At 67.5% G+C, this 55284-nt stretch carries 59 protein-coding genes and 3 tRNA genes (1 of these 62 only partly in view); 19 read left to right on the top strand and 43 right to left on the bottom strand.

Annotation, left to right across the window (positions count from 1 at the left end):
* Positions 1 to 11 precede the first annotated feature (11 nt).
* The 7 genes from pgm to ACZK4S_RS07615 all read left to right on the top strand — a co-directional run bounded on the left by pgm (position 12) and on the right by ACZK4S_RS07615 (position 6414).
* Positions 12 to 1640, top strand: a complete 1629-nt coding sequence (gene pgm, locus ACZK4S_RS07645; RefSeq protein WP_076058550.1) for a phosphoglucomutase (alpha-D-glucose-1,6-bisphosphate-dependent) — start codon at positions 12 to 14, stop codon at positions 1638 to 1640.
* A 55-nt stretch (positions 1641 to 1695) separates the two neighbouring features.
* Positions 1696 to 2145 carry a methylmalonyl-CoA epimerase gene (gene mce / locus ACZK4S_RS07640; protein WP_076058548.1) on the top strand — a complete coding sequence of 150 codons (450 nt, stop codon included), beginning with the start codon at positions 1696 to 1698 and terminating at the stop codon, positions 2143 to 2145.
* Positions 2146 to 2271: 126 nt separating this feature from the next.
* Positions 2272 to 3378, top strand: a complete 1107-nt coding sequence (locus tag ACZK4S_RS07635) for a DivIVA domain-containing protein (RefSeq protein ID WP_463643880.1) — start codon at positions 2272 to 2274, stop codon at positions 3376 to 3378.
* Entirely contained in the window at positions 3375 to 4643 is a 1269-nt protein-coding gene (locus tag ACZK4S_RS07630) for an AI-2E family transporter (RefSeq protein WP_076058544.1), read from the top strand. The genes ACZK4S_RS07635 and ACZK4S_RS07630 overlap by 4 nt, the downstream gene beginning before the upstream one ends.
* A gap of 30 nt (positions 4644 to 4673) precedes the next feature.
* Positions 4674 to 5366: an endonuclease NucS gene (gene nucS, locus ACZK4S_RS07625; protein ID WP_076058542.1), complete on the top strand. Its 693-nt coding sequence runs from the start codon at positions 4674 to 4676 to the stop codon at positions 5364 to 5366.
* Positions 5366 to 5638, top strand: a complete 273-nt coding sequence (locus tag ACZK4S_RS07620) for an Rv1322 family protein (protein ID WP_459397804.1) — start codon at positions 5366 to 5368, stop codon at positions 5636 to 5638. The genes nucS and ACZK4S_RS07620 overlap by 1 nt, the downstream gene beginning before the upstream one ends.
* Positions 5635 to 6414, top strand: coding sequence for an alpha/beta fold hydrolase (locus tag ACZK4S_RS07615; protein WP_463643879.1), 780 nt, complete (start codon positions 5635 to 5637; stop codon positions 6412 to 6414). Before ACZK4S_RS07620 ends, ACZK4S_RS07615 begins: the two co-directional genes overlap by 4 nt.
* Here the strand turns inward: ACZK4S_RS07615 and ACZK4S_RS07610 are convergent.
* The 3 genes from ACZK4S_RS07610 to ACZK4S_RS07600 form a co-directional block, all read right to left on the bottom strand.
* Positions 6386 to 7168: a sulfite exporter TauE/SafE family protein gene (locus ACZK4S_RS07610; RefSeq protein WP_463643878.1), complete on the bottom strand. Its 783-nt coding sequence runs from the start codon at positions 7166 to 7168 to the stop codon at positions 6386 to 6388. The two genes, ACZK4S_RS07615 and ACZK4S_RS07610, sit on opposite strands and share 29 nt — an antisense overlap.
* On the bottom strand, positions 7169 to 8566 hold the full coding sequence (locus ACZK4S_RS07605; protein ID WP_463643877.1) for an MBL fold metallo-hydrolase: 1398 nt from the start codon (positions 8564 to 8566) through the stop codon (positions 7169 to 7171).
* Between the two features lie 104 nt (positions 8567 to 8670).
* Positions 8671 to 9342: a peptidylprolyl isomerase gene (locus ACZK4S_RS07600; RefSeq protein WP_463643876.1), complete on the bottom strand. Its 672-nt coding sequence runs from the start codon at positions 9340 to 9342 to the stop codon at positions 8671 to 8673.
* Positions 9343 to 9369: 27 nt separating this feature from the next.
* Here ACZK4S_RS07600 and ACZK4S_RS07595 point away from each other — a divergent pair, with 27 nt between their 5' ends.
* The gene (locus tag ACZK4S_RS07595) at positions 9370 to 9972 is read left to right on the top strand and encodes a cob(I)yrinic acid a,c-diamide adenosyltransferase (protein WP_463643875.1); all 603 of its coding nucleotides are present in this window, start codon (positions 9370 to 9372) and stop codon (positions 9970 to 9972) included.
* Positions 9973 to 10002: 30 nt separating this feature from the next.
* Here ACZK4S_RS07595 and ACZK4S_RS07590 read toward each other — a convergent pair whose 3' ends face one another.
* The 20 genes from ACZK4S_RS07590 to ACZK4S_RS07495 form a co-directional block, all read right to left on the bottom strand.
* Positions 10003 to 10461, bottom strand: a complete 459-nt coding sequence (locus ACZK4S_RS07590; RefSeq protein ID WP_076058530.1) for a DUF2550 domain-containing protein — start codon at positions 10459 to 10461, stop codon at positions 10003 to 10005.
* A gap of 88 nt (positions 10462 to 10549) precedes the next feature.
* Positions 10550 to 10960, bottom strand: coding sequence for a F0F1 ATP synthase subunit epsilon (locus ACZK4S_RS07585; RefSeq protein ID WP_076058527.1), 411 nt, complete (start codon positions 10958 to 10960; stop codon positions 10550 to 10552).
* A gap of 4 nt (positions 10961 to 10964) precedes the next feature.
* Positions 10965 to 12416, bottom strand: a complete 1452-nt coding sequence (gene atpD / locus ACZK4S_RS07580) for a F0F1 ATP synthase subunit beta (RefSeq protein WP_076058525.1) — start codon at positions 12414 to 12416, stop codon at positions 10965 to 10967.
* An 8-nt stretch (positions 12417 to 12424) separates the two neighbouring features.
* The gene (locus ACZK4S_RS07575; RefSeq protein WP_076058521.1) at positions 12425 to 13339 is read right to left on the bottom strand and encodes a F0F1 ATP synthase subunit gamma; all 915 of its coding nucleotides are present in this window, start codon (positions 13337 to 13339) and stop codon (positions 12425 to 12427) included.
* A 6-nt stretch (positions 13340 to 13345) separates the two neighbouring features.
* Positions 13346 to 14983, bottom strand: coding sequence for a F0F1 ATP synthase subunit alpha (atpA, locus tag ACZK4S_RS07570; protein ID WP_076058518.1), 1638 nt, complete (start codon positions 14981 to 14983; stop codon positions 13346 to 13348).
* A gap of 23 nt (positions 14984 to 15006) precedes the next feature.
* The gene (locus ACZK4S_RS07565; RefSeq protein WP_463643874.1) at positions 15007 to 15804 is read right to left on the bottom strand and encodes a F0F1 ATP synthase subunit delta; all 798 of its coding nucleotides are present in this window, start codon (positions 15802 to 15804) and stop codon (positions 15007 to 15009) included.
* Positions 15801 to 16331: a F0F1 ATP synthase subunit B gene (locus ACZK4S_RS07560; RefSeq protein WP_463644133.1), complete on the bottom strand. Its 531-nt coding sequence runs from the start codon at positions 16329 to 16331 to the stop codon at positions 15801 to 15803. The genes ACZK4S_RS07565 and ACZK4S_RS07560 overlap by 4 nt, the downstream gene beginning before the upstream one ends.
* A gap of 17 nt (positions 16332 to 16348) precedes the next feature.
* A complete protein-coding gene (gene atpE, locus ACZK4S_RS07555; RefSeq protein WP_076058514.1) occupies positions 16349 to 16567 on the bottom strand; it encodes an ATP synthase F0 subunit C in 219 nt (72 codons plus the stop codon).
* Positions 16568 to 16623: 56 nt separating this feature from the next.
* Positions 16624 to 17424 carry a F0F1 ATP synthase subunit A gene (gene atpB, locus ACZK4S_RS07550; RefSeq protein ID WP_233120660.1) on the bottom strand — a complete coding sequence of 267 codons (801 nt, stop codon included), beginning with the start codon at positions 17422 to 17424 and terminating at the stop codon, positions 16624 to 16626.
* Between the two features lie 299 nt (positions 17425 to 17723).
* Entirely contained in the window at positions 17724 to 18182 is a 459-nt protein-coding gene (locus ACZK4S_RS07545) for a hypothetical protein (protein WP_463643873.1), read from the bottom strand.
* The gene (locus tag ACZK4S_RS07540) at positions 18175 to 19320 is read right to left on the bottom strand and encodes an MraY family glycosyltransferase (RefSeq protein ID WP_076058508.1); all 1146 of its coding nucleotides are present in this window, start codon (positions 19318 to 19320) and stop codon (positions 18175 to 18177) included. Before ACZK4S_RS07540 ends, ACZK4S_RS07545 begins: the two co-directional genes overlap by 8 nt.
* Positions 19320 to 20093, bottom strand: a complete 774-nt coding sequence (locus ACZK4S_RS07535; RefSeq protein WP_463643872.1) for an L-threonylcarbamoyladenylate synthase — start codon at positions 20091 to 20093, stop codon at positions 19320 to 19322. The genes ACZK4S_RS07540 and ACZK4S_RS07535 overlap by 1 nt, the downstream gene beginning before the upstream one ends.
* Positions 20090 to 20947, bottom strand: coding sequence for a peptide chain release factor N(5)-glutamine methyltransferase (prmC, locus tag ACZK4S_RS07530; RefSeq protein WP_463643871.1), 858 nt, complete (start codon positions 20945 to 20947; stop codon positions 20090 to 20092). The genes ACZK4S_RS07535 and prmC overlap by 4 nt, the downstream gene beginning before the upstream one ends.
* Complete coding sequence (gene prfA / locus ACZK4S_RS07525; protein ID WP_463643870.1) at positions 20944 to 22011, bottom strand: peptide chain release factor 1; 1068 nt, start codon at positions 22009 to 22011, stop codon at positions 20944 to 20946. The genes prmC and prfA overlap by 4 nt, the downstream gene beginning before the upstream one ends.
* 88 nt (positions 22012 to 22099) lie before the next feature.
* Complete coding sequence (gene rpmE / locus ACZK4S_RS07520) at positions 22100 to 22300, bottom strand: 50S ribosomal protein L31 (RefSeq protein ID WP_076058500.1); 201 nt, start codon at positions 22298 to 22300, stop codon at positions 22100 to 22102.
* 94 nt (positions 22301 to 22394) lie between these two features.
* Complete coding sequence (gene rho / locus ACZK4S_RS07515; RefSeq protein WP_463643869.1) at positions 22395 to 24248, bottom strand: transcription termination factor Rho; 1854 nt, start codon at positions 24246 to 24248, stop codon at positions 22395 to 22397.
* A gap of 180 nt (positions 24249 to 24428) precedes the next feature.
* Complete coding sequence (gene thrB, locus ACZK4S_RS07510; RefSeq protein ID WP_076058495.1) at positions 24429 to 25313, bottom strand: homoserine kinase; 885 nt, start codon at positions 25311 to 25313, stop codon at positions 24429 to 24431.
* Position 25314: 1 nt separating this feature from the next.
* Positions 25315 to 26619 carry a homoserine dehydrogenase gene (locus ACZK4S_RS07505; protein ID WP_463643868.1) on the bottom strand — a complete coding sequence of 435 codons (1305 nt, stop codon included), beginning with the start codon at positions 26617 to 26619 and terminating at the stop codon, positions 25315 to 25317.
* Complete coding sequence (gene lysA, locus ACZK4S_RS07500; RefSeq protein ID WP_076058490.1) at positions 26616 to 28019, bottom strand: diaminopimelate decarboxylase; 1404 nt, start codon at positions 28017 to 28019, stop codon at positions 26616 to 26618. Before lysA ends, ACZK4S_RS07505 begins: the two co-directional genes overlap by 4 nt.
* 43 nt (positions 28020 to 28062) lie before the next feature.
* On the bottom strand, positions 28063 to 28566 hold the full coding sequence (locus tag ACZK4S_RS07495; RefSeq protein ID WP_233120659.1) for a hypothetical protein: 504 nt from the start codon (positions 28564 to 28566) through the stop codon (positions 28063 to 28065).
* An 83-nt stretch (positions 28567 to 28649) separates the two neighbouring features.
* Here ACZK4S_RS07495 and ACZK4S_RS07490 point away from each other — a divergent pair.
* The 5 genes from ACZK4S_RS07490 to galK all read left to right on the top strand — a co-directional run bounded on the left by ACZK4S_RS07490 (position 28650) and on the right by galK (position 35284).
* Positions 28650 to 28721: transfer RNA gene (locus tag ACZK4S_RS07490), tRNA-Arg, on the top strand.
* Positions 28722 to 28805: 84 nt separating this feature from the next.
* Positions 28806 to 30017 carry a glycosyltransferase 87 family protein gene (locus ACZK4S_RS07485; protein WP_463643867.1) on the top strand — a complete coding sequence of 404 codons (1212 nt, stop codon included), beginning with the start codon at positions 28806 to 28808 and terminating at the stop codon, positions 30015 to 30017.
* A gap of 105 nt (positions 30018 to 30122) precedes the next feature.
* Positions 30123 to 33944 (top strand): multifunctional oxoglutarate decarboxylase/oxoglutarate dehydrogenase thiamine pyrophosphate-binding subunit/dihydrolipoyllysine-residue succinyltransferase subunit, encoded by a 3822-nt coding sequence (locus ACZK4S_RS07480; protein WP_076058486.1) that lies wholly within the window; start codon positions 30123 to 30125, stop codon positions 33942 to 33944.
* A gap of 18 nt (positions 33945 to 33962) precedes the next feature.
* Positions 33963 to 34142, top strand: a complete 180-nt coding sequence (locus ACZK4S_RS07475; RefSeq protein WP_459397825.1) for a DUF6104 family protein — start codon at positions 33963 to 33965, stop codon at positions 34140 to 34142.
* On the top strand, positions 34142 to 35284 hold the full coding sequence (gene galK / locus ACZK4S_RS07470; protein WP_076058483.1) for a galactokinase: 1143 nt from the start codon (positions 34142 to 34144) through the stop codon (positions 35282 to 35284). Before ACZK4S_RS07475 ends, galK begins: the two co-directional genes overlap by 1 nt.
* On the opposite strand, the gene ACZK4S_RS07465 is transcribed toward galK, so the two are convergent.
* Entirely contained in the window at positions 35281 to 35655 is a 375-nt protein-coding gene (locus ACZK4S_RS07465) for a hypothetical protein (protein ID WP_143570840.1), read from the bottom strand. The two genes, galK and ACZK4S_RS07465, sit on opposite strands and share 4 nt — an antisense overlap.
* Before the next feature lie 167 nt (positions 35656 to 35822).
* On the opposite strand from ACZK4S_RS07465, the gene ACZK4S_RS07460 reads away from it, so the two are divergent.
* Positions 35823 to 36074: a WhiB family transcriptional regulator gene (locus ACZK4S_RS07460; RefSeq protein ID WP_076058478.1), complete on the top strand. Its 252-nt coding sequence runs from the start codon at positions 35823 to 35825 to the stop codon at positions 36072 to 36074.
* A 54-nt stretch (positions 36075 to 36128) separates the two neighbouring features.
* On the opposite strand, the gene ACZK4S_RS07455 is transcribed toward ACZK4S_RS07460, so the two are convergent.
* Positions 36129 to 37541: a sensor histidine kinase gene (locus ACZK4S_RS07455; RefSeq protein WP_463644132.1), complete on the bottom strand. Its 1413-nt coding sequence runs from the start codon at positions 37539 to 37541 to the stop codon at positions 36129 to 36131.
* Positions 37542 to 37664: 123 nt separating this feature from the next.
* Between ACZK4S_RS07455 and ACZK4S_RS07450 the strand changes: the two genes are divergently transcribed.
* Complete coding sequence (locus ACZK4S_RS07450) at positions 37665 to 37739, top strand: 50S ribosomal protein bL37 (RefSeq protein ID WP_369819251.1); 75 nt, start codon at positions 37665 to 37667, stop codon at positions 37737 to 37739.
* 67 nt (positions 37740 to 37806) lie between these two features.
* On the opposite strand, the gene ACZK4S_RS07445 is transcribed toward ACZK4S_RS07450, so the two are convergent.
* The 5 genes from ACZK4S_RS07445 to leuC all read right to left on the bottom strand — a co-directional run bounded on the left by ACZK4S_RS07445 (position 37807) and on the right by leuC (position 41588).
* Entirely contained in the window at positions 37807 to 38079 is a 273-nt protein-coding gene (locus ACZK4S_RS07445) for a zf-HC2 domain-containing protein (RefSeq protein WP_076058476.1), read from the bottom strand.
* The gene (locus ACZK4S_RS07440; protein WP_076059425.1) at positions 38079 to 38693 is read right to left on the bottom strand and encodes a sigma-70 family RNA polymerase sigma factor; all 615 of its coding nucleotides are present in this window, start codon (positions 38691 to 38693) and stop codon (positions 38079 to 38081) included. Before ACZK4S_RS07440 ends, ACZK4S_RS07445 begins: the two co-directional genes overlap by 1 nt.
* Before the next feature lie 236 nt (positions 38694 to 38929).
* Positions 38930 to 39400, bottom strand: coding sequence for a DoxX family protein (locus tag ACZK4S_RS07435; protein ID WP_463643866.1), 471 nt, complete (start codon positions 39398 to 39400; stop codon positions 38930 to 38932).
* 172 nt (positions 39401 to 39572) lie between these two features.
* A complete protein-coding gene (gene leuD, locus ACZK4S_RS07430; RefSeq protein ID WP_463643865.1) occupies positions 39573 to 40178 on the bottom strand; it encodes a 3-isopropylmalate dehydratase small subunit in 606 nt (201 codons plus the stop codon).
* Positions 40179 to 40181: 3 nt separating this feature from the next.
* Positions 40182 to 41588, bottom strand: coding sequence for a 3-isopropylmalate dehydratase large subunit (gene leuC, locus ACZK4S_RS07425; RefSeq protein ID WP_076058468.1), 1407 nt, complete (start codon positions 41586 to 41588; stop codon positions 40182 to 40184).
* 115 nt (positions 41589 to 41703) lie between these two features.
* Here leuC and ACZK4S_RS07420 point away from each other — a divergent pair, with 115 nt between their 5' ends.
* The gene (locus ACZK4S_RS07420) at positions 41704 to 42429 is read left to right on the top strand and encodes an IclR family transcriptional regulator (RefSeq protein ID WP_459397830.1); all 726 of its coding nucleotides are present in this window, start codon (positions 41704 to 41706) and stop codon (positions 42427 to 42429) included.
* A gap of 51 nt (positions 42430 to 42480) precedes the next feature.
* Here ACZK4S_RS07420 and ACZK4S_RS07415 read toward each other — a convergent pair whose 3' ends face one another.
* The gene (locus ACZK4S_RS07415) at positions 42481 to 42774 is read right to left on the bottom strand and encodes an antibiotic biosynthesis monooxygenase (RefSeq protein ID WP_076058464.1); all 294 of its coding nucleotides are present in this window, start codon (positions 42772 to 42774) and stop codon (positions 42481 to 42483) included.
* Positions 42775 to 42892: 118 nt separating this feature from the next.
* On the opposite strand from ACZK4S_RS07415, the gene ACZK4S_RS07410 reads away from it, so the two are divergent.
* Complete coding sequence (locus tag ACZK4S_RS07410) at positions 42893 to 43279, top strand: DUF4870 domain-containing protein (protein WP_182763541.1); 387 nt, start codon at positions 42893 to 42895, stop codon at positions 43277 to 43279.
* A gap of 70 nt (positions 43280 to 43349) precedes the next feature.
* Here ACZK4S_RS07410 and ACZK4S_RS07405 read toward each other — a convergent pair.
* The 5 genes from ACZK4S_RS07405 to cimA form a co-directional block, all read right to left on the bottom strand.
* A tRNA-Glu gene (locus tag ACZK4S_RS07405) sits at positions 43350 to 43425 on the bottom strand.
* A gap of 56 nt (positions 43426 to 43481) precedes the next feature.
* Positions 43482 to 43553, bottom strand: a tRNA-Gln gene (locus ACZK4S_RS07400).
* A 79-nt stretch (positions 43554 to 43632) separates the two neighbouring features.
* Positions 43633 to 44568 carry a CPBP family intramembrane glutamic endopeptidase gene (locus ACZK4S_RS07395; protein ID WP_143570838.1) on the bottom strand — a complete coding sequence of 312 codons (936 nt, stop codon included), beginning with the start codon at positions 44566 to 44568 and terminating at the stop codon, positions 43633 to 43635.
* Complete coding sequence (locus ACZK4S_RS07390; RefSeq protein ID WP_463643864.1) at positions 44565 to 45368, bottom strand: fumarylacetoacetate hydrolase family protein; 804 nt, start codon at positions 45366 to 45368, stop codon at positions 44565 to 44567. The genes ACZK4S_RS07395 and ACZK4S_RS07390 overlap by 4 nt, the downstream gene beginning before the upstream one ends.
* A gap of 31 nt (positions 45369 to 45399) precedes the next feature.
* On the bottom strand, positions 45400 to 46980 hold the full coding sequence (gene cimA, locus ACZK4S_RS07385; protein ID WP_076058456.1) for a citramalate synthase: 1581 nt from the start codon (positions 46978 to 46980) through the stop codon (positions 45400 to 45402).
* A gap of 130 nt (positions 46981 to 47110) precedes the next feature.
* Here cimA and ACZK4S_RS07380 point away from each other — a divergent pair, with 130 nt between their 5' ends.
* Positions 47111 to 48163: a 3-isopropylmalate dehydrogenase gene (locus ACZK4S_RS07380; protein ID WP_076058454.1), complete on the top strand. Its 1053-nt coding sequence runs from the start codon at positions 47111 to 47113 to the stop codon at positions 48161 to 48163.
* Between the two features lie 61 nt (positions 48164 to 48224).
* Here ACZK4S_RS07380 and mgtE read toward each other — a convergent pair whose 3' ends face one another.
* Entirely contained in the window at positions 48225 to 49586 is a 1362-nt protein-coding gene (gene mgtE, locus ACZK4S_RS07375; RefSeq protein WP_459397832.1) for a magnesium transporter, read from the bottom strand.
* Between the two features lie 109 nt (positions 49587 to 49695).
* On the opposite strand from mgtE, the gene ACZK4S_RS07370 reads away from it, so the two are divergent.
* Positions 49696 to 50181: a hypothetical protein gene (locus tag ACZK4S_RS07370; RefSeq protein WP_198928172.1), complete on the top strand. Its 486-nt coding sequence runs from the start codon at positions 49696 to 49698 to the stop codon at positions 50179 to 50181.
* A gap of 58 nt (positions 50182 to 50239) precedes the next feature.
* Here ACZK4S_RS07370 and ilvC read toward each other — a convergent pair whose 3' ends face one another.
* From ilvC to hisF, 6 genes are all read right to left on the bottom strand, one after another.
* Positions 50240 to 51268: a ketol-acid reductoisomerase gene (gene ilvC / locus ACZK4S_RS07365; RefSeq protein ID WP_076058450.1), complete on the bottom strand. Its 1029-nt coding sequence runs from the start codon at positions 51266 to 51268 to the stop codon at positions 50240 to 50242.
* A gap of 44 nt (positions 51269 to 51312) precedes the next feature.
* Complete coding sequence (gene ilvN, locus ACZK4S_RS07360) at positions 51313 to 51819, bottom strand: acetolactate synthase small subunit (protein WP_076058449.1); 507 nt, start codon at positions 51817 to 51819, stop codon at positions 51313 to 51315.
* Positions 51816 to 53558 (bottom strand): acetolactate synthase large subunit, encoded by a 1743-nt coding sequence (locus tag ACZK4S_RS07355; protein ID WP_463643863.1) that lies wholly within the window; start codon positions 53556 to 53558, stop codon positions 51816 to 51818. The genes ilvN and ACZK4S_RS07355 overlap by 4 nt, the downstream gene beginning before the upstream one ends.
* Before the next feature lie 269 nt (positions 53559 to 53827).
* Positions 53828 to 54313: a hypothetical protein gene (locus tag ACZK4S_RS07350; RefSeq protein WP_076058447.1), complete on the bottom strand. Its 486-nt coding sequence runs from the start codon at positions 54311 to 54313 to the stop codon at positions 53828 to 53830.
* Positions 54314 to 54472: 159 nt separating this feature from the next.
* Positions 54473 to 54865, bottom strand: a complete 393-nt coding sequence (locus ACZK4S_RS07345) for an HIT family protein (RefSeq protein WP_076058446.1) — start codon at positions 54863 to 54865, stop codon at positions 54473 to 54475.
* Between the two features lie 18 nt (positions 54866 to 54883).
* Positions 54884 to 55284: the 3' portion of an imidazole glycerol phosphate synthase subunit HisF gene (hisF, locus tag ACZK4S_RS07340; protein WP_463643862.1), read on the bottom strand. The gene runs 361 nt beyond the window's last position; only the last 401 of its 762 coding nucleotides appear in the window; its start codon lies off the right edge, out of view; it ends in the stop codon at positions 54884 to 54886.

Below are 55284 nucleotides of genomic sequence, written 5' to 3'. Positions count from 1 at the left end.
GGATGACTGGCATGGCACATGAGCGCGCCGGCCTGCCGGCCCAGGAATCAGATCTCATCAACGTCGACGAACTCCTCGCCGCCTACTACGACCGCACACCGGATCCGTCCAACCCGGACGAGATGGTCGTCTTCGGCACGTCGGGGCACCGTGGTTCCTCCCTCGACACCGCCTTCAACGAGGCGCACATCGCCGCCACCACCCAGGCGATCGTCGAGTACCGCGCCGCGCAGGGCACCACGGGGCCGCTGTTCATCGGCAAGGACACCCACGCCCTGTCGCTGCCCGCCTGGAAGACGGCGCTCGAGGTGCTGCACGCCAACGGCGTGAAGGTGCTGGCCGAGCGCGAGGACGAGTACACGCCCACGCCCGCCGTCTCGCGCGCCATCATCCGGTACAACAACAACGGCGGCGCGGCGCAGGCAGACGGCATCGTCGTGACCCCGTCACACAACCCGCCGCGCGACGGCGGCTTCAAGTACAACCCCCCGACGGGGGGCCCCGCAGACAGCGACGCCACCAAGGTGATCGCCGCCCGCGCCAACGAACTGCTCTCGGACATGGGCGCCGTCCGGCGCACGCCCTACGAGAAGATCGCCACGGACATCGAGCGCTACGACTACCGCTCCCCCTACTGCGCGGAGCTGGCCCAGGCGCTCAACTTCCCCGCCATCATGTCGGCCGGCCTCACGCACGGCGCTGATCCCATGGGCGGCGCGTCCGTCCAGTACTGGCAGTACCTCGCCGAGCAGGGCCTACCCATCGAGGTCGTCAACCCGGAGGTGGACCCCACCTGGCGGTTCATGACGCTCGACACCGACGGCAAGATCCGCATGGACTGCTCCTCCCCCAACGCCATGGCCTCCCTCGTCGCCCAGCGGGACAGGTACACCGTCGCCACCGGCAACGACGCGGATTCGGACCGCCACGGCATCGTCACGCCGGACGCCGGCCTGATGAACCCCAACGCCTACCTGGCCGTGGCGATCAACTACCTGTTCGCCCACCGTTCCGGTTGGTCGTCCGCCGCCGGCATCGGCAAGACGCTGGTGTCGAGCTCGTTGATCGACAAGGTGGCCACCAAGCTCGGTCGTCGCCTCGTGGAGGTTCCGGTCGGCTTCAAGTGGTTCGTGCCCGGCCTCATGGACGGCTCCATCGGCTTCGGCGGTGAGGAATCCGCAGGCGCGTCCTTCTTGACCCTGGACGGCCGCACGTGGACCACGGACAAGGACGGCATCCTCCTGGCGCTGTTGGCGTCCGAGATCATCGCCGTCACTGGCAAGACCCCCAGCGAGCACTACGCGGAGCTCGAGGCCGAATTCGGGAGGTCCTACTACGCACGCGTGGACGCCGACGCCAACCGCGAGCAGAAGGCGCGCCTCGGCAGCCTCGGCCGCGCCGACGTGACCGTCGACGAGTTGGCCGGGGAGCCCATCCGCACGGTGCTGTCGCACGCCCCCGGCAACGACGCGCCCATCGGCGGCATCAAGGTGACCACGGACAACGCCTGGTTCGCGGCGCGCCCGTCCGGCACCGAGGACAAGTACAAGATCTACGCCGAATCGCTGCGCTCCGAGGAGCATCTCGCGGAGGTGCAGGTGGCCGCCAAGGCGCTCGTCGACGCCGCTCTCGAGAACTGAGTCCGAGGGCCACCCCGCCGCCGGCGGCCGCACCCCCTATGGAAAACTAGGAGCCATGGAAAACTCTGATCTGTTCATCTGCATCGATCACGTCGGCCTGGCCGTCCCGGACCTCGATGAGGCCGTCAAGTTCCACACGGAGGTCTTCGGCTGGCGCGAACTGCACCGCGAGGTCAACGAGGAGCAAGGCGTTGCCGAGGCCATGATGGGAACCGGCGAGCAGGGCGAGGAGAACGCCAAGATCCAGCTCCTGGCCCCGCTGAACGAGAACTCGACCATCGCCAAGTTCATCGACCGCAACGGTGCCGGCATGCAGCAACTCGCCTACCGCGTGGCGGACCTGGACAAGGTCAGCGAAACCCTCAAGGAGCGCGGCATGCGCCTCCTGTTCCCGGAGGCCAAGCGCGGCACCGGCGGCTCCCGCATCAACTTCGTGCACCCCAAGGACGCACGCGGTGTGCTCCTCGAGCTCGTTGAACTCCCCAAGGAGCCCGCAGCGCACTGACGTTGCATGCTTTCCCGGCACAGAGGGGGCGGGGCGGTCATCCGCCCCGCCCCCTTCGTGTCGGTTCCGGTGATCCGGCGCGGGCACCGACTAGGCTCTGGAAGAGCGAGATGGAAGGACTGCACGGTGACTGAACCCCAGGACCTCGAAACCGAGGAGACCGGACTCAACCTGTTCGACGACAGGGCCTCGGCGGTGGGCAGCTTCCCCAATTCGATGCTCGGCTACGACAAGCATTCCGTCGACAGCTACGTGCGGGAGCTGGAGAACCGCGTCGCCGAGCTCAAGATGCAGGTACGTGAGCAGGCCCGCGAAACCCGCTACGTCCGCGACACCGTCGGCGACACGGATTTCAGCCGGCTGGGCGCCCACGCCGCCGGCCTCCTCAGGTCTGCCGAAGCGCAGGCGGGTGACCTGATCGACCGCGCCCAGCACGAAGCAGAACGGATCAAGACGGAGGCGCGCCGCACCGCGGCCGCGCTGCGGGAGTCCGCACAGCAGGAAGCAGACGACGTGCGCCTCACCGGCCTCGCGGGGCTGCGCCAACTCCGCCAGGAGCAGGCACAGGCAGGCAAGGCAACGCTCGAAACTGCCCGCCGCGACGCGGACCTCATCCTCGAAGACGCCCGCATCCGGGCCAAGGCACTGCTCGACGGCGCCACCGCGCGCTCCGAGAGCCTCCTCGAAGCCGGCCGGGCAGAAGCGAACCGGGTGCTCAAGGAGGCGGAGCGCCGGGCCATCGAGCTCAAGCTCGAAACCGAGCGCGCCGCGGAGAAGTCGGCCACGGAACTCGCCGCCAACGCGAAAGCCACGGATGACGCCATCGCTGAGCGGCTCGCACAAGCGGACAAGGGCGCTTCGGCGGCGGCGGACCGGGCCATGAAGGCCCGCGACGAGGCCCAGGCCATCCGCGCCGAGGCTGTCAAGGCCGCGGAAGAGATCCGGCTGACCGCCACCCGCCAGAGCGAGGAGACGCTCACCGTCCTCCGCGAGCGCGTTTCGCGCGCAGAGGCGGAGCTCGAGGAGAAGGTCGCCTGGCGCAAAGAACAGCTGGAGCGCGAGATCGCCTCGCTGGAAGCCCGCCGCGCGAACGCGCTCGGGCAACTGAGCAACCTGCGCGCCCTGGCCGAGGAATCCGGCGAGCAGTACGCCGAGAACACCACCACGGTCATCCCGACCGCAGACCCGGACAGCGAGACCACCATCATCCGAAACAGCAACGAGCAACCGTGAGCCACCCCAACGAGGCGGCGGCCGACGCCGCCCCCGGGGCCGCCCCCGCTTCCGAGGCGCCCAGCGCCACCCCCGACACGGCAGTCACGCCCAGGCACGTCGGGGCCGGCCGCGCGCGGCTGCCCCGCGTCGTCGGCCGCTTCTTCGGCACGACGGCGCGCGGCGCCCGCAAGATGCTCACGCCGTTGCCTGAAGCCATCGTCGAGCCGGTGCCCCCCACTCCCCACGCCGTCGAGGAGCGCCGCTACTCGGCCTTCGGCATGGGCTTCATGGGCGCCATCGGTGTGCTCGTCGCCCTGGCGCTTGCCCAGGCCGTCCTCACCGTGCAGAGCGTGCTCATCCTCGCCGTCCTGGCGCTCTTCCTGGCGCTGGGGCTCAACCCGGCCGTCGAGTTCCTGACCCGCCTGCGCGTACCCCGCGGCATCGGGGTGGCGCTGGTGACCCTCATGCTCCTCGGCGTGCTGGCCCTGGGCGTGGTGGCGCTGGTGCCCATCTTCACCGAGCAGACCACCGCCCTCACCACGCAGTTGCCGGAGATGTTGCAGACGCTCCTGAACCATCCGCTCCTGGCGGAGTGGGAACAGCGCGACGAAGTGCTGGCGCGGGCGCAGGAGTTCATCACCTCCGGCGCGCTGCTCCAGAACCTCTTCGGTGGGCTGATGGGCGCGGGCCGCCTGGTGGCCAACCTCGTCTTCTCCGTGATCGTCACGTTGGTGCTCACGGTGTACTTCCTGGCGTCCCTCCCCACCATCAAGGAGACCATCTACGCCCTCGCCCCCGCCAGCCGGCGCCCCCGTGCGCGCTACCTGGCCGACGGCATCTTCGGCGGCGTCTCCGGCTACATCACCGGCATGTTCGTGATCGTCAGCATCGCGTCGGTGTCTGCGTTGATCTTCATGAACATCGCCGGGCTGGGCGACTACTCCCTGGCGCTGGCCTTCGTCGTCGCGATCTTCTGCTTCATCCCGTTGGTCGGCTCCAGCTTGGCCATGATCACGGTCGCCATCGTCGGTTTCGCGGTGGATCCGGCCATCGGCATCGCCACCATCATCTACTTCGTGATCTACCAGCAGTTCGACGCCTACATCCTCTACCCGAACGTGATGAAGCGCACCGTGAAGGTGCCGGGCGCATTGGTGGTGCTCTCGGCGATCATCGGCGGCATGCTGTTCGGTGTGATCGGGGCCGTCATCGCCATTCCCACCACCGCCGCGGTGCTGCTGCTGTACCGCGAGATCATCCAGCCGGCGCTCGACGCCTCCTGATCCACGGAGCAAGCCTGCTAGGTTGGTCGGGTGCGTTTGGTCATTGCGAGGTGCCAGGTTGATTACGTGGGCAGGCTGACCGCCCACCTTCCCCTGGCCACCCGGCTCATCCTGGTCAAGGCTGACGGGTCGGTCTCGATCCACGCGGATGACCGCGCCTACAAGCCGCTCAACTGGATGAGCCCTCCCTGCACCCTGAAGATCACGCAGCCGGATCCGGAGGCCTCCGAACGCCTCGGGATCACCGAAGTGTGGCAGGTGCGAGCCAAGGACGGCGACACCCTGCACATCTCTATCGCGGACGTCCTGCACGATTCGGCCCACGAACTCGGCATCGACCCCGGCCTGCAGAAGGACGGTGTGGAGGAGAATCTCCAGGCCCTCCTCGCTGAGCACCCCGGCACGCTGGGCGAAGGCCTCAAGCTGGTGCAGCGCGAATACCTCACCCCCATCGGCCCGGTGGACCTCCTCCTGCGGGAGGGCACCGGCTACGTCGCCGTCGAGGTGAAACGCCGAGGCGAGATCGACGGTGTGGAACAGCTCACCCGCTACCTCGAACTGATGAACCGCGACCCCCAACTATCCCCCGTGCGCGGCATCTTCGCCGCCCAGCAGATCAAGCCGCAGGCCCGGACGCTCGCCACCGACAGGGGTATCGAGTGCCGCCTGATCGACTACGACGCACTGCGGGGTCTCGACAACGTCGACGAGCGGCTCTTCTGATGGGCCGGCGCCCCTCCAAGCACCTGCGGGCGCCGCGCCCGCTGCTCTCCGGCGGCTCGCAGCGCAGGGTGAGGAAGGGGGGCGTCAGCTACATCGTGCGCGACGTCCCCGCACACCGGGCGGAGAAGGAGTACCGCTGTCCCGGCTGCCGGCAGACGGTCGCCTCCGGCACCGCGCATGTCGTCGCCTGGCCTGAGAACGGCGCCTACGGCATCGACACCGGCATCGAGGCCCGACGACATTGGCACACACACTGCTGGGGACAGGCATGACGAACCAACTGCACCACCTCACCATCGGCTCCGGGGAACACACCGCCGTGTTCCTGCACGGGCTCTTCGGCCAAGGCAAGAACTTCGGCTCCATCGCCACCGGGCTGACAGACGTCGCCACGAGCTACCTGGTGGATCTGCCCAACCACGGCCGCTCGCCGTGGACGGAGACGTTCTCGCTGGACAACCAGGCCGCCGAGGTCGCCGAATGGCTCCACCAGTCGTTCGACGAGCCCATCGCACTCATCGGCCACTCGCTGGGCGGCAAGATCGCCATGCGCGTCGCCCTCCAAGCGCCGGAACTGGTCGAGAAGCTGATGGTGGTGGACATCTCGCCCGCCCGCAACGTGGAGGCGGCCCAGTTCGTCAACCTGGTGGCGGCGCTGCGCTCACTCGACCTGGCAGAGGTGCACAGCCGCACCCAGGCCGAGGAGGCCCTCGAGGAACTCATCCCGGACCAGACGGTGCGCCGCTTCCTGCTGCAGAACCTCCACCACAAGGACCACGTGTGGTTCTGGCTGGCGAACCTGGACCTGCTGGCAGATTCACTCCACGCGGTGGGCGGCTGGCCCCACATCGAGGGCGAGTTCGACGGGCCGGTGTTGTGGGTGACCGGAGGCCGCTCCCCCTACTGTCTGCCTGAGCATGAGGCGCCCATGCAGGCGCTCTTCCCGCGGGTGCGTCAGGTGACGGTGAAGAACGCCGGGCATTGGGTGCACGCCGATGACCCGGAGACCTTCACCAGCATCACCCGGATGTTCCTGACCCAGAACTGAGGAGCGGCGGCACTTCCTGGCTGAGCACGAAGATGCCCATCACCAGCACGAAGATGCCGAAACCCTTGCGCAGCGCCTTTTCCGGAACCATCCGGGTCAGGCGGGCACCGAGGAGCGCGCCGACCATGGCCGTGGCGGTCACTCCCAGCACCAGCGGCCAGTCGATGCTCACCGTCGTCAGGTAGCCGGCTAGGCCTGCGAACGACTTCATCGAAATCACCAGCAGCGACGTGCCCACGGCCACGGACATGCGCAGCCCTCCGAGCAGCGCGAGCGCCGGAACGACGAGGAACCCACCGCCGGCGCCCACCAGACCGGTGACGGCGCCGACGACGAGCCCTTCGACCAGGATCTTCGCCACGGGGAGATGGTCGCGCTCCTTCGTCGTCCCTGCTTTGCGGCCGCGGATCATGGCCACCGAGGTGGCGATCATCATCAACGCGAAGAGCAGCATCAGCACGAAGCCCGGGATGTGGCCCCCGGCAAGACCACCGGCGAACGCGCCGGCCATGCTGGCCGCGCCGAAGACCAGGCCGGTGCGCCACTGCACGTTACCGGTGCGCGCGTGCGCGAAGAGGCTCAGTGCGGAGGTGGCACCGACGATGAACAGCGAGGAGGCGATCGCCTCCTTGGGCCCCATGCCCGCGACGTAGGTCAACAGCGGCACGGTGAGGATGGACCCGCCGCCGCCGAGGAGGCCCAGTGAGAGCCCGACGGCGACGGCGAGGACCAGTACCAGGACTGTGGTGGCCACCTACTTGGCGGCTTCCTGGTAGTCGAGCCACCCCAGCCAACTACCGTCCAGTTCGGCCACGTCGTAGCCCTTCCGACGCAGGGCCGAGGCGGCCACGGAGTTGCGGACCCCGCTGCGGCAGTAGGAGACGATCCTGCCGTCGCGGGGCAGCTCGTCAAGATGCCACAGGACTCGACCGCCGCTCAGCTGGTACGAACCGTCGATGGCGCCCTCGGCGTGCTCGGTCTTGTTGCGGACGTCCAGCAGCATGTCGCGCTCGTAGGACGCGAGCTCGGCCGGCTGGATCACCATCGGGATGTACATGGGCAGCCCGTCGAGGCTCGTGGTGTAACCGCCGACCTGGTCGATCCCGACGCGCATGAGGTGCTGCCGGTAGGCGTTGGCCTCGTCGCGGTCCTGCGCGAGCAGGACCAGGGACGCTGTGTCGGTCTCGGGATCGTAGGCCCAGGAGCCGTAGGTGGCGGACTTCTCCAGGCCGGGCACGTTCACGGAGCCCTTCACCGTCCCGCCATGGACCTCGTCGTGCTGACGTGTGTCGACGAGGATGACCTCGCCGTCGCCGATCTGCGCCGCCAGGGACACATTGTCCAGTTCGGGGAGTACGGCGAGGGGGTGGCCCAGCACGGCCGGTCCGCTCCGGTTCTGACGCTTCATCCGCCCGAAGTAGGCGTGGGCGTCGGGCTGGCCGTCGAGGAGTTCATAGACGAAGCCCTGCTCGTCGTCGGAGGCCAGGAAGGGCGCCCACCAGGCGTAGGTGCGCTCGTAGCCCACCGTGGTGGACGGCAGCGCGCCGAGCGCCTTGCCGCAGGCGCTGCCCGCGCCGTGGGCCGGGTAGACCTGCACGTGGTCAGGGAGCTGGAGGAAGACGTTCTTGAGACTGGCGAAGAGCTGCCTGGCGCCACCGAAGCGGGTGTCGACTCCGCCGGCGGCCTCGTCGAGCAGGTCGGGGCGGCCGAGGTCGCCGGAGAAGACGAAGTCACCGGACAGCAGGTAGCCGGGGTCGCTGGCGAAGGCGCCGTCGGTGACGAGGAATGACAGGTGTTCGGGGGTGTGGCCCGGGGTGTGACGGGCCTCGATCGTGATGTTGCCGATGGTGATGGTGTCGCGGTCGTAGAGACGCTCACCCTCGAAGTCGTATTGCCACTCCTCGCCGCCCTCCCCTGAGACGTAGATCGTGGCGCCCGTGGCCGCGGCGAGTTCGCGGGTGCCGGACAGGTAGTCGGCGTGGATGTGGGTCTCGGTGACGGCCACGATCAACATGTCGTGGTGGGCGGCCAGCTTGAGGTACTCGTCGATGTCGCGTCGGGGGTCGACGACGACGGCGGTGTTCTCCGCCTGGCATCCGATCAGGTAGCTGGCCTGAGCGAGATCTTCGTCGTAGAAGCGATGCAGCAGCATGGTGATCTTCTCCTCGTGGGTCTGTGATGACACCACCATAACAGATACCCCCGGGGGTATCTACGAGACCGACGAAGACCGTTGTCAGGTCACTGAAGAGTGAATCAGCCGAGCGTGACGGCGGTGATCTTCGCCTCCGCGATGGGCGAGGTCTGGTCCCCCGCGTCCACGCCCTGGGCCGCGATGCCGCCCACCACATCGATGCCGGCCTGATCCATGGCGCCGAAGACGGTGTAGTCCGGCGCCAACTGCGAATCCGCATAGACCAGGAAGAACTGCGAACCGTTGGTGTCCGGGCCCGCATTGGCCATAGCGACGGTCCCCGTCGGGTAGGCCGCCTGACCCAAGTCCTTGATGGGCTCGAGTTCGTCGGCGTAGCTGTAGCCCGGCCCACCCATGCCCGTGGCCGACGGGTCCCCGCACTGCAGCACGAAGATGCCGTAGTCCGTGAGGCGGTGGCACACGGTGTCGTCGAAGTACCCCTGCTCCGCGAGCGAGACGAACGAGTTGACGGTGCACGGGGCCTTGGCCCGGTCCATCGTGATGGTGACGTCACCTGCCGTCAGCTCGAGCGTGGCGGTCACCTCGCCCTGCGTCGGCACCCCTGTGGTGGCTGGCGCGTCGACGGCCTTCGCGGGCTCCCCCGCGCTGGGGTACGCGCAGGTGGTGGTGTTCTCGCCCGAGACCGGACCTGTGTTGGTCTGGTTCGCGTCGGTACAGGCGGACAGGGACACGAGCGCGGCCGCGCTCAACATGGCAAGGGCTCGAATACGCACGGCTTCACTGTGGCATAGATTGGGACCATGGTCACACTCTCGAAGATCTATACCCGCACCGGCGACGCGGGCACCACCCGCCTGTCAGACAACTCCGAAGTCCGCAAGACCGATCTGCGCGTCGAGGCCTACGGGCACACGGACGAGGCGAATTCCGTCATCGGTGTGGCCGTCGCCCTCGGAGGGTTGCCGGAGCGGGTGGTCGAGATGCTGGCCCTCGTCCGCAACGAGCTGTTCGACGTGGGCGCGGACATCTCCAACCCGCTGGACCCGGACCCCAAGTGGCCCCCGCTGCGCATCGAGCAGCCCTCGATCGACCGCCTCGAGGCGTACTGCGACGAACTCCAGGAGGACCTGCCGGTCCTGCGCAGCTTCATCCTCCCCGGCGGGAGCCCCTCCGGCGCGCAGCTCCATGTGGCCCGCACGGTGGCCCGCCGCGCCGAGCGGGCAGCGTGGGCCTGCGCCGAGGCTTACGGGTTGGACGCTGATGGCGGGGTGAACTCGCTGGCGATCAAGTACCTCAACCGCCTCTCGGATCTGCTGTTCATCATGAGCCGCGCCGCCAACGGCACGGAGCATGAAGTCCTCTGGGTGCCGGGCACTGACCGCGAGAAGCCGACGCGAGCCTGACGGTGACCGCTTCCGCGGGGCCCCGGAAAATCAGAGCGGCGAATCAGCCGAGGTGGGCAGGTAGTTGGAGCCGGGCGGGGCGGACTCGAGCCAGCTCATGAGGGCCAGCACCTCGTCGCGTGCCATGGACAGGGACGACGTCGACCCGGTGAACCGGTCGCGCACCGTGACGATCATGGAGTCCTCGAACAGCGCGATGGCCTCCAGGCCCGCCGGCTGACGCTGGTGCACGTACGCCGTGGCGACGCGGGGGAAGACCCGTTTGGGGCGCAGGTTCAGCGAGAAGGCCCGGAACCATTCGAGGTTCTCGCCCCGGAATCTCGCCATGCCCAGCACCCAGCCGGAACCGGGGGTCTTCTCGTTGATCTGGTAGGCGCAGTCAAAAAGACCGCCCTGGCCAGTGAGCCAGCGGCGGCGGAGGTAAAGCAGCGCGAAAGGGAGCAGGACAAGAGCGATCACCATCAACGTTGTCCATACGATCTCCCACATCTGCCGGTCTCCTTTCCGCTGCGGGACTTCCCAAGTATGCACTCAGGGCAGCCCCCCGATGGAGGGCCGCCCTGAGTGGTGGGTGCTTCTAGTTGCTGGCCGCTCGTTCGCCTGCGCGAACCTGGGCCTTGAGCATCTTGAGCCGGTGGATCTCGGCGTCGTCGGCCTGGCCCTGCTGGGCCTTCAGGACGAGCGGCGCGAGTTCCTTACGGGCCTCCTCCAGACTCACCTCGTGACCGAGCGTGGCGAACTGCGCCAGCACCGACACGTGGCCGTGTGCCACCGAGATGAACCCGCCGTCGACCATCAGCGACTCGCTGGCGCCCTCTGCGGTCACGATCTCGACCATGGACGGCTCGAGGACCGCCAGCAGCGGTTCGTGACCGGGCAGGATGCCGATGTCGCCCTCGACCGTACGCGCGATGATGTTCACGGCGTCGCCGGACCAGACCACGCGGTCTGCCGAGACGACCTCGACATGCAGCGGTGCGTGCTCCATGGACTCAGCTTTCCTTCTGCATGCGGTCCCAGTTGGCCATGACGTCATCCATGCCGCCGACGTTGAAGAACGCCTGCTCAGCGATGTGGTCGACGTCACCGTTGCAGATCATCTGGAACGACTCGATCGTGTCGGCCAGCGGCACCGAGGAGCCCGGGATGTTCGTGAACTTCTCGGCCATGTAGGTGTTCTGCGACAGGAACTGCTGGATGCGACGCGCACGGTTCACGATGATCTTGTCCTCTTCGGACAGCTCGTCGATACCGAGGATGGCGATGATGTCCTGCAGTTCCTTGTTGCGCTGCAGGATCTGCTTCACGCGCACCGCGGTGTCGTAGTGCTCCTGGCCGATGTACTGCGGGTCAAGGATGCGCGACGACGAGCTGAGCGGGTCCACGGCAGGGTACAGACCACGCGAGGCGATCTCACGGGAGAGTTCCGTGGTGGCGTCCAGGTGGGCGAACGTGGTAGCCGGGGCCGGGTCGGTGTAGTCATCGGCAGGCACATAGATGGCCTGCATCGACGTGATGGAGTGACCCTTCGTCGAGGTGATGCGCTCCTGGAGCTGCCCCATCTCGTCGGCGAGGTTCGGCTGGTAACCCACCGCGGAGGGCATGCGCCCCAGCAGCGTGGAGACCTCGGAACCGGCCTGGGTGAAGCGGAAGATGTTGTCGATGAACAACAGCACGTCCTGGTTCTGCACATCGCGGAAGTACTCCGCCATGGTCAGGGCCGACAGGGCGACGCGCAGGCGGGTGCCCGGCGGCTCGTCCATCTGGCCGAAGACGAGCGCGGTGTCCTTGAGGACGCCCGCCTCTTCCATTTCATTGATCAGGTCGTTGCCCTCACGGGTGCGCTCCCCCACACCGGCGAACACCGAGGTGCCACCGAAGTTGTGGGCGATGCGGTAGATCATCTCCTGGATGAGGACCGTCTTGCCGACGCCCGCACCACCGAAGAGGCCGATCTTGCCGCCCTTCACGTACGGGGTGAGGAGGTCGAGGACCTTGATGCCCGTCTCGAGCATCTCGGTGCGGGACTCCAGCGCGTCGAACGCGGGGGCCGCGCGGTGGATGGGCCAGCGCTCGGTGATCTCGATCGACGCGGGGTCGACGTTGAGCACGTCACCGGTCACGTTCCAGACGTGGCCCTTGGTCACGTCGCCCACGGGCACCGTGATGGCGTCGCCGGTATCGGTGACCTCGGCCCCACGGCGCATGCCGTCGGTGGGCTTCAGTGCGATGGCGCGCACCACGTTGTCGCCGACGTGGAGGGCAGTTTCCATGGTCATGGTGCGCTTCTCGCCCATGACCTCGGTCTCAACGGTCAGCGCATTGCCGATGGGCGGGATCTGGTCAGCCGCGAACTCGACGTCCACGACGGGGCCGATGACGCGGGTAACGCGGCCGACACCACCGGTGGTGGCCGGCTGCGGGTCGCTCACAGTGGCAGTCATTTGTTACCTCATTCGTTTCCGGCTGATTCCGCCAGCGCCGAAGCGCCGCCGACGATCTCAGTGATTTCCTGTGTGATGCCCGCCTGGCGAGCCTGGTTCTCGGCGCGGGTCAGCTTCTCGATGAGCTCCTGCGCATTGTCGGTGGCCGACTTCATGGCGCGCTGGCGGTTCGCCAGCTCGGATGCGGCCGACTGGAGGAGCGCCGTGTGGACACGGTTCGCGACGAACAGCGGCAGGAGCCTGTCGAGCACCGTGCGTGCATCGGGCTCGAACTCGTAGAACGGGTGGGTCTCCTCCGCGCTGTCGACGTAGCCGCTGGGGGCGTCCTCGACGACCAACGGCAGCAGGCGCACCGCAACGGCCGTCTGCGTCATCATCGAGACGAAACGCGTGCCGACGATGTGCAACTGGTCGACGCCGCCCTCTTCGTAGGGGCGCAGGAAACGCTCGATGAGGACATCGGCGATCTCCTTGGCGTTGGCGTACGTGGGCCGATCCGAGAAACCGGTCCACGACTGCTCGATGTGACGGTTGCGGAAATCGAAGTACGCCACACCCTTGTTGCCGGTGATGTACTGGACGTTCTCCTGGCCCTCCTGGATGATCTTCGCGTGCAACTGCTCAGCCGCCTTGATGGCATTGGTCGAGTAGGCGCCTGCGAGACCACGGTCAGAGGTGATCAGCAGCATCGCGGAACGACGAGGCTTCTCCACATCGCGCAGCAACGGGTGATCGAGATCCTCCACGCTTGCCAGGGCCGAGACGGCCTGGGTCAGTTCGCGGGTGTACGGGGCCGCGGCTCTCGCCGCCTGCTGCGCCTTGACGACGCGGGAGGCGGCGATGAGCTCCATGGCTCGGGTGATCTTCTTGGTCGTCGATACGGATCGACGACGCTGGCGAAGCTCACGCAGACTGGATGCCATGCTCTATCAGCCCCGCTTCTGGCGCACGATCGTCGTCTGGGCGATGTCCTCGTCCTCGAGCGGCTTGTGCTCCTCGCGGCCGACGAGCAGCTTGCCCTCGGACGTGCGGAAGAGCTTCTTGAACTCGCCGATCGCCTGGACGGTGGCCGCCTTGCGGTCGTCGCCGAACTGGAAGTCGCCGGCGATGTCCGTCAGCACCGACGTGTTGTGGCGCAGGTAGTCGATCAGTTCCTGCTCGAACCGCAGCACGTCATCGACCGGTACGTCATCGAAGTGACCCTCGATGCCGGACCACACGGAGATGATCTGGTCCTCCACCGGGTACGGCGCGTACTGTCCCTGACGCAGCAGCTCGGTGAGGCGGGCGCCCCGGTCGAGCTGGCGACGGGTGGTGGCGTCGAGGTCCGAGGCGAACATGGCGAACGCCTGCATGTCGCGGTACTGGGCCAGGCTCAGCTTCAGCGAACCGGACACCTGCTTCATGGCCTTCACCTGGGCAGCGCCACCGACTCGCGACACCGACACGCCGACGTCGACGGCCGGGCGCTGGTTGGCGTTGAAGAGGTCCGACTGGAGGAAGATCTGGCCGTCGGTGATGGAGATCACGTTGGTCGGGATGTAGGCCGACACGTCGTTGGCCTTCGTCTCGATGATCGGCAGACCGGTCATCGAGCCGCCACCGAGCTCATTCGACAGCTTCGCGCAACGCTCCAGCAGACGGGAGTGGAGGTAGAAGACGTCGCCGGGGTACGCCTCGCGGCCCGGGGGACGACGCAGCAGCAGCGACATCGCACGGTAGGCCTCGGCCTGCTTGGTGAGGTCGTCGAACACGATCAGGACGTGGGCGCCCTGGTACATCCAGTGCTGGCCGATGGCCGACCCGGCGTAGGGGGCGATGTACTTGTAGCCTGCGGGATCCGACGCGGGCGCGTGGACGATGGTGGTGTACTCCATCGCGCCGGCGGCCTCGAGCGTGCCCCTGACCTCGGCGATCGTCGAGCCCTTCTGGCCGATGGCGACGTAGATGCAGCGGACCTGCTTCTTCTTGTCACCGGATTCCCAGTTGGCCTTCTGGTTGATGATCGTGTCGATCGCGATGGCGGTCTTGCCCGTCTTGCGGTCGCCGATGATCAACTGACGCTGGCCACGGCCGATCGGGATCATCGCGTCGATCGACTTCAGACCGGTCTGCAGCGGCTCGCGCACCTCCTGACGGTCCATGACGCCTGCGGCCTGCAGTTCGAGAGCGCGGCGTCCCTCGAGGCCGCTGATCTCGCCGAGACCGTCGATGGGGTTGCCCATGGCGTCCACGACGCGGCCCAGGTAGCCGTCGCCAACCGGGACCGATAGGACGTCGCCTGTGCCGTGCACGGTCGAGCCTTCGTTGATGCCTTCGGAATCGCCCAGGACGACGACGCCGATCTCACGCTCGTCCAGGTTGAGGGCGATGCCGAGGGTGCCGTTCTCGAAGCGCAGCAGCTCGTTGGCCATGGCCGAGGGCAGGCCCTCGACGCGGGCGATGCCGTCGCCCGAGGAGACGACAGTGCCGACCTCGGTGCGGCCGGCGGCCTTGGGCTCGTACGCCTGCACGAAATCGTCCAGGGCGTTGCGGATCTCGTCCGGACTGATGGTGAGTTCAGCCATGTCGTCCTACTCTTTCTTAGGATTCAGAAGTTGGTGAGCTGCCTGCGGGCATCTTCGAGCCGTGCAGCAACGGTTGATTCGATTACGTCATCGCCGATGACCACGCTCATGCCGCCGAGCACAGCGGGGTCGACCTCGATCTGCAGGTTGACGGGACCGCCGACCTGCTTCTCCAGTGCGGACTTCAGGCGGGAGACACGTTGGGGGTCGAGCGGCCGTGCGACCGTGACCAGGGCCATCTCTTCGCCTGCGATCTCGGCACCCATCTCCACGTACGACTTCGCCGTGAGGGCGAAGGTGCGCTGGCGGGCCTTCGCCGCGCGCGATGCGAGCATCGCGGTTGCGGGGTGGACCTTGCCCGAGACGAGCCGGTTGATGAGGTCGCGTTTGCCTTCCAGCGGATACTGCGCGTTGCGCAGGGCTCCTGCCAGTTCGCGGTTCGCGTCCACGGTCACGGCCAGCTGGTAAAGATCACCCGTGACGTCGTAGATGCGACCCTCGCGGTGCGCGCTGCGCAGCACCAGGCGGATGCCCTGCCGCTCCAGAGCGCGGACCAGCCTGTTGCCGCTGTTCCACGAGTGCTTGACGATCGCCACGACGACGTCGAGCGCCGCCTGCGAGATCTTCCCGCCGAGCAACCGCTCGGCGAGCTGTGCACGGTTGGCCTCGGAGGCCGAAGGATCCGAAAGGCTTCGACGCAGCGTCGGCTGACCGTCGAGCAGATCGACGACGGCGAACAACTCTTCCGCGGTACCGGCATCAGTGCTGATGCCGGCCACCTCGGAGTCGAGCGCAGCGTAGGCAACGTCGCGGGCCGTCATCGATCCGATCCTGCCGTCTCGAGCTCAGCCAGGAAACGATCGATGGTGCGCATGGCACGCTCGTCGTCCGTGAGGGACTCACCGACGATCTTGCCGGCGAGAGCGGTGGCCAGGCCGCCGACCTCACCGCGAAGATCCTGAACCAGCTGCGAACGCTCCGCCTCGAGCTGCGCACGGCCCGACTGCAGAATCCGCTGGGATTCCTTGCCGGCCTTGTCGCGAGCCTCGGCGAGGATCGTGGCGGACTGGTTCTTCGCATCCTCACGGATACGGGCGGCTTCCTCACGAGCAGCATTGAGCTGGTCGTTGTACTCAGCGAGCGCAGCTTCGGCCTTAGCCTCTGCGGCTGCAGCGCGTTGCATGCCACCTTCGATCTTGTTCGAGCGCTCTTCGTACATCTTCTCGAATGCCGGAACGACGACCTTCCACATGATGAGGAAGATGATCAGCATCAGGCCGATGCCCGCGAACACCTCCGACCAGTGGTGGGGTGCAAGGGGCCCAAGGATGTCTTGCGCCCCTTCCAAGGGGACCACAGGATGCCTCAGAGAACGAACGCGAGAGCGATGGCGATGATGGCGAGAGCCTCAACAACGGCGAAGCCGATGAAGGCGGTGCTCATCATGGCGCCACGGGCCTCGGGCTGACGGGCGGTGCCGTTGATGACCGACGCGAAGATCCAGGCAACGCCGAGGGCCGGGGCGATCGTGGCGATCGCGTAACCGATCATGTTCAGGTTGCCGGTGATTTCGAGGAGGGACATGTGTTTCCTTTCGGATGACTACCCAGGCGGTCGACCTGGGGAGGATTATCGGTGCTTTAGTGCGCCTCGGCGATCGAGGTCGACACGTACTGGGCGGTGAGGACGGTGAAGATGTAGGCCTGCAGGGCTCCGATGAACAGCTCCAGCAGCATGATGATGAGGCTGAAGAGGATCGAGACGCCGCCGGAGATGTTGTAGAACAGGTTGTCCTGCTGCGTGAGGAGCCAGCCGCCACCGACCACGAACACCATGACCACGAGGTGACCGGCGAACAGGTTGGCGAAAAGACGCAGGGCCAGCGTGATGGGGCGTGTGATGAACGTGGCCAGGAACTCCAGCGGGATGACCAGCGGCAGCAGGTACACGGGCACGCCGTCGGGGACGAGCGCCCTCTTGAGGAAGCCGCCGAAGCCCCACTTGGCGAAGCCTGCGCCGACGTAGACCAACCAGGAGAGGATGGCCAGGCCGTAGGCGTAGCCGACGTTGGAGAACGCCGGGTACATGAAGTAGAAGAACTGGCCGAACCAGTTGTTCACCAGCAGGAACGTGAAGAGGCCGAGGAGATACGGCAGGAACTTGCGGAAGTCGGAATGGAGGATGTCGCGCGCGATGCCGTTGCGGACGAACTCGTAGAGGTACTCCGCGAAGAACTGACCCTTGGTGGGCCGCACCTTCAGCTTGCGGGACGCAATCACCCACAGGGTGATGACCAGGAGGGCGCCGATGACCGCCTGGATGAGGGGCTTGTTCACCCAGTCGGGGAGGACGCCCGGCATGATGGATCCCCAGAGGAAGTCCTCGGTGCCAGGTGGCTCGTAGTCGCCGCCGGTCTCCAGCGGAAGAAGGCCCAGAGTCACGTACCACTCCCATATCGTTTGATGATCAGATACAAGCTACTGACAAGTCCTACGATGAGTCCGAGTGGCAGTAACCATGTTGTCTCGAGGAAATGATCACCGACCCACCCGAGGCCCCCGTAGAAAATCAACCCTGCGAGGATGTAGGCGAGAACGGCCATGCCGTCCTCATGCCCGGTGGGGCCAGAACGCTCTGACCCGTCGCCTGGCGTAGGTGAAGTGCCCATAACGTGGTTGAGCCTAGCGGAAAGAGCAGGTTGTTACACATCGGCGACGTCCTGTCCCAAAAACCTCTGCGGTCAGCCAGAGGACGGCGGCTCGTACTCGTGGTCGTAGACCGGCACCCGCTGGCGGGAGGCCACGAACACGACGCCGAACACCCAGGCCAGAACCGTGCCCGCCACGCTCAGGAGCAGCCATCCCTTGGACACATGCGGCGCGACGGACGACAGGCTCAGCAGCGCCCACAGCCCGGCCGCGATGCCCACCACCCGGACGCCGTAACTCACGAGGACCAGGCTGAGCCCCTGGAAGGGTTCGAGTTCGGAGGCGACCACCTCGAGCGCCTGCCCGATCGAGTAGAAGATGACAACGGCGGCGAAACCCAGGGCGGCCGTCAGGGCGGCGCTCGGGCCGTCGATGGCCAGGGCCAGGCCGAGGATGGTGAGGCCCACGACGTGACCGGCGATGACACCGCCGATCATCATTTCCCTGGCCCGCTGGGTGGCTCCCGTCACCTTGCGGCGCGCTTCAGTCATCGACGCTCTTCCTGTCGACGACCTCGGCCTCGCGGCCGCCGATGAAGCTCGGCGCGGTGCGCACTGGCCAGAGCGTGAGCACGAGCACGGTCACCAGGCTTCCCGCCACCAACCACACCGCGGTGGAGCGGTTGGTGAGGGCGATCAGCACCAGCCCCACCGAGACGACGGCGGACCAGCCGTACATGAGGAGCACGGCCCCCCAGTGGGAGTGTCCCCGGGCCAGCAGGCGGTGATGCAGGTGCTGCTTGTCCGCCTGGAACGGGTGCTGGCCGTTCCAGGCCCGCCGCACCCAGGCGAGCATCAGGTCGAGGAGCGGCAGCGCCAGCGCCGCCACCGGCAGCAGGATGGGCAGGATGGCGGGCAGCACGTCGCTGCCCTGCGCCAGCGCGCTGGGGTCGAGCTGGCCCGTGAAGGAGATGGCGCTCATGGCCATCAGCAGGCCGAGCAGCATCGCGCCGGAGTCGCCCATGAACATCTTCGCGGGGTGCCAGTTGTGGAACAGGAACCCCACGGCGATGCCGCAGGTGGCCACCGTGATGAGGCTCGCCGTCGTGGCGCGGGCGAGTTCCTGTTCGTAGGCCAGCACGTAGGTGTAGCTGAAGAAGGCGCCGGACCCGATGGCCACCACGCCGGCCGCCAGGCCGTCGAGGCCGTCGACGAAGTTCACGGCGTTGACACAGATGGCGATGATCAGGACGGTCACCATGATGCTGGTGGTGTCGTCGAGCCCGACGATCCGGTTCGGCAGCGGGATCCAGTAGATGCGCACACCCTGCATGACGGCGACGCCGGCGGCCAGCACCTGGCCGCCCAGCTTCACCAACGCCGGCATGTCGTACTTGTCGTCGAGCACGCCGACGATGCAGATGACCAGGCCCGCCCACAGCACGGCGGAGGCATCGTGCTCCACGGTGGTGTACCGGCCGAGGAACGGCATCTGGACGGCGAGCAGCATGGCGATGACCAGGCCACCGAACATCGCCATGCCGCCGAAGTACGGGATGGGATGGGTGTGGACGTCACGGTTGCGGACCGTGGCGAGGGCTCCCGTGCGCACCGCGATGTTCCGGGCCAACCCCGACAGGAGGTAGGTGGCACCGGCTGCGACGAACAGCACCAGGAGGTATTCGCGCACTAGTGACCCGGTTCCTCGGGTTCACCCTCGGCCGCGACGTCGGACTCCGGCTCGGGCTCGGGCGCAGATTCGGGTTCGAGTTCGGGCTCCGGATCATGATCCGGTTCGGGCTCCGTCGGTAGGCCGATGACCTGGGGTGCGAACTCGTGCAGCTGCGCCAGGCTCAGCGCGCCTTCCCTGAGGACACGGCCCTCGGGCGAGGAGGCGAAGTCGACGATGGTGGACGCCACTCCCCCGGCGGCGGGCCCCGCGTCGAGGTAGACGGCTACGCGGTCGCCCAGCTGGTCGACCGCCTCCTGGGCCGTCACTGCGGCGGGCCGACCGTGGACGTTGGCGGAGCTCACAGCGAGCGGGCCGGTGTGGCGCAGCAGGGCGCGCGCACCCTCATGGTCCGGCACCCGGACGGCGACCGTGCCGCCGGTGTCCCCCAGTTGCATGCCGGAGCGGGGCTGGGCGCGCAGGATCAGGGTGAGCGCACCGGGCCAGAAGGCTTTCGCCAGCGCAGCGGCACCCTCGGGCACCTCGTCGGCGACCGCGCGCAGCATGGACGGCTCCGCCACCAGCACGGGCGGGGGCATGTCGCGGCCGCGCTCCTTGGCGTTGAGCAGCCGCTGAACGGCGTCAGCGTCGAAGGCATCTGCCCCGATGCCGTAGACGGTGTCTGTGGGCAGCACGATGCACTGGCCCTCGCGGACGGCCGCGGCGGCCTCGCGGAGGCCGGTGTCGCCGTCGGCGTCGGCGTCGAGGTTGAAGACGCGTGGGGATTGAGTCACAGCCCAATCCTGCCATCATCCGCCGGTGCGGCGGCAGTGACGAACCGTGGGCGGCCCGTCAGATCGTTGCGTGGGGTCACGTCGGCGAAACCGGCCTCCTCGAAGAGGCGCACGACGGCGGGCGCATGGGAGTCGTCGTGTTCCGTGGCGAGGAGCCCGCCGGGACGCAGCAGCCGCGCGGCGACCTGAGCGACGACCCGCAGTGCGTCGAGGCCGTCCCGGCCAGAGAACAGCGCCATCTCGGGGTCCTGCAACACGTCGGCGGGCAGCAGTTGCCTGTGCGGCTCCGGGATGTACGGGGGGTTGACGATCACGAGGTCAACGGTGCCGTCGAGTTCGTGGAAAGCCTCCGCCATGTCGCCGAGCACGACGTCGACGGCCAGCCCGTCCAGGTTGCGCACGAGATACGCGTGCGCGTCGGGCGAGAGTTCGACGGCGTGGAGCTCCACCTGGCCCAGTTCGTGCCCGATGGCCGCTGTGATGGCACCCGAGCCGGCGCACAGCTCCACGACACGGCGCCGCCCGACGGGCCGCGCAGCCAGTTGCTTCAACGCCCAGGTGACCATCTCCTCGGTCTCCGGACGCGGGACGAACACGCCTGGCCCGACCTCGAGGGTCTCGTACCGGAAGTAGGCCACGCCGGTCAGGTGCTGCAGCGGCGCACCTTCGGCGCGGAGGTCGACGAGCTGGTCGACGACGGCGCGCTGCCCGGGCGAGACGCTCGCCACCAGCAACTGTGCCGGCTCGATGCCGAGCACATGCGCCACCAGGACGCGCGCCTCCGGGCCGGGGCTGGGCGAGCCGGAGCGGCTCAGGCGTTCGGCGACCTCGTGGACGACTTCGCTGGCCCTCACCCGCCCACTCCGGCGAGGCGCTCGGCGAGATCCTGCTCGGCCAGCGCGTCGAGTAGCGGGGCGAGCGCCCCCTCGAGCACGGCGTCGAGGTTGTGGGCCTTGAAGCCGATCCGGTGGTCGGTGATCCGGTTCTCCGGGAAGTTGTAGGTGCGGATGCGCTCCGAACGGTCCACGGTGCGCACCTGCGACTTGCGGGCGTCAGAGGCGGCCGCAGCGGCCTCCGCCTCCGCGCGCTGGGTGAGGCGGGCGCGCAGCATCCGCATAGCGGATTCGCGGTTCTGCAGCTGGGAGCGCTCGTTCTGGCAGCTCACCACCACGCCCGTCGGGAGGTGCGTGATGCGCACGGCGGAGTCCGTGGTGTTGACGCCCTGGCCGCCGGGGCCCGAGGAGCGGTACACGTCGATGCGGAGGTCGTCGTCGTTGACCTCCACCTCGTCGGCCTCCACGTCCGGCATCACCAGGACGCCTGCGGCCGAGGTGTGGATGCGGCCCTGCGATTCTGTGACCGGCACCCGCTGGACGCGGTGCACGCCACCCTCGAACTTGAGCCGGCCGTAGGGCCCGACCCCCAGGCTGCTGCCGCCCTTGACCGCGACGGTGACCGACTTGTACCCGCCCAGGTCTGTGTCCTGCGCATCGAGGATCTCGATCTTCCAACCGAGGTCCTCGGCGTAGCGGGTGTACATGCGCAACAGGTCACCGGCGAACAGGGCAGATTCGTCGCCGCCTTCGCCGGACTTGATCTCGACGAGGGCGTCGGCGTCGTCGTTGGGGTCGCGCGGGGCGAGCAGCCGGGTGAGCTTGGCCGTGGCCGTCTCGATCTGGACGTCCAGTTCCGCGACCTCGTCGGCGAACGCCGGATCGTCGGCCGCCAACTCAGCAGCCGCCCCACGGTCACCGGTCAGCCGGCGGTACTCCTCGATGCCCTCGACGACGGGACGCAGCGCGGCGTAGCGACGCCCGACCCTGCGGGAGCGGGCCATGTCGGAGTGCAGTTCGGGGTCTGATAGCTGCTTCTCCAGATCGCGGAACTCGTCGATCAGAGGCTGTGCGTTGTCGAACATGGCTGGCTCCTGGGCACGGTGGATCGAGGGCAAAAAGAAACGAACGCCGGTCCGGGCACTGCCCGGATCACGGCGTTCGTCTGCTTGGCTACTTCTTGGCGTAACGCTTCGCGAAGCGCGCCACGCGGCCACCGGTGTCAAGAATCTTCTGCTTGCCGGTGTAGAACGGGTGGCATTCGGCGCACACGTCGGCGTTCAGCGTTGCCTTGGTGCTGTGGGTGGTGTACGTGTTGCCGCAGGTGCAGGTGACCTGGGCCTCGACGTAATCAGGGTGAATTCCCTGCTTCATGATGAACTCCTAGGGGTGTGGGTTTCGGCCGGGTCGCCTGGAGGCGGCGTGAACCGGCACATCTAGCTATTATGCCACGCGCAACCGTTGCGGCCTAACCGTCCTGGGCCGGGGTGGTCTTGAGCACGCTGAGCAGGAAGTCGTGGTTGCTGGCGGTCTTCGTCATCCGCGACTTCAGCGTCTCCAGCGCGGCCTGGTTGTCCAGACCGGAGAGCGCGCGACGCAGCTTCCAGATGATCTGCAGCTCGTCGCGATTGAGGAGGAGGTCTTCGCGACGGGTACCCGAGGCGTCGACGTCGATGGCCGGGAAGATGCGCTTGTCCGCGAGCTCGCGACGCAGCCGCAGTTCCATGTTGCCCGTGCCCTTGAACTCCTCGAAGATGACCTCGTCCATCTTGGAACCGGTCTCGATGAGGGCCGTGGCCAGGATGGTCAGCGAGCCACCGTTCTCGATGTTGCGGGCGGCGCCGAAGAACTTCTTCGGCGGGTACAGCGCCGCCGAGTCCACGCCACCGGACAGGATGCGGCCCGACGCGGGGGCGGCCAGGTTGTAGGCACGCCCCAGACGCGTGATGCCGTCCAGCAGCACGACGACGTCGTGGCCCAGCTCCACCAGGCGCTTGGCGCGCTCGATGGCCAGCTCCGAGATCATGGTGTGGTCCTCGGCGGGGCGGTCGAACGTCGAGGCGATGACCTCGCCGGAGACCGTGCGCTGGAAGTCGGTGACCTCTTCAGGCCGCTCGTCGACCAGGACGACCATGAGGTGCACCTCAGGGTTGTTCGCGGCGATCGCGTTGGCGATGGACTGCATGATCATCGTCTTGCCGGCCTTCGGCGGCGACACGATGAGGCCGCGCTGGCCCTTGCCGATGGGCGAGACCATGTCGATGATGCGGCCGGTGAGGTTGTTCTGCACCGTCTCGAGGCGCAGGCGCTCCTGCGGGTACAGGGGGGTGAGCTTCTGGAACTCGGGACGGCCCTTGGCCTTCTCCGGGTCGTCGCCGTTCACCGAGTCGATGCGCACGAGCGGCTGGAACTTGTCCTTGCGCTCCCCCTCGCGGGCGACGCGCACGGCTCCGCTGATCACGTCGCCGCGACGCAGGCCGTAGCGGCGGACGGTGGCCATGGACAGGTAGGCGTCCGCCGGGCCGGGCAGGTAGCCCGTCGTCCGAACGAAGGCGTAGTTGTCGTTGATGTCGACGATGCCGGAGATGTTGGCCAGCTCGTCGTCGTCTGCGACGGTGACCTCGGCGTCCATGCGGTCCATGCCCTGGCCGCCACGGGTTGGGCGGCGCTGGTTGCGGTCGCGATCGCGGTCACGGCTACGGCGACGGCGACCGCGGCGGGAACCACCCTGGTCGTCGTCGTAGCTGGCGGGCTCGACGTTCACGGAGCGGGACTGGGCCGGCTGCTGCTCGCGCTGCTGCTGTTGCTGCGGCTGCTGCTGGCCGCCGGCTGCCGGCTGCGCGCCGCCCATGGCGGCCTCCAGGAGTTCGCCCACCACTTCGATGGTCTCCGGGTTGGGCTGACGCTCGCGGTCACGGCCGCGGCGACGCCGGGTGCGGGTGCCGTCGCCCTGCTGCTGGTCGCCACGCTGCTGGTCGCCACGCGACTGCTGATCGCGCTGCGGCTGCTGATCGCGCTGCTGGCGCTGCTCGCGGGGCTGCTGGTCACGCTGTTCACGGGGCTGCTGGTCGCGGGACGACTCGCCATCGCGCGGCTGCTCCGGGGCGGAGGATCCGTTCTTCGGCTGCGCCTCGGTGAGGAGCTCCGCCTGCGCGGGACGCTCGGCGCTGCGCTGGCGCGCCGGCCTGCCGCCTCCCTGGTTCTGGATGGCGGAGACCAGATCGGCCTTCCGCATGGCGGAGATGCCCTTGATGCCCAGCCCTGTGGCCACCTGCTTCAGGTCGACCAGTTTCATGCTGGACAGGTCAGCGGATTCGCTCAACGAGATTCCTTCCCAAGAGCCGACGCGCCGAAAATGGATTCAGGAGGCGCCGTCGGCGTCAGAATGATGGGACCCACTCAGCAGCTGAAGAACTGCGGCAGATTCGCCGCGAACAGCGCCTTCTTCGGTGGGCCACTCATCAGGTTAGCAATGACCCGGCCCAGATACCAAAGTTTCGGGCTAAAACAGTTCCACGCCCCCGGCGGGACGCAGGTGGCGCACGGTGAAACCCGTGACATCGACGGCGTCCACACCGGCCAGCTGCTCGTCAAGGCCGACGGCGATCACCGTCGGCCCCGCCCCGGAGATCGCGGCCGGCGCCCCGGCTCCGCGGAGGCGCAGCATCAGGTCGTGGCTCGACGGCATCATCGGCGCGCGGTACTGCTGGTGCAGCCGGTCCGACGTCGCGTCGAAGAGCAGGTCAGGTCGTTTCGTGAGAGCCAGCGGCAAGGCGGCCGCCGCGATGGCCTGCGCGACGGCGTCGGCGCGCGTCACGGTGTCCGGCAGCACGGCGCGCGCGTCGTCGGTCTTCGACTCGAAGTCCGGCACGAAGGCCACTGCGCGGAAACCTTCTGCCAGCGGCAACTGCACGAGTGAGACCCGCTCGTCGCGGGCCCACGCCAGGATCGCCCCGCCCCAGACCGCGGCACCGGCGTTGTCGGGATGGCCCTCGGCTTCGTGAGCCAGCCGGGTGATGGCGGAACGGTCCATGGGTTCGCCGGGGCGTGCGATCCCCCACGCCAGCGCCAGCCCGGCCACGATGGCGGCCGCCGAGGAGCCCAGGCCCCGGGAGTGCGGAATGGTGTTGTGCGCCGTCAGACGGAACCCGGGCGCCTCAGCGCCCCACGCCGCCAGGCCACGGTGGATGGACCGCACCACGAGATGGCTCTCGTCCGTCGGCACCTGGTGGGCGCCCTCCCCCGTCACCGCAACCTCCAGGCCGGGCGCCTCCCACAGGTCGAGCGTCAGCTCGTCGTACCAGTCGAAGGCCATGCCGACGCAGTCGAACCCGGAGCCCAGGTTCGCCGTCGTGGCCGGCACCCGCACAGTCAGGCGTCGGGCCACCTCAGAAGCCTACGACGCGCATGACGCGCACCTCGGAGCCCACGAAATCAGCTTCGCAGAGTTGCTTGACGACGGCCGCCAGCGACGACTCCTGCGTGATGTGCGTCATGACGCCGAGGCGGGCCGGGAAGCCCTCCACGGGCACCTCGTCCTCAAGATAGGACTGCTGCACCACGCGCAGCGACACGTTGTGGTCGCCGAACACAGCGGCGCACCTGGCGAGCACGCCTGGGCGGTCCTCCACCTCGAAGCTGACGTAGAACTGCGTCCAGGATTCGCCGACGGGCGCCACCTGGCGGCGGGTGTAGCCCGAGCCGATGTGCGCAGCGGTGCCGCGGTGGCGGTTGCGGCCCACGGTGACGACGTCGCCCATCACCGCGCTGGCCGTCGGGGCCCCGCCCGCACCGGCGCCGAGGAACATCAGTTCGCCGGCCTCACGCGAGTTCACGAAGATGGCGTTGTAGGCGCCACGCACCGCCGCCAGCGGGTGCTTGTTGGCCACCATGGCCGGGTGCACCTTGACGATGATGCGGTCGTCTTCGGTCAGCTTGGCTACCGCGAGGAGCTTGACGGTGCAGTCCATCGACTCGGCCGCGGCGATGTCGGCCTCGGTCACGCCGGTGATGCCCTCGGTGAAGACCTCCTGGCCCTTGACCTCGGTGTGGAAGGCCAGCCCGGCGAGGATGGCGGCCTTCGCCGCCGCATCGTGGCCGCCGACGTCGGCGGTGGGATCGGCTTCGGCGTAACCCAGTTGCTGGGCTTCGGCGAGCGCCGAGTCGAAGCTGACACCGTCTGTGACCATCTTGTCCAGGATGAAATTGGTGGTGCCGTTGACGATGCCCATCACCTCGGTGATGTCGTCGCCCACCAACGACTCGCGCAGCGGCCGGATGATCGGGATGGCGCCCGCGACGGCGGCCTCGTAGTAGAGGTCGACGCCCTTCTCCTCAGCGATGCGGGACAGCTCGCCCAGGTCCTCCGCCAGGAGGGCCTTGTTGGCGGAGATCACCGAGGCGCCCTTCTGGAGGGCCGTGCGCACCAGTTCCCGGGCGGGGTCGAGGCCGCCGATGAGTTCGATGACGATGTCGAGGTCGTCGCGGGCGACGAGGGACTCGAGGTCAGTGGTCAGCAGCGCCGGGTCGATGCCGGGCCGCTCGACGTCCATGCGCCGCACACCGATGCCCACGAGTTCGAGGCGGCGGCCGATGCGGGCCTCGAGGGTGTCACCCTCGTTGAGGATGATGCGTGCCACCTGGCTACCGACGACGCCGGCCCCCAACAGCACAACCTTCAGCGGCTTGCTCACTTACCCACGTCCAATCTCATGAGGTCATCCAGCGTTTCACGGCGCAGCATCACGTCGGTGACACCGTCCTTCGCGCTGACGACAGGGGGCTTCGGGATCTGATTGTAGTTATTGGCCATGCTGCGCGCGTAGGCGCCGGATCCCGGGACGGCGATGAGGTCGCCGATGCGCACGTCCGCGGGGAGGAAGACGTCGCGGATGAGGATGTCGCCACCCTCGCAGTGCTTGCCCACGACGCGGCACAGGACGGGCTGCGCCTCGGAAGTGCGGTTGGCGATGGCGCCGGAATACTCGGCGGCGTACAGGGCCGGGCGGATGTTGTCGCTCATGCCGCCGTCGACGCTGACGTACATCCGCGAGCGGCCACCCTCGAGTTCGACCTGCTTGACGGTGCCGACCTCGTAGACGGCTACGCCGGACGGGCCACAGATGGCGCGGCCGGGCTCGATGCTCAGGTGCGGGCGGTTGATGCCGAACGCGCGGCACTCATGGTCGATCATCTCTTCGAAGGAGGACGCGAGTTCCGTGGTCGTCGACGGCGTGTCGGCCGCGGTGTAGGCGATACCGAAGCCACCGCCGAGGTCCAGCTCCGGTAGTTCGACACCGGTGGCTTGGCGGAACTGTGAGGCCAGCTTCATCGTGCGGCGGATGGCCACCTCGAAGCCGTGCGTCTCGAAGATCTGGGAGCCGATGTGGCTGTGGATGCCGCGCAGCTCGAGGAACCGCGACGAGTGGCAGCGCACCAGCGCGGTCAACGCCGCGCCACCCATGATGCTGAGGCCGAACTTCTGGTCCTCGTGCGCGGTGGCGATGTACTCGTGGGTGTGCGCCTCGACGCCGGTGGTGACGCGGATCAGGACGTTGGCGGTGTGACCGCCGTCGGCGCACGCCCGCTCCAGTCGGTTGATCTCGTCGAAGGAGTCCACGATGATCCGCCCCACGCCCTGCTCGAGGGCGAACGCGATCTCGGCGTCGGATTTGTTGTTGCCATGCAGACCGAGCCGCTCGGCCGGCATCCCGCCGGCCAGCGCGATGCGCATCTCACCCATGGTGGTGACGTCGAGGTTGAGGCCCTCCTCGGCCGCCCAACGTGCAACCCGCCGCGTCAGCAGCGCCTTGCCCGCGTAGTAGACCGACCAGCCGGGGAAGGCCGTGATGAAGTCACGGGCCCTGGAGCGGAAGTCGTCCTCGTCGATCAGGTAGACGGGCGTACCGTGCTCAGCGGCTGCGTCGGTCAGCGCCACACCGGCAACGACGATGCGGCCCTGGTCGTCGCGGTGGGTGCCGCGGGGCCAGAGCTTGAGGTCGAGCTCGTTGAGGTCGTCGGGCACGGTGAGCCACTGGGGCCCGCCCTGCACGGCGTCCGCGTGGATCGAGCCGGCGATGTGCATGTGCGTCATGGGGCCAAGCCTGCCAGAGCACGGTTGGCAATCGTTATTTCGCTCAGCTGGTGGCCACGACCCGGATCTCCCTGGCGTCCCGCAGGAGCACCTGGGTGGGATCACCGTCGACGGGCTCGCCGTCGACGCGGACCTCGACCGAGCCGCAGGCCGCACCGAGGCAGCCGTCGTCGAACCTGACGCCCCACAGGGAGAAGAAGTGACCCAGGGTGGATTCCCGGTTCGATTCCCCCTCCAGCCACACCTCGCCGCCGGCATCGTGCGTGTGCACCGGCGCCTGGATGGCTCGCGGCCGGTCGATCCCGATGTAGGCCGGAATCTCGACGGGGGCGCCGTCCACCGTGACCGCCAGGTCCAGTATCCACGGGTCTGCGTCGTCGCCCAGGCTCAGTTCAGGCAGTCCGGCCGCACGGATGAAGGAGACTGCGTCGCGTGGCGCATCCCAGGGCGGAGCGGTGTCGCGCTGCACGGCAGGTGCGGGCTCCGGGCGCGAGACGCACCCCACGAGCAGCACCGCACTGACCACGAAGACGAGCAACCTACGCACGCGGCAACCATAGCGGCAGGCGGTGGTGGTGTTGACGACCGTTTCGAGGTGCTACCCTTTCACCGGTCGCCTTCGGGCAACAGGCCCCCGTAGCTCAGGGGATAGAGCACCGCCCTCCGGAGGCGGGAGCCGAGGTTCGAATCCTCGCGGGGGCGCAAGCCGTTCACAGGGGAGGCCAGAAGATGACCGGAGCCGGGCGCGCGCCACGTGGCCTGACTTTCCGAGACATTCTCGTTCCCGTGCTGTTGGTGGCACTGTTCGCCGCCACTCGGTATCTCATCCTGCTGTCGCTCAAGCTCGAGCAGGTGGCGTTCATCGCCAACGACGTGAGCTACTACGCGTTCTACCTCAACAAGCTGGACATGGGCGAGACGGGCATCATGCTCGAGTACCCCGTCCCCGCCGTGTGGCTCCTGCAGCTGATCTACGCCCTGGGCGGGGGTTGGGAGACCTGGACCCCGGTGTACGTCGGCTGCTTCCTCGCGCTCGACGCCCTGGTGGCGATCCTCATGTACCGACGCGGCAATGCTGCCGGGACACTCTTCTGGATCCTGTTCACCGGCGCGCAGGGGGCGGTGCTCTGGTACCGCTTCGACCTCATTCCCGCGGCCCTGGTCGCAGTCGCCTGCGTGTACGCGCTGAGGTTCCCGAAGATCGCTGGCGGCGCCATCGGGCTGGGCGCGGCCGTGAAGCTGTGGCCGGCGCTGCTGATCGGGCCCCTGTTGGCGCCCGACCCGTTACGCAAGGGGGGCGCCCGCTCGCGACTCATCGGCTTCATCGTGGTGGGCTTCGGCCTGGCTGCCGCGTCGCTGATCACGAGCGGTTGGACCCGTTCGGCCTCTCCGCTGACGTGGCAGAGCGACCGCGGCCTGCAGATCGAATCCGTGCCGGCCACTCCCCTGATGTTCCTGCGCACGTTCACCCACAACGAGAGCTGGCTCATCGAGTTGTCGCAGTACAACGCGCTCGAGATCGTCACCGGCCCGGGCATCAGCCAGCTGCTGACGGTGTCGACTGTGCTGACCGCCGCGTCGGTGCTGCTGACCATCTGGCTGAGCTACCGCCTCATCCGGCTCTTCCGCGAACAGGACCATCGCCTCCACGAGGCCATGCTGCTGGCTGTGCTGGCGATCGTGCTGGCCACGGTGATCGCCAACAAGACGCTGTCGCCGCAGTACATCGTGTGGCTCGGCGGCCCCGTCGCCGCCCTGCTGGTGGTGCAGCGCAGCGAGTGGCTGCGGCGCCACGCAACGGTGATCGCCGTGGCGTTGGTGATCGCCGGTGGCCTCACCCAGTTCACCTACCCGTGGGGCGCATACGGGATCATGGCGATCCCCCAGGGTGCCGGCCCGGAGACCTCCGTGCTCATCCTGCGCAACCTCGTGCTCGTGGCACTGACGATCTACTCCGTCGTGCTGACTGTGAAGGCGACCCGACGCTCCACGTCCTGAGAGTGGTCGGGACGGCTGCCCATTATTGGGTAAGCTCAGTGAAGCAGCCGCAGACGTCTGCGGCCTCCGTCCAAATAGAGGGGAAAGTGGCTTCTGCCACGGAACATGTCAGCACCTGACTCGAATGACCTTTTCGGTGCCAACTCCTGGCTGATCGACGAGAAGCGGGAGGCGTATGACGCAGACCCGCAGTCAGTGGACGCCACCTGGCGTGAGTTCTTCGCTGCCGAGGGTGCACCTCCGCAGCCCGCAGCGGTGGAGTCCGCCGCGCCGCCGACGAGTCGTGCCGCCGAGAAACCGCAGGCCATGCCCCGGGCCGAGACGAAGCCGGCCCCGAAGCCCGAGACGAAGCCGGAAGCCAAGTCGGAGCGCCCGAAGTCGCCCGAGGCGAAGCAGCGCGAAGCGGCCTCCGGCCTGTCGGACGCGCCCGCCCCCAAGCCGGCTGCGGCCAAGACTGAGAGCAAGCCCACCGTCGAAAAGGTGACCACGGGCCGCAACGCGCCGCACAACCCCGGCACCGGTGCCGGCCTCAGCGCCAACACCCCCAACCCGAACGTCCGTCCCGAGCCGACGGGTGCCCAGCCCAAGTACACGGTCCTGCGCGGTGCCCCCATGCGCACGGCCAAGAACATGGACACCTCCCTCACCGTGCCCACGGCCACGTCCGTGCGCTCGGTGCCGATGAAGCTGGTCATCGACCAGCGCGTGCTGATCAACAACTTCCTGCGCCAGTCAAAGGGCGGCAAGGTCTCGTTCACCCACCTCATCGGCTACGCCATGGTGCAGGCTCTCAAGGCCATGCCGGAGATGAACAACGCCTACGACATGGTGGACGGCAAGCCCAACCTGATCGAGAACCCCTCGATCAACCTCGGCATCGCCATCGACATCCAGAAGGGCGACACCCGCCAACTCCTGGTGCCCAACATCAAGGGCTGCGAGAACTTCAACTTCTTCCAGTTCTGGTCCGCCTACGAGCAGGTGGTGCGCAAGACCCGCGCCGGTGATCTGCAGGTGTCGGACTTCGCCGGCACGACGGCGTCGCTCACCAACCCGGGCGGCATCGGCACCAACCACTCGGTGCCCCGCCTGATGACCGGCCAGGGCATGATCCTCGGCGTCGGCAACATCGACTACCCGGCCGAGTTCCAGGGCATGAGCGAGTCCAAGATGACAGACCTCGCGGTGTCCAAGGTCACCACCCTGACCTCCACCTATGACCACCGCGTGATCCAGGGCGCCACCTCCGGAGAGTTCCTGAAGACGATGCACGGGCTGCTGCTCGGCGAGAACGGCTTCTACGACGAGATCTTCGAAGCGCTGCGGATCCCCTACGAGCCCCTCCGGTGGGCCGGTGACATCTCCGCGCACCGCGACAACCAGGTCTCCAAGACCGCCCGGGTGCTGGAGCTGATCAACTCCTACCGCGCGTTCGGCCACCTGGTCGCCGACACGGACCCGCTGGAGTACCGCCAGCGCTCCCATGAGGACCTGCGCCTCGAGACGCACGGGCTCTCCATCTGGGACCTGGACCGCCAGTTCGCGGTGGGCACCTTCGGTGGCTCCGAGCGAACCTACCTGCCGCTGCGCGACATCATCTCCACGTTGCAGGATTCGTACTGCCGCACCGTCGGCATCGAGTACATGCACATCCCGGATCCGCGGCAACGCCGCTGGTTCCAGCAGCGCATGGAGAAGCAGCACCAGGCGCTGACGCACGACGAGCACATGCACGCCCTGGACAAGCTCAACGAGGCGGAGATCTTCGAGACGTTCCTGCAGACGAAGTTCGTCGGCCAGAAGCGCTTCTCCCTCGAGGGCGGCGAGTCCGTCATCGTGCTGCTCGACGAGATCGCACAGCAGGCGGCCAACGACTCCGTCGACGAGGTGTGCATCGGCATGCCGCACCGTGGACGCCTCAACGTGCTGGCCAACATCGTCGGCAAGAGCTACGGCCAGATCTTCCGCGAGTTCGACGGCCAGGTCGACAGGTCGGGCACGGGTGACGTGAAGTACCACCTGGGCGCGGAGGGTACCTTCGTCGCCTCGAACGGTGCCACCGTCAAGACGTCCGTGGCCGCCAACCCGTCGCACCTGGAGGCCGTGAACCCGGTGCTCCAGGGCATCGCCCGCGCCAAGCAGGACATGCTGCGCCAGAGCGACTACCCGGTGCTCCCCCTCACCATGCACGGCGACGCGTCGTTCGCCGGCCAGGGCGTGGTCTTCGAGACGCTGCAGATGTCGCAGCTGCGCGGCTACAAGACCGGTGGCACGATCCACGTCGTGGTCAACAACCAGGTGGGCTTCACCACGGCGCCCACCGAGTCGCGTTCTTCGACGTACTCCACCGACGTGGCCAAGTCCATCTCCGCCCCCGTGCTGCACGTCAATGGCGATGACCCGGATTCGTGCATCCGCGCGGCCCGCATTGCGTTCGAGTACCGGCAGACGTTCCACAAGGACGTCGTCATCGACATGGTCTGCTACCGGCGTCGTGGCCACAACGAGGGTGATGACCCGAGCTTCACGCAGCCGAACATGTACGACCTCATCGAGCAGAAGCGCTCCACGCGCCGGCTCTACACCGAGTCGCTGATCGGCCGTGGTGACATCTCCATGGCCGACGCCGAGGACGTCATGAACCGCTTCCGCGCCCGCCTCGAGAACGTGTTCCGCGAGGTGCGCGACTCCAAGGGCGCGCCGGACGAGTACCGCAAGGTGCCGTACTACCCCACCAAGCCGGAAGAGCGGCTCACTGAGATCACCACGGAGATGCTGCAGCGGATCGCCAACGTGCACACGCAGTTCCCGGAGGGGTTCGCCGTGCACCCGAAGGTCCAGCCGCAGCTCGAGCGCCGCGCCGAGGCGATCATGAACGGCCCCATCGACTGGGCGACCGCTGAGATGATCGCCATCGGGTCGCTGCTCATCGAGGGTCGCCCGGTGCGCATGGCCGGCCAGGATTCGAGGCGGGGCACGTTCTCGCAGCGTTTCGCCGCCATCGTGGACCGGGTCACCAACGAGGCGTGGGTGCCTCTGAAGCACCTCACCGAGGACCAGGCCACCTTCGAGGTGTGGGATTCGCTGCTGAGCGAATATGCCGCCCTCGGCTTCGAGTACGGCTACTCGGTGGCCCGTCCCGACGCGTTGGTGCTGTGGGAGGCGCAGTTCGGCGACTTCGTCAACGGCGCCCAGATCATCTCGGACGAGTTCGTCGCCTCGGGCAACGCCAAGTGGGGCCAGAAGTCGGGCGTGTGCCTGCTGCTCCCCCACGGCTATGAGGGACAGGGGCCGGACCACTCGTCGGCCCGCATCGAACGCTGGCTGCAGCTCTGCGCCGAAGGCGCGCTCGCGGTGTGCCAGCCGTCGACTCCCGCGAACCACTTCCACCTGTTGCGCCAGCACGCGTACGTCAACTGGCACCGCCCCGTCGTGATCGCCACCCCGAAGTCGATGCTGCGCAACAAGCTGGCGACGTCGACGCCGGAGGAGTTCACCTCCGGCCGCTGGCACCCCGCTCTGGACGATCCCACCATCAAGGACCCGTCGAAGGTGGAACGCATCGTCCTGTGCTCCGGCAAGGTCCGTTGGGATCTGGTGGCCCGCCGCGAGAAGAACGGTCATGACGGGAAGATCGCGATCATCGCCCTGGAGCGCCTCTACCCGCTTCCGGCCGAGGAACTCGTGTCCATCCTGCGTCGGTACTCGCACGTCAGCGACATCCGCTTCGTGCAGGACGAGCCGGAGAACCAGGGGGCGTGGCCGTTCATGTCGGTGCACCTGCCCGGTGCCGTCAAGGAACTGTTCCCCGAATTCGACATGAAGATGACCCGGGTGACCCGTCCGTGGTCGTCGGCGCCGTCGGTGGGTTCGATGGCGGTGCACAAGCAGCAGGAGGAGGACCTGCTGCGCGCCGCCCTGGGCTGAGGCCCTAAGCTTTCGGTCATGTATTTCACTGACCGCGGGCTGGAAGAGCTGGTTGATCGGCGCGGCCACGAGGAGGTCTCCTTCGAGTGGCTCGCCGAACAACTGCGCACCTTCGTCGACCTCAACCCCGAATTCGAAACCCCCGTGGAGCGTCTGGCCTCGTGGCTCGCGCGTCTCGACGACGACGAGGAGGACTGATGCTGGATCTCGATGCGTTAAGAGACCGTTACCGCGCTGTGGTGGGCAGTGAACCCGAGGGCCTGTGGTTCGCTCCGGGTCGGGTGAATCTCATCGGTGAGCACACCGACTACAACGACGGGTTCGTCCTGCCGTTCGCCCTCGACAAGAAGGCGGTCATCGCGGGCGGTCGCCGCGACGACGACGAGCTCGTGATGGTCTCGCTCGAACTCGACGACGAGGTGCGCCTGGGGATCGAGGACCTGTCCCCCGGCACCGAGGGCTGGTCCTCGTACCTCGCCGGTGTCGTCTGGGCGCTGCGCGAGGCCGGCCACGCCGTGGGTGGGGCCAACCTGGTGATGAGCTCGGACGTGCCCCTCGGTGCGGGCCTGTCGAGCTCCGCCGCCATCGAATGCGCCACCGTCGCGGTACTCGCAGACCTGTACGGGCTCGACATCGAGCCCATCGACCGCGCCAAGCTCGCCCGCGTGGCCGAGAACGCCTATGTGGGAGCGCCCACGGGCCTGCTGGACCAGGCCGCCAGCACCCTGTGCGAGGCCGAGCACGGCCTGTTCCTGGACTGCCGCACGCTGGAGACAGAGCAGGTTCCCCTGCCGATGGCCGAGCAGGGCTACGAGATGCTGGTGCTCGACACGAAGACCCCGCACAGCCACGTCGACGGCGAATACGGCACCCGCCGGGCCTCCTGCGAGCAGGCGGCCGCCATCCTGGGCATCCCTGCGCTGCGCGACGTCACTGACCTGGACGAGGCCATCAAGAAACTCGAGGACCCCACCATGGTGAAGCGGGTGCGGCACGTGGTCACGGAGAATGAGCGAGTCCTGAAGGCTTTCGAGGTGGCGCGATCCGCAGATCTCGCGGAGTTGGCACCGCTGCTGGATGCGTCGCACGCCTCGATGCGCGACGACTACGAGATCACGGTGCCCACCGTCGACCTCGCCGTGGACACGGCCAAGCGGGCCGGCGCCCTGGGTGCGCGCATGACTGGCGGCGGTTTCGGCGGCTGCATCATCGCGCTGACGAAGGCCGGCGAGGCGGACCGGATCGGTCAGGCCATCGCCACCGCCTTCGCCGACGCGGGCTTCGGTGCCCCGGAGTGGTTCACCGCCACGCCGGCCGCCGGAGCAGGGCGGCTCGTCTAGAGCTGCTCCAGCTCGCCGCGACCCACCGCCACCACAGAGGTGACGACCGTCGCGAGGATGAAGGGGGCCACGACGAGGGCACCGATGAACTGCGCGCGGTCATCGGTGCCCAGCAGGCTGTAGACGACCATGGCGTGCAGCAGGGACGAAGCGACGATCAGGCCCAGCGCCCACCGCTGGCCGCGCACCACCAGCCAGGCGAAGGCGATCAGGGCGATGCCGTAGACCGAGAGCATCGCCGCCACCCCGATGCCGAACATCCTGCTGTTGGCCACCAGCGTGCCGAAGGCGACGCCCAGGATGGCCAGACCGATCAGGGCGGTCAGGATCACAGGGATCGCCAGCAGTGGGCGTCGCAGCACAGCAGTCACCCGATCAGCGTGCCCCAGCCAGCAATTCTCAGCAAGTCTGCAGCCGATCGGCGCGGTATACAACACGCAGCCACTGCTATTGCTTATCGTTGCCGGCAAGGGTAATCTGCATGAGCTTGCGGAGAATTCCGCAGCGGATATTCCCCCCCGACAGAAGGAGTACAACTATGGATTGGCGCCACCGGGCTGCCTGCCTCACTGAGGATCCGGAGTTGTTCTTTCCCGTCGGCAACACGGGGCCGGCCTTGGCTCAAATCGAAGAGGCCAAGAAGATCTGCGCCCGTTGTGTCGTCAAGGACCAGTGCCTCTCGTGGGCACTCGAAGCCGGTCAGGACCACGGCGTCTGGGGCGGTCTGAGCGAAGACGAGCGTCGCGCGATCAAGCGCCGCGCCGCCCGCTCCCGCCTCCGCAACAACTGACCCGACCCGCCGTTGTGAGCCCTCTCGGGGGCCAACTCTGCGCGTCCTGAGTTGTCAGGGAACGGGCAGCACGATGTGGGCCACGGCGCCCTCGCCGTCCTCTCTGTTCCTCAGCGTGAAGGTGCCGTCGAGGTCGTGGATCAACGTCGAGATGATCGACAGCCCCAACGACTTCTGCGATCCCAACCGGAATCCGTCGGGGAGACCGTTGCCGCCGTCGAGGATGTCGATCGTCAGCGTGCCACCGTCGCGGTGGGGCCGCACCTCCACGAGCCCTGAGGCGCTGTCCAGGCCGTGCTCGACGGCGTTCTGGCAGAGCTCGGTGATCACCATCGACAGCGACGTGGCCATCTCCGCCGGGATCACTCCGAACGTGCCGCGCCGCGTGGCCCGTACCGTGCCGGCTGAGGCGGCCAGGTCGCCCACCATCTCGAGGATCTTGTCGCAGACGCCGTCGAAGGCGACCTCCTCCACCAGCGAGTAGCTGAGGGTCTCGTGGACCATGGCGATCGACGAGACGCGGCGCATGGCGTCGCGCAGGGCCTCGCGGCCCTCCTCCGACTTCAACCGCCGCGACTGCATGCGCAGCAGCGCGGCCACCGTCTGCAGGTTGTTCTTCACCCGGTGGTGGATCTCGCGGATGGTGGCGTCCTTGGTCACGAGCATCCGGTCGCGGCGCCGCAGGTCTGTGGTGTCGCGGCACAGGACGAGCATGCCGGCGGTGGTGAACTCCAGCCACAGCGGCAACACCACGAAGCGCATGGACGCGCCCCGGGCCTCGACGTCGAACTCCAGGGTGAGCCTGCCGTCGATGTCCGCGTTGACCGTCTGCCCCATCGACTCGACACCCTGCCTGAGTTGGCGGGTGAGTTCCCTGAACCGCTCCCCCTCGACGTCGCCGATGGCCCCCAACCTGCGGTAGCCGGTGATGGCGTTGGGGCTGGCGTACGAGATGACGCCGTCGGGCTGCACCCTGAGCACGCCGTCGGCGACTCGCGGCATGAGCGCCTTGTCCGACGGGGGCACCAATGGGAACTCGCCGCGCATCAGCATCTGGGTGAGGATCTCTGCGGCTTCGAGGTAGTTCTCCTCGAGGGCACCGGTGGCGCGCATGCCCATCTGGTTGGTGTGGCGCTCGATCACCGCGACCGGGCGGTCGTGCCTCAGAACCGGGATGGCCCAGACGTCGACGGGGATGCCGGCGGAGATCGCGTTGTCCGTGGTTTCCGCGATTTCGTGCGTCATGAAGGCAACTGTGACCTGGTGGTCCGGCTCATACTCGATGAGTTCCCCCACGATGTCCTCCTCGAGGGCTGTGGGGCCCGTCACCGGCCTCACCTGGGCGGTACAGGCGAAGATGTCGCCTTCTTCGGTGAGGGGTTTCCAGAGGACCAGGTCAGAGAAACTCAGGTCTGCCAGCATCTGCCAGCCGGACACGAACGCGTCCAGCCACTCGTCGTCGCTCATCAGGTCTACGTCACGGGTCACAGGCTCCACTCTGCCACGGACACCCTTTTCCGTGCAGCCGGGTCCTTCTGGCACAATGGGGCGTCACCTGAATAGACATAAGCAGACCTAAGGAGGCCCAACATGGGTAAGCGTGGCCGTAAGCGTAAGGCTCGTCGTAAGAACGGCGCCAACCACGGTAAGCGTCCCAACGCCTGACCGGAGAAACCACAAAGCCCCCGCCTGGTGCGGGGGCTTGTTGTTTCTCTGACCTTTCGGCTGGTCCTCAGCCGGTCCGGGAGATGCGCATGGTCTGGATGCGGGCCGTCAACGTCGACGGTGCCGTCTTCTGCGGCAGGCTGCGCTGGATCATCTCGGTGATGGTGGATTCGATTTCGAAGTTCTCCATACATCGTTCACAGGCGTGGAGGTGGTGACGGATCATGTCCGCGTCGGCGTCGAGGAGCTCGTTGTGCAGGAACGCGTGCACCCTGGCGAGGGCCTGGACGCATTCGTCCATCTCGTCGTGCGCATGGGAGAACATGTCGCTTTCACTCATCACCGACCCCCCGCCTTCCGGCCGATGCCCCGCTCGAGGGCGTAGTCGGCGAGCAGCTCGCGCAGTTGGGCGCGGCCGCGGTTCAATCTGCTCATCACGGTGCCCAGCGGGGTGTCCATGATCTCCGCGATCTCCTTGTAGGAGAACCCTTCGACATCTGCGAGGAGAACTGCCATGCGGAAGTTCTCCGGGAGTGCCGCAATCGCGTTGGCGACGGCTGCATCCGGCGTCTGGTCGAGCGCTTCCATCTCTGCGCTGCGCAGGCCGGTGGAGTCGTGTGAGGCGGCGCGGGCTAGCTGCCAGTCCGTGACGTCCTCATCGCCGCTGGTCTGCGGGGAACGCTGCGCCTTGCGGTAGGCGTTGATGTAGGTGTTGGTGAGGATGCGGTACAGCCAGGCCTTGAGGTTGGTACCGGGCTGGAACGTGTGCCGCGAGGCGAATGCCCGCGCGTAGGCGTCCTGGACGACATCCTCGGCGTCTGCCGGGTTGCGCGTCATGCGCAGCGCCGCGGCGTAGAGGCGGTCGAGATGGCTCAGCGCTTCCTCCTCGAACGCCGCGGCGGCCGCGTCGTCGAGTTCGGCGTCAGTTGACGCATCGAGAAGTTCCTTGTCCATCACGACAGAGAATAGCGCGAGAAGCACGATGGCCCGCACTGAGCCCACCGGCAACGCGGTGGCGGTGCGCGTCATGGCTGGCATCGTGGTCATGTGCTGTGTAACGCTGCGCATCGGCGAGTTATTCCCACGGAAGGACTTTGTACCACGGGCACCTGTTGCCGCCTCCCCTGCAACGGCACGGAAGACAGAGACGCCCCGGTCCCTGACGGGCCGGGGCGTCTCTGCGTGGCGGATCAGTTGCCGGCGGGCTGCATCTCCCGCGTCTCAGCAGCGACACCGGCCGAACGGCCGAGGATCATCGCATCGACGGAGTAGCGACCGGCACCGGCGACGCCGACCGCGAGCGCGGCCGCGGCGATCACGCCGACGAGTTCCCAACCGTTGGCGGCGACGAACACCCCGCCGGACAGGTGCACGATGACGGCGGCGCCGGCCATCTCGAGGGCGACGATGAGGCCGGCGATCGCAGAGAAGGCACCCACGAGCAGCAGGATGCCGCCCACGAGCTCAATGAACGCCGCGACGGTGGCCGACAGTTGCGGGGCGGGGACGCCCATCTGCGCGAACGCGGCGCCGGTGCCGGCAAGGGTCCACTCGCTGAACTTCTGGACGCCGTGCGCGATGAGCACCGTGCCGAGGATGACGCGGGCGATGAGCAGGGCGACATTCCGGGCCGCGGCGGGGAAGGCGATGAGGCTCTTCATGAGAGAAACTCCTGGTTTCAGACGTGGAGGCGGCATCGGTCGACCCACCTGGTTGAGTTTTCAACTCTACAGATTGGTTGAAACTTCCACAACCTGGGTCACCGATCCCGGGGGACAGCAGAAGGGGGCCTGCCCCCGGGCAGGCCCCCTTCGTGCGAGGAGTGGTGCGAACTCAGCCGGCGGTGCGCACCGGGAGGGTCTTCGGCTTGAACGACGGACGGGTCGCCTCGTAGGCCGAGATGGTGTCCGCGTCCTGCAGTGTCAACGAGATGTCGTCGAGGCCGTTGAGCAGACGGTGCTTCGTGTACTCGTCGATGTCGAACTTCACGGTGAGGTCACCGCGCACGATCGTCTGCGACTCGAGGTCCACCGTCGTCTCGACGTTGGGGTCCGCCTCGATGGCGGCCCACAGCACGTCGCGGTCCGCGTCGGAGACGAGCGCCACGAGCAGGCCGGCCTTGCCGGAGTTCGAGCGGAAGATGTCGCCGAACCGGGTACCGATGACCACGCGGAAGCCGTAGTTCTGCAGGGCCCACACAGCGTGTTCACGCGAGGAGCCGGTGCCGAAGTCGGGGCCGGGGATCAGGATGGTGCCGGAGGTGAACGGCTCCTTGTTCAGGACGAACTCCGGATCGTTGCGCCATGCGGAGAACAGGCCGTCCTCGAAACCGGTGCGGGTGATGCGCTTGAGGTACACCGCAGGGATGATCTGGTCGGTGTCGACGTTCGAGCGCTGCAGCGGAACGGCGATGCCGGTGTGGCTCTTGAAGGGTTCCATTGGTCAGGCTCCAATCAGGTCTGCAGGGGCGGCCAGGTGGCCGACGATGGCGGTGGCGGCAGCGACGGCCGGCGACACGAGGTGGGTGCGCCCACCCTTGCCCTGGCGTCCTTCGAAGTTGCGGTTCGAGGTGGACGCGGCGCGCTCCCCCGGGGCGAGCTGGTCCGGGTTCATGCCGAGGCACATCGAGCAGCCGGCGGCGCGCCACTCGGCGCCGAAGTCGAGGAAGACCTGGTGCAGGCCCTCGGTCTCGGCCTGGATGCGGACGCGCGCCGAGCCCGGCACGACCAGCATGCGGACGCCTTCGGCGATGTGCTGACCCTGCAGCACGGAGGCGGCGAGGCGCAGGTCCTCGATGCGGCCGTTCGTGCAGGAGCCCAGGAAGACGGTGTCGACGGTGATGTCGCGCATGGGGGTGCCGGGCACCAGGTCCATGTATTCGAGGGCGCGCTTGGCGGTGGCCTGCTCGACCTCGGACTCGAAGTCCTCGGGGGCCGGCACGACGCCGCCCAGCGGGACGCCATGCCCCGGGTTGGTGCCCCAGGTGACGAACGGGGTCAGCTGCGTGGCGTCGATGTCCACCTCGACGTCGAACGTGGCGTCGTCGTCGGTGCGGAGGGTCTTCCAGTACTCGACGGCGGCGTCCCACTCCTCGCCCTCGGGCGCGTGCGGGCGACCCTTCAGGTAGGCGAACGTGGTCTCGTCCGGCGCCATCATGCCGGCCTTGGCTCCCCACTCGATGGACATGTTGCAGATCGTCATCCGGCCTTCCATCGAGAGGTTCTCGATGGTGGAGCCGCGGTACTCGACGATGTGGCCCTGGCCGCCGCCGGTGCCGACCTTGGCGATCAGCGCCAGGACGACGTCCTTGGCGGTGACGCCGTCAGGCAGTTCGCCGTTGATGTTGACGGCCATGGTCTTGGGCTTGGCCTGGTTCAGCGTCTGCGTGGCGAGCACGTGCTCGACCTCGGAGGTGCCGATACCGAACGCGAGGGCGCCGAAGGCGCCGTGCGTGGAGGTGTGCGAGTCGCCGCAGACGATCGTCATGCCCGGCTGGGTGACACCCAACTGGGGGCCGATGATGTGCACGACGCCCTGGTCCTTGTCGCCCAGCGAGTGGATGCGGATCCCGAAGGCCGCCGCGTTCTCGCGCAGGGTGTCCACCTGCTTGCGCGAGACCGGATCAGCGATCGGCGCAAGGATGTTCAGGGTGGGGGTGTTGTGGTCCTCGGTCGCGAGCGTGAGGTCCGGGCGACGGACGGGACGGCCGGCGAGGCGCAGGCCCTCGAAGGCCTGGGGGCTGGTCACCTCGTGGACGAGATGGAGGTCAATGTAGAGCAGGTCCGGCTCTCCCTCGGCGGCGCGGACGACGTGTGCGTCCCATACCTTTTCGCTCAGGGTCTTACCCATGGCTCCTCGCTTCGCAAACATTGGATCGTTCGTGTGTGAACTCCCCGTAAGTATGCAGGAATTGCCGCAACCTCCCCGTTTGCTTGTCCAGCATGTGGATTGATAATCTCACCATATGGACGACACATCTGGCGTTGGAGTACTCGACAAAGCGAGCCTCGTGCTGGCCGCTCTCGAGCGCAACCCCCTCACCCTCGCGGGCCTGGTCACGGCTACCGGACTGGCCCGACCGACCGCCCACCGCCTCGCGGTGGCACTGGAACATCACCGGTTCGTGGGGCGCGACCTCCAGGGCCGCTTCGTGCTGGGCCCCCGCCTGATCGAGCTCGCCGAGTCCGCCGGCGAAGACCCCCTCCTGGCCACGGCCGGTCCCATCCTGCAGCGCCTCCGCGACATCACGGGCGAATCCGTCCAGTTGTTCCGCCGCCAGGGCGACGTGCGCGTGTGCGTGGCCTCAGTGGAACGCCCCACCGGTCTGCGCGACACCGTCCCCGTCGGCGCGCAGTTGTCGATGTCCGCCGGCTCTGCCGCCCAGGTGCTGCTGGCCTGGGAAGAGCCGGACAAGCTGGACAAGCTGCTCGACGCGGCGTCGTTCACCATGGCCACGCTGCAGACCGTGCGCCGTCGTGGCTGGTCCCAGTCTGTGGCGGAGCGCGAGGCCGGCGTCGCGTCCGTCTCTGCCCCGGTGCTGGCACCGTCCGGCAAACTCATCGCGGCAGTGTCGGTCTCCGGGCCCATCGAGCGGCTGACCCGCTCCCCCGGTCGTCTCCACGCGCCTGCGGTGCTGGCGGCGGCCGAGCGCCTGAGCGAGGTTCTCCGTAGGAGCGGCGCCCCCGAATGAGACAACCAGAAACATCCCCCGGCACACCGCCGGGGGATGTTTTCTTGTCGCCTAAAGGCCGGCCAATGCCCTGAAGACCTGCTTGACGCGCGGTTCGGTCTGTACCCGGTTGGTCACCTCGGCCCACGCCCTGTAGTGGTCGGTCTGCTTGTGGGCGTCCAGCGCACCCTCATCGACGTAGGCCTCGGCGAGTGTGAACCTCGTGGGGTCGTCGTCGTGCTGGAGCACGTCGAACCGGAGGCAGCCCGGTTCCTGGAGTGATGCGGCGCTGTTGGCCACCGTCACGGCGGCGAACTCCTCCTCGGCTTCTGGATGGATGGTCACGACTACCTGGAAGACGTACATGGGCATCAACATAGCTCCCCCGGGGTGGCTCGGGAGGCCGGGACCCGGGCACCCCGGTAGGGTCCGGTCCGGGCTGATCCGGATACCCTCGGCGCCGCTGCCTCCCTACCCTTGAAACATGACCTACCACTATTCCGACGCCCCGGCCGCGCGGAGCGACGAACGCTCCATGGCGGTCCTCGCCCACCTCTCCGCGATCATCGCCATGGTGCTCAGCGCCGGCTGGCTGAGCTTCGCCGGGCCCCTGATCGTCTGGTTCCTCTACAAGGACCGCAGCGGCTACGTCCGCCGTGCGGCCGCCGGTTCGTTCAACTTCAACATCTGGGCCTGGCTGATGAACGCCATCGCCTGGGTCTGCCTGTTCACGGTGGTCCTGATCCCGGTGTCGATCGTACTCTGGGCGATCGCCGGCATCATGACGCTCTGGTGCCACATCCACGGAGCGGTCCGCGCCTCCGACGGCCGTCCCTACGACTACCCGGCGTCCGTCCGCATCCTCAGCTGACCGCCCGTCGCCCGGCCCTGGGCACACAAAAAAGCAGCCTGGTCAACAGATGTTGACCAGGCTGCTCGCTTGGTAGCCCCGACGGGATTCGAACCCGCGCTACCGCCTTGAGAGGGCGACGTGCTAGGCCGCTACACAACGGGGCCCCTAACGCGTGGGAGAGCTTAACACTCTCTCCTGCTGGATGGCTAATCGCCATCCGCAGGGGTACCAGGACTCGAACCTAGACTAACGGAACCAGAAACCGTCGGGCTGCCAATTACCCCATACCCCTAGTTACTCGGCTACCCGAGCACGAGAAGAAACACTACACCACCCTCAGCCAGCTCCACAAATTCAGTGCGCGCGCCGGTTCAAGGCGTGGTGGTCGCGAGATTGAGGCGCCGGGCCAGCCACCAGGCCGCGAGCCCGAAGAGCACGAACGCCAGGATGTTCCAGCCGGCCTCCGCCCACGTGATGCCCGTGGTGGCCCGCAGTTCCTCGAGCCCGATGCTGAAGAGCGCGTAGACATAGCTCAGGATGTTGTTCACGATGTGCGCCCCGATGGCGGCCTCGAGGCCCCCGGTCACCAGCACGAGCGAACCGGCCACCAGACCGAACACCAGGCGGTGCGCGAACAGCGCCGGGTTCTGCAGCCCGTGCATGAGCGCGAACAGCAGCGCTGAGCCGAGGACGCCCACCCAGGCGCGACCCGTCGCCGAGCCGATGGCCTGCAGCAGGTAGCCCCGGAAGAAGAACTCCTCAGCGGCCGCCTGTAACGGCGAAGAGAGCACGATCAGCAGCAGGAAACCCTGCCACCCCGGCTGCCCCTCGGCGAACGGGGGCAACTGCCCGAGCGCCCACTGCGCCCACACGACGGCGTTGAGGAGCACGGCGGCCACCACCAGCGTCATCAGCAGGTAGCGCCAGCGCATCCCCGGCTGGACGGAGGCGAGCCAGCGGGGTTTCACGCCGTGCACGTACCGCATCAGCAGCAACGAGATGGGGATGAGCAGAGCGAGCGCCAACTGCCCCGCCACGGGGCCGTCGGGGAGCCGGTAACTGACCGCATCCGCCACATAGGCCGACCAGTTGCCGCCCCCGCGCACCAGGAACCCGAGGCCCAGGAAGGCCTGGTTCGCCAGCGGGATCAGCAGCGCGTAGGCCGAGAAGCCCAGCAGAATCCCGAGGGTCACGGTCATGCCCAGGAACGGGACCTTGGGCAGCACCCTCGGGTACGGCATCCCCGGCGGCGGGTCCACCGCCTCCCCGGGATGGAAGAGCGCGAGCGGCGTGGGGGGCTGGCTCACGCGTCGACGACGGGGTTGCTGAGCGTGCCGAGGCCGTCGATGCTGACGTGCACCTCGTCGCCGGGCTGCATCTCACCCACTCCGGCGGGGGTGCCGGTGAGGATGAGATCACCCGGGAGCAGGGTGATGGACTGCGAGATGTAGCTCACCAGCTCAGCGATGCCGCGCACCATCTGGGAGGTGTTGCCGCTCTGGCGTACCTCCTCGCCCAGCCGGGTCTCGATGGGCAGGTGGCCTGCCTCGTCGAGGGTGAGATGCGTGTTCATCCACGGCCCCAGGGGGAGGAATGTGTCCGCACCCTTGGCGCGGGCCCACTGGCCGTCCGAAGCCTGCCAGTCACGCGCGGTGACGTCATTGGCGATGGTGTACCCGAAGATCACCTCGGGCACCCGCTCGACGGGCACCTGCTTGCAGATCCGGCCGATCACGAGGGCGAGCTCGCCCTCGAAATGCAGCGACTCCACCCCGGCGGGCCGGATGATCGATTCGTTGGGTCCGATCACCGAGGTGTTCGGCTTCAGGAACAGCAGCGGCGCCGGCGGCACCTCCCCGCCCATCTCCTTGGCGTGGTCCGCGTAGTTCTTCCCGACGCCGACCACCTTGGAGCGCGGGATGACCGGCGACAGCAGCCGCACGTCGTCGAGCTCGTGCCGCTCCCCCGTGTAGTTGACGGGGACGCCGGCGAGCGGATCTCCGGTCAGCGTGGCGATGGTGCCGGGGTGGTCACCCCCGTCGACAGCGAGTTCGATGACCCCGTAGGCGGGATCCTGTCCGGCGGTGGCGAAACGTGCGATGCGCATGAGGCACAGAGTAGTGGACCCCGGCGCGGCGCTACTCCGCGTAGGTCATGAGTCCGTAGGCCAGCGCGTCGCGCAGCGCCTCCCACGAGGCCTCGATGACGTTGGTGCCCACGCCCACCGTCGTCCATGCGTAGCCGTTGTACGCCGTGTCGATCAGGGTGCGGACGGTGGCGTCGGTGCCGTGGCCCTCGTCGAGGATGCGGACGCGGTAGTCCGTGAGCTCGAACTGGGCCACCTGCGGGAACGTCGAGTGCAGCGCCGAGCGCAATGCGTGGTCCAGGGCGTTGACCGGCCCGTTGCCCTCGCCGACGACCATGAAACGGCCGCCGTTGGCGGTGAGCTTCACGGTGGCCTCGGAGAGGTCCTCGCCGGCGCGCTCCTCGGTGAAGACGCGCCAGCTCTGTACCTGGAACGGCAGTTCGAGGATGCCGAGTTCGTCGCGCAGCAGCATCTCGAAGCTGGCGTCGGCCGACTCATAGGAGTAGCCCTCGGCCTCGCGCTTCTTGACGCGCTCCGTGACCCGCGCAGCCAGTTCGCGGTCGTTCAGGTCGAAGCCGAGCTGCTCACCCTTGATCTGGATGTTGGCGCGGCCAGCCATGTCCGAGACCAGCATGCGCATGTCGTTGCCCACCAGGCTGGGGTCGATGTGCTGATAGAGGTTCTCGTCCACCTTGATGGCCGAGGCGTGGAGACCAGCCTTGTGCGCGAACGACGACTGACCGACGTAGGGCTGGCGACCCACCAGCGGCTGATGCGCCACCAGCGCGATGGCGTGCGCGACCCGGGTGAGTTCCGCCAGGTTCTCGGCCGGCAGCACGTCCCAGCCGTACTTGAGTTGGAGGTTGGGGATGACGGCGGAGAGATCCGCGTTGCCGGTGCGCTCCCCGTAACCGTTGAACGTGCCCTGCACGTGCATCACGCCCGCCTCGACGGCAGCCATGGTGTTGGCGACGGCGCAGGCCGTGTCGTTGTGGCAGTGGATGCCCAGGTTCGCGCCGGTCGACGCGGCAGCCTTAACGGTTTCGGCCATCCAGCTGGGCAGCATGCCGCCGTTGGTGTCGCACAGGACCACGACGTCGGCGCCGGCCTCGTGGGCGGTGCGCACCACCTGGAGCGCGTACTCGGGATTGGCGCGGTAACCGTCGAAGAAGTGCTCGCAGTCGACGAAGACACGCTTGCCCTGGCTGCAGAGGTACTCGACGGTGTCGCGGACCATCTCGAGGTTCTCCTCGAGTGTGGTGCGCAGCGCACGGAAGACGTGCTCGTCATGCGACTTGGCCACGATGCAGATGTAATCAGTGCCGGCGTCGACGAGGGCCTTCGTCAGCGCGTCCTCAGAGGCGGTGGCGCCGGCCTTGCGGGTGGCACCGAAGGCGACCAGCCGGGAGCGCTGCAGGTCGAGTTCCGTGGCGGCGCGCCGGAAGAACTCCGTGTCGTTGGGGTTGGCTCCCGGCCAACCGCCCTCGATGAAGTGCACCCCCAGTTCGTCAAGGTAACCCGCGATCTTCAACTTGTCGTTGACGGACAGGTGCATGCCCTCCTGCTGCGCTCCGTCGCGCAGGGAGGTGTCGAAGACGTGGAACTCGGCGGGCTGCACCGGCACGGTCGGCATGGTCTCTCCAGTCGGTTGGGGAATCTGGGGGAACAATACGCTGTCCAGCGCCTGCCCGGACGTCTCAGCCAGTGGACGGACACCTGAGACGCGCACCGCCACCGGAGACGCCTCGCGTAGGGTTTCCGCCATGACTTCAGCCAAGATCGCCGTAATCGGCGGAGACGGTATCGGCCCCGAGGTGACCACGGAGGCGCTCAAGGCGCTGACCGCCGCGGCCGGACCGGACACTTTCGAGTTCGTCGACTACGACCTGGGCGCCGAGCGCTGGCAGCGCACCGGCGAGGTGCTGCCGGACTCCGTCCTCGAAGAACTGAAATCCGTCGATGCCATCGTGCTCGGCGCCGTTGGCGCCGCCCCCGGTTCGAAGGCCATCCCCAGCGGCCTCCTCGAGCGCGGCCTGCTGCTGAAGCTGCGCTTCGCCTTCGACCACGCCGTCAACCTCCGCCCCTCCAAGCTCTACCCGGGCGTCCCCACTCCCCTGGCCCCGCACATCGTCGAGGGCCGCACCGTCGACTTCGTCGTGGTGCGCGAAGGCACCGAGGGCCTCTACTGCGGCAACGGCGGCTCCGTCCGCACCGGCACCCCGCAGGAGCTGGCCACCGAGGTCTCCGTCAACACCGCCTACGGCGTGGAGCGGGTCGTGCGTGACGCCTACCGTCGCGCGCAGGCGCGTCGTGGCCACCTCACGCTGCTGCACAAGCACAACGTGCTGGTCAACGCCGGCAGCCTCTGGAACCGCGTCTTCACCGAGGTCGGCCGGGAGTTCCCGGACGTCGAGACGAAGTACCTGCACATCGACGCGGCGATGATCGCCATGGTCGTGGACCCCGCGCAGTTCGACGTCATCGTCACCGACAACCTCTTCGGCGACATCGTCACGGACCTCGCCGCTGCGGTCACCGGCGGCATCGGGCTGGCGGCCTCGGCCAACATCAACCCCACGGGCGAATTCCCGTCGATGTTCGAGCCCGTGCACGGCTCCGCCCCCGACATCGCCGGCAAGGGCATCGCGGACCCGACGGCGGCCATCTCGTCGATGGCGCTGCTGCTCGACCACCTGGGCAGGCCGGAACTGGCGCAGAAGATCGACGACGCCGTAACCGCAGACATCGAGGCCCGCGGCGCGGAGAAGTTCTCGACCACCGAGATCGGCGACCGGATCGCGGCAAAGCTCGCCTGACCAGGCACAACGCAGGAACCCGTGACCCCGGCACCGCCGCCGGGGTCACGCCCACCGCGGATCACACGCCGAGGACTGCCTTGGCGATCAGGAAGTAGATGACCAGGCCCGTGGCATCCACCAGCGTCGTGACCAGCGGCGCCGACACCACGGCCGGGTCGATCCCCATCTTCCGTGCCAGCAGAGGCATGGCGCCGCCGATCGTGGCCGCCCACGCACAGATGAGCACGAGCGAGATGGCCACCACCAGTGCGATGCCGGGGCCGACGAAGAAGGTGCCGACCACGAGCCCGAGGATCGCCAGCATCAGGCCCAGCAACAGGCCCACGCGCAACTCGCGCCAGGCGACAGTGGGCAGGTCGCGGAACCTCAACTCGCCGATGGCCAACGCCCGCACGGAGGCGGTCGCGGCCTGGGCCCCGGCGTTGCCGCCGGCACCGATCAGCATGGGGATGAACAACGCGAGGGCGGCCACCTGCTCCAGCGTCGCCTCGAAGGCCTGGGTCACCGAGACCGTCAGCGTCGCGGCCACCAGCAACAGCGACAGCCACAGCGCCCGGTAGCGGGCCAGCCGGAACACTCCGACAGCCATGTAGTGGCCGGCCCACGGCACCGAGCCGGACTGGAGGGCCGTGTCCTCGTTGTCAGCCTCCTCGATGACCTCGATGGCGTCGTCGAGCGACAGCATGCCTACCAGGCGACCCTCGCTGTCGACCACCAGCATGTTGTAGGCGTTGGTCTCGCGCATCAACCGCGAGGCGTCCTCAGCGCTCTCGGTGGCCGGCACGACGACGGCGTCCGGGTCCAGCAGTTCCCCCACGCGGGTCCCGGGCGCAGAAAGCACCAGCGTTCCGAGCTCCAGGACGCCCACGAGATGACGCGTCGCGTCCACTGCGGCCAGGGTGTAGACGTTCTCCGCCTGCGGCCCCTTCCGCTGCACGGTCAGGAGCGCCTCCCCCGCCGTCGCCCCGGCCGGCACTGTGAGCACCTCGGGCGTCATCACGCGTCCGACGGAGCCCTTGGGGTATCCGAGCAGGGTGGCGGTCATGGCGCGCTCAGTGGGGCTCAGACCGCCCAGGACGCGCCGCACGACCTTGGCCGGGGCCTCATTCAGCATCCGGGCGCGGTCGTCCGGGTCCATCCCCTCGACAACCTCCTGGAAGGCCTCATCACGCAGCGACTCGAGCAGCCGCTGTTGGTCGAACGGCTCGAGCTCCTCGAACACCTCGATGCCCGTGTCCTTGGGGAGCAGGCGGAACGCGATGGCCATCGGCACGTCGTCGAGCCGGGCCAGTTCACCGGCGATGACGTGGTCCGGCTGCTCGCCCAGCAACCTGGCGGCCTCAGGCAACCGCATCTCGTCGATCAGCTTCGTCAGTTCCCGGGCGTAGTCCTGGGTCGCCGTCCCATCGTCGCGCGCCATCTCACCCCTCACCCTTGGTAACCGACCGAAGTCTAGCCGGGCATCTGTCACGGGCTGTGGCGACAAACGGGTAGCGTCGAGCGTGATGACCCACAGGAAGGTTGTGACCATGACCTACATCAAGACCTATCTTCGGGACCACCACGGCGGAGCCGCCGCCGGCGTCGACGCCTTTCACCGCGTCGCGGAGGGCCACGGCGAGCAGAGCGTGCGCGACGCCGTCGCCCGCATCGCCGTCGACATCGAGGCGGCGCACGAGGAACTGCAGCAGATCATGGAGCGCTTCGGAGCGCAGCCGAACAGCGCGAAGGACTTCGTCGCGAAGATGGCCGAGAAAGCGAGCCGGCTGAAGCTGAACCGCGAGGTGGTGCGCCGCTCCCCGCTCTCAGATTTGGTCGAGCTCGAGGCGTTGCTGGACGCCGTGCACGCACAGTCCAGGATGTGGCAGATCCTGCTGCAGCTCGACGACACCCGCCTCGACCGTCGGCAGCTCACCGATCTCTTCTCCCGGGCCCGGCAAAACGAGAGCGAGCTCGAGGAGCTCTGGCTGAAGCAGGCCCCCAAGTTGCTCGAACGCGACGACCAGCCCGGGTGAGACGAAAGGCCCCCAGTGACCGGTGCGGTCACTGGGGGCCCTCTCAGGCCGGCCCTGATCAGCGGGCGGCGGTGCCTTCGGTGTAGTCGGCATCGTCCGAGGCGACCCAGCTCATGAGCTTGCGCAGCTCACGGCCGGTGGCCTCGATGGGGTGCGCCTCGCCCTTGGCGCGCAGTTCCTTGAACTCCGGCGCGCCGGCGTCCTGGTCGTCGATGAAGCGCTTGGCGAAGTTGCCGTTCTGGATGTCCGCGAGGACGCCCTTCATGTTCTCCTTGACGCGCTCGTCGATGACGCGGGGGCCCGACACGTAGTCGCCGTACTCGGCGGTGTCGGAGACGCTCCAACGCTGCTTGGCAATGCCGCCCTCGTACATGAGGTCGACGATGAGCTTCAGCTCGTGGAGGCACTCGAAGTAGGCGACCTCAGGCTGGTAGCCGGCCTCGGTCAGCACCTCGAAGCCGGCCTGCACCAGCGCCGACGCGCCGCCGCACAGCACGGCCTGCTCGCCGAACAGATCAGTCTCGGTCTCCTCGGTGAAGGTGGTCTTGATGCCGCCGGCGCGCAGCGAGCCGATCCCCTTGGCGTAGCTCAGCGCGAGCTCCCAGGCCTTGCCGGACTCGTCCTTCTCCACGGCGATGATCGCGGGCACGCCACGGCCGTCCGCGTATTCGCGACGCACGAGGTGCCCGGGGCCCTTGGGAGCCACCATGCACACGTCGACGCCCTGCGGCGGCGTGATGTAGCCGTAGCGGATGTTGAAGCCGTGCGCGAAGAACAGCGCGTCGCCCTCGGCGAGGTGCGGCTCGATCTCCTCCTTGTAGAGGGTGCGCTGCGCCTGGTCCGGCGCCAGGATCATGATGAGGTCAGCCTCTTCGACAGCCTCGGCCACGGACACGACGCGCAGGCCCTCGGCCTCCGCCTTCGCACGCGACGGCGAGCCTTCGCGCAGGCCGACCCGCACGTCGACGCCGGAGTCACGCAGCGAAAGGGCGTGCGCGTGGCCCTGCGAGCCGTAGCCGATGACGGCGACGTGACGACCCTGGATGATCGACAGGTCGGCGTCTTTGTCGTAGAACATCTCTGCCATGGGAATCCTTCTCTGATGTAGCGATGTGGGGGTGAGTCTATTGGTTACTTGGCTTTGCTCTGCGAGAGCGTCTTAGCACCGCGGCCCAGCGCGACCTGGCCCGACTGGACCAGCTCGATGATGCCGTGCGGAGTCAGCATCTCCAGCAGTGCGGCGAGCTTCTCGTCGCTGCCGGTGGCCTCGACCGTGATCGATTCAGCCGACACGTCCACTGCCTTGCCGCGGAACAGGCTGACCACGTCGATGACCTGGCTGCGGGTGTTCACGTCTGCGCGCACCTTCACCAGCATCATCTCGCGACGCACCGCCGAGACACTGAGTTCGAGCACCTTGCGCACCTCGATCAGCTTGTTGAGCTGCTTGACGATCTGCTCGAGCGCGGCCTCGTCGTCGACCTGCGCCACGACGGTCATGCGCGACAGGTCCTCGGACTCGGTGGGACCGACGGCCAGGGACTGGATGTTGAAGCCACGGCGCGAGAACAACGCGGCGACGCGCGTCAGGACGCCGGGACGGTTGTCGACCAGGATGGACAGGGTCTGGGTCTTCACAGGACTTCCTCTTCCCACTCGGGAGCCATGTCGCGGGCGACGCGGATCTCATCGTTGCTGACACCGGCGGGCACCATCGGCCAGACCATGGCGTCCTTGTGCACGACGAATTCGATGACCACGGGGCGGTCGTTGATCTCCAGCGCCTGCTGGATGGCGGCCTCCGCCTCCACCTCGTTGGTGGCGCGCAGCCCGACGCAGCCCATCGATTCCGCGAGCATCGGGAAATTGGGTAGCGACTCGGTCATCAGGTCGGTGTTGGAGTAGCGGCCCTCGTAGAAAAGGGACTGCCACTGGCGCACCATGCCGAGGGCGTGGTTGTTGATGATCGCGATCTTGATCGGGATGTTGTTGAGCGCGCAGGTGACGAGTTCCTGGTTGGTCATCTGGAAGCAGCCGTCGCCGTCGATCCCCCACACCGTGGTGTCCGGGTTGGCGACTTTGGCTCCCATCGCCGCAGGGACACAGAAGCCCATGGTGCCGGCGCCGCCGGAGTTGAGCCACGAGTTCGGCTTCTCGTGCGGCAGGAAGTGCGCTGCCCACATCTGGTGCTGGCCGACGCCGACAGCGTAGATGCTGTCTGCGGGGCTCAGCTGGCCGATGCGTTGGATGACCTCCTGCGGGGAGAGCTGCCCGTCAGGAGCGGCATCCCACCGCGGCTGGTACCGCGCCTTCATCGTGCCCAGCTGACGGCGCCACGCGTCGATCTGGGGCATCTCATAGGCCTCGATGGCCTCGTTGAGCTGGACGAGCGTCTGCTTGACGTCGCCCACGATCGGGATGTCAACCGGCTTGTTCTTGCCGATCTCTGCCGGGTCCACGTCTGCGTGGATGATCTTGGCCCCTATGGCGAAGCTGTCCAGCTTGCCGGTGACGCGGTCGTCGAACCGGGTCCCCAGCGCGATGAGGAGATCGGCCTTCTGCAGCGCGCCCACGGCTGCGACGGTGCCGTGCATGCCGGGCATCCCCATGTTGAGTTCGTGCGAATCCGGCAACGCACCGCGCGCCATCAACGTGGTCACCACGGGGATGCGGGTCTTCTCGACGAACTCGGCCAGTTGCTCGTGCGCCCGGGAAAGGGTGACGCCGCCACCGATGTAGAGCACGGGGCGCTTGGCCTCGGAGATCATCTTCGCCGCCGCCCGGATCTGCCGCGAATGCGGACGGATCGTCGGCTTGTAGCCGGGCAGGTCGAGCGTCTCCGGCCAGATGAACGGCGCCGAGTTGGTCAGCGCGTCCTTGGCGATGTCGACGAGCACCGGGCCCGGACGGCCCGTGGCGGCGATGTGGAAGGCCTCCTGTATCGCGCGCGGGATCCCGCCGACCTCCTTGACGAGGTAGCTGTGCTTCGTGATCGGCATCGTGATGCCGCGGATGTCAGCTTCCTGGAAGGCGTCGGTGCCGATGGAGTGGCTGTTGACCTGTCCGGTGATCGCCACGATCGGCGTCGAATCCATGTACGCGTTGGCGATGGGGGTCACGAGGTTCGTGGCGCCAGGTCCGGACGTCGCGATGCAGACGCCGACGCGGCCGGACGACATCGCGTAGCCCTCGGCCGCGTGGCCGGCGCCCTGCTCGTGCCGCACCAGGATGTGGCGGATCTTGGAGTCGTAGAGCGGGTCGTACGCAGGCAGAATGGCGCCGCCGGGAATACCGAAAGCTACATCGACACCCATTCGTTCGAGTGACTCAACGAGAGCCTGGGCCCCCGTCATGAGCTGACCGTCTGTCTGCGCCATTGCCTCTCCCTTCTCATGTGCAGTGGCTCGTGAGTACTTCGTCTTCCAAGAAAAAACCCCCGCTGCCCACTGGGGCACACGAGGGAGCGCTTCAGATCTGAGATCGGTAAGCGCTAGAAGTCAATTACGAGCCAGCTTGCGTTGGGCATGGGTCAACCCTCGCGTTTGGCGGCGTCACTGTCAAGCGACACAGCTACATGTTCCGAAATGTGGGACGGCGGGCCGGGAAAACCCGGCCCGCCGTCTCACGAGCGTTCAGAGGTGCGTAATCACGCCTCGACGCGGCCAACCACCGACGGGCGGATGGTGGTGAGTGCCCAACCGATGAGGGCGAACAGGATGCCGAGACCGATCACCAGGGCGGCGACGCCGAAGGCGACGACCGAGGTGAACAGCGAGGCACGGAGGAAGGAACCGTTCATGACGGTGTTGCGCTGCTTGTTGAACTCCTCAGCGGCGGCGGTGTCGCCGGCGGCCTCGGCCTCACGGGCGAGCGAGCCGAGCTCGGCGTAGGTCTTGCCCTCGGAGCCGGCCAGGGCGTGCATGTTGATCGTGTCTGCCTGGGCGAACGCGCTCAGCGGGCCGGTGACTTCCTTGCCCGCGTAGGCGCCGTTCATGAACGTCGAATCGCCCGGCACGGTGATGTTCTCAGCCTTGAGCTGCGACGACACCTGGGTCCAGGTGACGGCGCCGGCGACGATGAGGACAACGCCGGCGATGATCGACAGGATGCCGACAATTTTGGTGGCCTTCATGGAAGCCCTCTTTCTATCTGTCTGGGTGCGCTTGCACCCTGGGACTGTGTCTCGGGACCCACTGGAGAGAGGGCTCCGGCCGTTACCTTACGGGGGTTCGGTATTTACGACAATTGGTAGTATGCACCCCTGTGGTTAGCCTGTCCTAATCGGGGTCACTTAAGGCTTCAGTGCCGAGTGGACATCGTCCAGATCAACGTCGATCACGCCCCGCATGTTACCGATTCCGGGGTTGTCGGCATAGCGCGGGATCACGTGCACATGGGTGTGGAACACCTCCTGGCCCGACACGCCCCCGACGTTGGCGAGCACGTTGAAACCGTCCGCCCCCAGGCGCTCCTTGAGGAGCCGACCGACCCGAGCCACGGCGTGCCCGATCTCCGCGAGCACGTCGTCGTCCTCCAGGATGTCGACGGTGTGCCGCTTGGGCACCACGAGGCTGTGACCCTTCTGCCAGGGTGAGATGTCGAGGAACGCGAAGGCCACGTCGTCCTCATAGATCTTCTTCGAGGGGATGTCGCCGTTGATGATCTTGCAGAACAGGCAGTCCATGAAGAGCTCCTTCGGTTGTCAGCGGACTTCGAGCCCGGCCTCGCGGAGGCCGGCCTTTACTTGGTCGACGGTGAGGGCACCGTAGTGGAACACGCTCGCCGCGAGCACCGCGTCGGCGCCGGCACGGGCTGCGTCGACGAAATGCTGCACCGTGCCCGCCCCTCCGGAGGCGATGAGGGGCACGTCGACGGTCTCTCGCACGGCGCGCAACATCTCGAGGTCGAAACCGTCCGTGGTGCCGTCGGCGTCCATCGAGTTGAGCAGGATCTCTCCCACGCCGCGGTTGCAGGCCTCCCTGGCCCACGCCAGCGCGTCGACCCCCGCCGACTTCTTCCCCCCGTGGGTGGTGACCCCGTAGCCCGACGGCATCCCCTCTTCGCGGCGGGCGTCCACTGAGAGCACGAGCACCTGGTTGCCGA

This window comes from Tessaracoccus zhenghani, assembly GCF_055326325.1.
This window is presented reverse-complemented; position numbering and strand designations above follow the sequence as displayed.

Excerpts from the sequence above, each read along its gene's own strand:
- pgm (WP_076058550.1), top strand. The coding sequence starts at position 12 with ATGGCACATGAGCGCGCCGGCCTGCCGGCCCAGGAATCAGATCTCATC.
- mce (WP_076058548.1), top strand. The coding sequence starts at position 1,696 with ATGGAAAACTCTGATCTGTTCATCTGCATCGATCACGTCGGCCTGGCC.
- ACZK4S_RS07620 (WP_459397804.1), top strand. The coding sequence starts at position 5,366 with ATGGGCCGGCGCCCCTCCAAGCACCTGCGGGCGCCGCGCCCGCTGCTC.
- ACZK4S_RS07615 (WP_463643879.1), top strand. The coding sequence starts at position 5,635 with ATGACGAACCAACTGCACCACCTCACCATCGGCTCCGGGGAACACACC.
- ACZK4S_RS07605 (WP_463643877.1), bottom strand. The coding sequence starts at position 8,566 with ATGCTGCTGCATCGCTTCTACGACGAAGATCTCGCTCAGGCCAGCTAC.
- ACZK4S_RS07595 (WP_463643875.1), top strand. The coding sequence starts at position 9,370 with ATGGTCACACTCTCGAAGATCTATACCCGCACCGGCGACGCGGGCACC.
- ACZK4S_RS07590 (WP_076058530.1), bottom strand. The coding sequence starts at position 10,461 with ATGTGGGAGATCGTATGGACAACGTTGATGGTGATCGCTCTTGTCCTG.
- ACZK4S_RS07585 (WP_076058527.1), bottom strand. The coding sequence starts at position 10,960 with ATGGAGCACGCACCGCTGCATGTCGAGGTCGTCTCGGCAGACCGCGTG.
- atpD (WP_076058525.1), bottom strand. The coding sequence starts at position 12,416 with ATGACTGCCACTGTGAGCGACCCGCAGCCGGCCACCACCGGTGGTGTC.
- ACZK4S_RS07575 (WP_076058521.1), bottom strand. The coding sequence starts at position 13,339 with ATGGCATCCAGTCTGCGTGAGCTTCGCCAGCGTCGTCGATCCGTATCG.
- atpA (WP_076058518.1), bottom strand. The coding sequence starts at position 14,983 with ATGGCTGAACTCACCATCAGTCCGGACGAGATCCGCAACGCCCTGGAC.
- ACZK4S_RS07565 (WP_463643874.1), bottom strand. The coding sequence starts at position 15,804 with ATGACGGCCCGCGACGTTGCCTACGCTGCGCTCGACTCCGAGGTGGCC.
- atpE (WP_076058514.1), bottom strand. The coding sequence starts at position 16,567 with ATGTCCCTCCTCGAAATCACCGGCAACCTGAACATGATCGGTTACGCG.
- ACZK4S_RS07545 (WP_463643873.1), bottom strand. The coding sequence starts at position 18,182 with ATGACTGAAGCGCGCCGCAAGGTGACGGGAGCCACCCAGCGGGCCAGG.
- prfA (WP_463643870.1), bottom strand. The coding sequence starts at position 22,011 with ATGTTCGACAACGCACAGCCTCTGATCGACGAGTTCCGCGATCTGGAG.
- rpmE (WP_076058500.1), bottom strand. The coding sequence starts at position 22,300 with ATGAAGCAGGGAATTCACCCTGATTACGTCGAGGCCCAGGTCACCTGC.
- lysA (WP_076058490.1), bottom strand. The coding sequence starts at position 28,019 with ATGACGCACATGCACATCGCCGGCTCGATCCACGCGGACGCCGTGCAG.
- ACZK4S_RS07480 (WP_076058486.1), top strand. The coding sequence starts at position 30,123 with ATGTCAGCACCTGACTCGAATGACCTTTTCGGTGCCAACTCCTGGCTG.
- ACZK4S_RS07475 (WP_459397825.1), top strand. The coding sequence starts at position 33,963 with ATGTATTTCACTGACCGCGGGCTGGAAGAGCTGGTTGATCGGCGCGGC.
- galK (WP_076058483.1), top strand. The coding sequence starts at position 34,142 with ATGCTGGATCTCGATGCGTTAAGAGACCGTTACCGCGCTGTGGTGGGC.
- ACZK4S_RS07460 (WP_076058478.1), top strand. The coding sequence starts at position 35,823 with ATGGATTGGCGCCACCGGGCTGCCTGCCTCACTGAGGATCCGGAGTTG.
- ACZK4S_RS07455 (WP_463644132.1), bottom strand. The coding sequence starts at position 37,541 with ATGAGCGACGACGAGTGGCTGGACGCGTTCGTGTCCGGCTGGCAGATG.
- ACZK4S_RS07445 (WP_076058476.1), bottom strand. The coding sequence starts at position 38,079 with ATGAGTGAAAGCGACATGTTCTCCCATGCGCACGACGAGATGGACGAA.
- ACZK4S_RS07440 (WP_076059425.1), bottom strand. The coding sequence starts at position 38,693 with ATGGACAAGGAACTTCTCGATGCGTCAACTGACGCCGAACTCGACGAC.
- ACZK4S_RS07435 (WP_463643866.1), bottom strand. The coding sequence starts at position 39,400 with ATGAAGAGCCTCATCGCCTTCCCCGCCGCGGCCCGGAATGTCGCCCTG.
- leuD (WP_463643865.1), bottom strand. The coding sequence starts at position 40,178 with ATGGAACCCTTCAAGAGCCACACCGGCATCGCCGTTCCGCTGCAGCGC.
- leuC (WP_076058468.1), bottom strand. The coding sequence starts at position 41,588 with ATGGGTAAGACCCTGAGCGAAAAGGTATGGGACGCACACGTCGTCCGC.
- ACZK4S_RS07420 (WP_459397830.1), top strand. The coding sequence starts at position 41,704 with ATGGACGACACATCTGGCGTTGGAGTACTCGACAAAGCGAGCCTCGTG.
- ACZK4S_RS07415 (WP_076058464.1), bottom strand. The coding sequence starts at position 42,774 with ATGTACGTCTTCCAGGTAGTCGTGACCATCCATCCAGAAGCCGAGGAG.
- ACZK4S_RS07410 (WP_182763541.1), top strand. The coding sequence starts at position 42,893 with ATGACCTACCACTATTCCGACGCCCCGGCCGCGCGGAGCGACGAACGC.
- ACZK4S_RS07390 (WP_463643864.1), bottom strand. The coding sequence starts at position 45,368 with ATGCGCATCGCACGTTTCGCCACCGCCGGACAGGATCCCGCCTACGGG.
- cimA (WP_076058456.1), bottom strand. The coding sequence starts at position 46,980 with ATGCCGACCGTGCCGGTGCAGCCCGCCGAGTTCCACGTCTTCGACACC.
- ACZK4S_RS07380 (WP_076058454.1), top strand. The coding sequence starts at position 47,111 with ATGACTTCAGCCAAGATCGCCGTAATCGGCGGAGACGGTATCGGCCCC.
- mgtE (WP_459397832.1), bottom strand. The coding sequence starts at position 49,586 with ATGGCGCGCGACGATGGGACGGCGACCCAGGACTACGCCCGGGAACTG.
- ACZK4S_RS07370 (WP_198928172.1), top strand. The coding sequence starts at position 49,696 with ATGACCTACATCAAGACCTATCTTCGGGACCACCACGGCGGAGCCGCC.
- ilvC (WP_076058450.1), bottom strand. The coding sequence starts at position 51,268 with ATGGCAGAGATGTTCTACGACAAAGACGCCGACCTGTCGATCATCCAG.
- ACZK4S_RS07355 (WP_463643863.1), bottom strand. The coding sequence starts at position 53,558 with ATGGCGCAGACAGACGGTCAGCTCATGACGGGGGCCCAGGCTCTCGTT.
- ACZK4S_RS07350 (WP_076058447.1), bottom strand. The coding sequence starts at position 54,313 with ATGAAGGCCACCAAAATTGTCGGCATCCTGTCGATCATCGCCGGCGTT.
- ACZK4S_RS07345 (WP_076058446.1), bottom strand. The coding sequence starts at position 54,865 with ATGGACTGCCTGTTCTGCAAGATCATCAACGGCGACATCCCCTCGAAG.